Origin of the sequence: Aliirhizobium smilacinae, from assembly GCF_006335145.1 — a bacterium.
Lineage (GTDB): Bacteria > Pseudomonadota > Alphaproteobacteria > Rhizobiales > Rhizobiaceae > Neorhizobium > Neorhizobium smilacinae.
In genome coordinates, this window is the sequence record NZ_VDMN01000006.1 from 285,387 (window position 1) to 333,303 (window position 47,917).

Below are 47,917 nucleotides of genomic sequence, written 5' to 3' on the forward strand. Positions count from 1 at the left end.
AGGATGAGCAGGCGCTGGTTGCCAAGCTTATCGAACGTTACGACGCGGAAAAGCTGGCGACGGCTTTCGTTTCGCTCTATCGCGGCAAGAATTCCGCGCCGGAAGATTTGAGCGTGGTCTCGCTGGAAGCCCGCAAGCCGCGCGATCCGAGCCAGGGCGATCCGGCTTCGCGGCCGCTCACCCCGCGCGGCGATTTCGGTCCGGCCGTGTGGTTTTCGCTGTCGGTCGGCCGCAAGCAGCGCGCCGAGCCCCGCTGGCTGATCCCGACCATCTGCCGCAGCGGTGATCTCACCAAGAACGAGATCGGCGCAATCAAGATGCAGGCCGACGAAACCTTTGTGGAAATTGCTGCCGAACACGCCGAAAAGTTCCTCGCCAAGATCGGCAAGGACCGGATGATGGAGCGCGGCATCCGCGTGACACGTCTCGACGGCGCACCGGACTTCAGCAAGTTCTCCCGCGGCACCGACGACGAAGGTTTTACCAATCGCGAAGGCCCGCGTCTGGACAAGCCTTACAAGGACGGCCCGAAAAAGGAAGGCTTCCGCAAGGACAAGCCGTTCCGTGACGCTCCGCGTGGCGACAAGCCGTTTGGAGACAAGCCTTTCCGCGACGGCCCTGCCAAGGACAAGCCGTACAAGGACGGTCCGAAAAAGGAATGGAAGCCGAAAGCCGCTGCCGGTGGCGAAAAGCTCAGCGACGAACGCCGCATGGACAACGATGTCTGGGGCGAAAAGCCGAAGGCCAGTTTCGACAAGCCCTTCAAGAAGAGCGGCGACAAGCCTTTCAACAAGGCCCCAGGCGACAAGCCCTTCAAGAAAAAGCCCGCTGCCAAGGGCGGGTTTGACAAGAAGAAATAAGATTAGGGTCTTGGCCCTCAGTCATAGAGCCGCTTGCTGTCCCTCTCCCCGTAACTGGGGAAGGGTGCGTAGCGCGCTTTCGTTGCTGGGTGGGCAGAGGTTGATGCGTATGTCCTTCGCCCCGTTTACGGGGAGAAGGTGCCGGCAGGCGGATGAGGGGCGGGAGCGTCGGCGCGATCAGTCGTGACGAGCCGGCGCAAACCTGAAGTCCGATGCTTCGGCCGACTCGGTCAGCCGGCCATCGAGAATTGCAACGATGGTATCCAAAACAGAACTCATTTCCGTGAGCACTCCGGTATTAGCGAAGCGGGCCACGGACCAGCCTTGGCTCGTCATGAAATCGTCTCGGCGGCGATCGTAGTCGCTGTCGGCATGCTGACTGCCGTCCACCTCGACGACAAGAAAGTTTTCGCGGCAGGCGAAATCCGCGTAATATCTGCCGATTGGAAATTGGCGGACAAACTTAAAGCCATTTAGTCGGCGATTGCGAAGTTCGTTCCATAGTTTTGCTTCCGCATCATTGTCTGATTGCCGCAATGAGCGGGCACGGTTGGTTTTGTTATCTTGTGGTCCCCGCATGTCGATCGTTCCACGATGTGTGGCGCCATCATAAAGTGAGAATTTTTCCTCGCGCAATCTTCTGTCTGTTTCGGTGAAGGTTACTTCCGTCTCCGCCCCTCACCCTAACCCTCTCCCCGCGGGCGGGGAGAGGGGACTTGCCTCAAGAGGTGTTTCTTCCAGGAGCTATCGAGTGATATCGAATGCGCCTGTTGCCAACACCTCGCCGTTGACGATCAGTTCGACCAGGTGTTGGCCGGCGTAGTGGGTGCGGGTGGTGAAGTCGCGGATGGCGCGGCTGATGGAGAGTTCCACGTTGCCATCTGGCACGAGCGTCAGTTCCTTCCACTTGAACACTTTTTTCGATGTTCCGCCGGCTTTCTTGACGTAGTGGACGGCGTAATCGATCACCAGCTTCTGGGGTTCGGATCCAGTCGAGGTGAGCTTCGTGCTGATCTTGACCGCACCGCCGAGTTTCAGTGATGACGGCGTGACCGAAAAAATCTCAACCTTCAATTCCGGCTCGTGACCTGCGCCGAAGACATGCAGCGCGCGGGTATCGCCCTTCTTGATCAGGGTGCGCAGGGCCTGTTTCATGATCCAGGCAGTGCGGGCATCCGTCTGGTCCCAGCGCGACAGCTTTTCCAGAACCCAGTCCGGATGGTCCTTGGTGATGTCGTTCAGGTTGTTGGCGACGGATTTCCGCACATAGAGCGAGGGATCGCTTTTCAGGTTGTCGAGGATGGTTGCGACCGGGGAAGGATCGGCGATCAGTTCTTTCAGCTGGAACGACCATGGCAGCCGTGGGCGGCAGCCTTCGCTGCAAAGCCGGCGGACATGTTCGTTGTCATCCATCGACCAGCCCTGCATGACTGCGAGCGTGCGGGGCATATCCTTCAAGAGGAAATGCCGGATGGCGAATTCGGACGAACCGAAGCGGGTGAAATAAGCCAGCGCCTGCATCGAGAGGTCAAAGTGATCGTGGCCATGCAGCGCCACATATTCGGACAGGGTGATGGAGGCGAAGCCGTGGTTGATGCGCGGGGCCAGAGCCCGGAGTATCTCGATGTTTTTCTCGAACGGACCGGGCAGGACCGCGTGGAAGGATAATGCGATCTGCCGCATGCGCTGCATGATGCTGAGTTCGTCCAGCCCGTGCGATGCGAGTGCCAGAAACCGTTCGCCGTCGAAAGACGGATGGATAGCCGCCGTCTCGCGGGCAAAATGGTTCAGCCGCTCGCGGTTGAAAATCTCCTTGAGGAGAGGGGCAGGTTCGGTGGTTGTGTCTGTCATGATGATCCCGCTGGCTGCTGTTGGGGTGGGCGGACCGGCAATCTCCGGCCGTCATCCTAGGGCTTGCCCCTAGGATCTGACCACGCCAAACAATGAGGTTCAGCAGATACTCGGCACAAGGTCGAGGATGAAGTCGAGAGAGAGAGAGTTTGGCCGTCGGTCTTAAGTGTTCTCTCTTTGTTCGTAAGAGACTCTCTCAGCCGACGCAATCCCCAAAACAAAACCGGCCGGAGCTTTGGCTCCGGCCGGTTCTTGAATGCCATCAGAGATGGGTGGTTCAGTTCATCTGGCTGACATATTTGGTTTCGAGATAGGCGGCGACGGCTTCAGAGCCGCCTTCGGTGCCGTAGCCCGAATCCTTGACGCCGCCGAACGGGACTTCCGGCAGGGCCAGACCGTTGTGGTTGATGGTCAGCATGCCGGCTTCGACTTCGCGGCCGAGAGCATGGGCGGTCTTGACCGAGCCGGTGAAGGCGTAGGAGGCGAGGCCGAAGGGCAGGCGGTTCGCTTCGGTGATCGCGTCCTCATAGGTCGAGAAGCGGTTGATGATGGCGACCGGGCCGAAGGGCTCGTCGTTCATGATCTTGGCCGAGGTCGGGACATTGGCGAGAACCGTCGGTTCGAAGAAATTGCCCTTGTTGCCGATGCGCTTGCCGCCGGTCTTCAGTTCAGCACCGGCAGAGACGGCGTCCTGAATGAGAGCTTCCATGGCCGGGATGCGGCGCTCGTTGGCGAGCGGGCCCATGACCGTGTCGGCTTCCAGACCGTTGCCGACCTTGATGGCTTCAGCGGCCTTGACGAAACCTTCGAGGAACTTGTCGGCGATGCCATCCTGAATGAGGAAGCGGGTCGGCGCGACGCAGACCTGGCCGGCATTGCGGAACTTCGACATGGCGGTGACTTCGATCGCCTTGTCGAGATCGGCGTCGTTGAAGATCATCACCGGCGCATGGCCGCCGAGTTCCATCGTGGCGCGCTTCATGTGCTTGCCGGCGAGCGCTGCGAGATGCTTGCCGATCGGGGTGGAGCCGGTGAAGGAAATCTTGCGGATGACCGGATGCGGGATCAGGTATTCCGAGACTTCGGCCGGGATGCCGTAGACGAGACCGATGACGCCCGCCGGAATGCCGGCATCGGCGAAAGCGCGGATCAGTTCGGCAGGCGATGCCGGGGTTTCTTCCGGTGCCTTGACGATGATAGAGCAGCCGGTGGCAACCGCTGCCGACAGTTTTCGCACGATCTGGTTGATCGGGAAGTTCCAGGGCGTAAACGCTGCGACCGGGCCGACCGGCAGCTTGATGGTCATCTGGTTGACGCCGGAGAACCGGGCCGGGATGATCTGGCCATAGGTGCGGCGTGCTTCTTCGGCGAACCAGTCGATCGTGTCGGCGGCGCCCATGATTTCCATCTTGGACTGGGCCAGCGGCTTGCCCTGTTCGCGGGTCATCAGCCAAGCGATCTTGTCGGCGCGTTCACGCAACAGGTCGGCGGCCTTGCGCATCAGCTTCGAGCGGTCGAAGGGGGCCGTGTCGCGCCAGATCTTGAAACCCTTGTCGGCGGCTTCGAGCGCCAGATCGAGGTCGGCCTTGCGGGCATGGGCAATCTTGCCGATCACTTCGTCGGTGGCCGGATCGGTGACTTCGATCGTTTCGCCGGCAAGCGCATCACGCCATTCGCCGTTGATGAAGAGCTTTACGTCGGGATAGGTCTGCATGGGGGTCCACTTTCGTTTCGAAACGTCAGGTCGCGCGGCAGGACGCCGCGGGCAGAAGGGGCGTATGGGTTCCGGTGCTTGAGTTAAGACAAAGACTGCCGACAATCAACGGCGGTGCCGTCAAAAAAAGTCATACTAATCCGATTAAAAATGAAGGGTCGGCCGATCAGAGATAGGGCGGGGTGACGGCGCTGACGACTTCACAGCGTTCGGTGCCGACATTGCGGTAACGATGCGGCAGGCGGCTGTTGAAGAGGTAGGCGTCGCCACGCTTGAGGATGCGCGTCTGGCTGCCGACGGTGACTTCCAGCTCGCCGGCGACGACAACACCGCCTTCTTCCGCCTCATGAGCCAGCATGGTTTCGCCGGTATCGGCACCGGGTTCGTAGAATTCGTGAAAGATCTGGACGCTGTGGGATTTCGCATCGCCGACCTGAAGCAGCGTCAGTGGGCCTTTCGACAGCGGCGTCAGCTCGTCGGCACGGTAGAAGATCTGGTCTACGGGTGGCAGCGTCAGGGCGAAGAAGTCGGTCAGCGGATAGTTGATCGCCTCAAGGATCTTTTTCAGCGATGCGACCGAAGGGCTGACCTTGTTCTTTTCGATGAGGGAGACGAGCGAATGGGTGACGCCAGCCTTCATCGCCAGCGCGCGTTGCGACAGGCCGTGGCTTAGCCGCACGAGGCGCAGCCGGTCGCCGACATCGAACTCGCCTTCGGCATCGTTCTGAATGGCGGTTTCCCCCGCATTATCGGTGGCGTGCATGCTTCCCGAAGACTTTCCTGTGCGTGGCCAATGGCTCGTGCCGAGCTGCACCGCACTGATACACCTGCGACAGGGTTTTGGCCAATGACGAATAGCGGCGCGGGATGTGAGGGATGGGAGGGGCTTTGCGATAACGGATGCCTCCCCTGGTGCGGAGGAGAGGCATCCTTGTTGCCGATCAGAAAAATGCCTGAATGCCTGTCTGCGCCCGGCCGAGGATGAGTGCGTGGACGTCGTGGGTGCCTTCGTAGGTGTTGACCGTTTCGAGATTCTGCGAGTGGCGCATGACGTGGTATTCGACCTGGATGCCGTTGCCGCCGTGCATATCGCGCGCCTGGCGGGCGATATCGAGCGCCTTGCCGCAGTTGTTGCGCTTGACGATGGAGATCATTTCCGGCGCCATACGGTGCTGGTCCATCAACTGGCCGACGCGCAGTGAAGCCTGCAGGCCGAGGGTGATTTCGGTCTGCATGTCGGCAAGCTTCTTCTGGTAGAGCTGCATGCCGGCGAGCGGTTTGCCGAACTGCTTTCTGTCGAGGCCGTATTGGCGGGCGCGGAACCAGCAGTCTTCGGCAGCACCCATGACGCCCCAGGAAATGCCATAGCGGGCGCGGTTGAGGCAACCGAATGGGCCTTTCAGGCCCGATACGTTGGGCAGAAGTGCATCTTCGGTCACTTCGACGCTGTCCATGACGATCTCGCCGGTAATCGAGGCGCGTAGCGAGAGCTTGCCGCCGATCTTTGGTGCCGAGAGACCCTTCATGCCCTTTTCCAGCACGAAACCGCGAATTTCGTTGTTATGGGCTTCGGACTTTGCCCAGACGACGAAAACATCGGCGATCGGTGAGTTGGAGATCCACATTTTCGAGCCGCGCAGGCGATAGCCGCCTTCGATCTTCTCGGCGCGCGTCTTCATGCCGCCGGGATCGGAGCCGGCATCCGGCTCGGTAAGGCCGAAACAGCCGATCAGTTCGCCGGAGACCAAGCCGGGCAGATACTTCTTCTTCTGCTCGTCGGAGCCATAGGCGAAGATCGGGTAGATGACCAGCGAGGACTGGACGCTCATCATCGAGCGATAGCCTGAATCGATCCGTTCGATCTCGCGGGCGACGAGGCCGTAGGCGACGTAGGATGCGTTGGCGGCGCCATATTCTTCGGGCAGCGTCACGCCGAGAAGTCCCGTCTGACCCATCAGCTTGAACAGGCCCACATCGGTCTTTTCGTCGAGATAGGCTTCTTCAACCCGCGGCAGGAGTTCAGCCTTGGCAAAGGCTGCCGCCGCGTCGCGGATCATGCGCTCTTCTTCGGTCAGCTGATCTTCGATGAGGAAGGGATCGTTCCAGATAAAGGCCAAGGGGTTCTCCGGGGTTTTCGGCGGGAGAGATATCTCCGGCTGAGTTCGAGGTTAGCGATATGGTAGCCCGACGCCTTTCATTCCTGTGCTTGTCACAGAAATGAGGGAGAACTTGAGGGCTCCGTCCGCCAATTTCTTGCCGGAGATTATCTCCGTGCGGTCGTTTGTCGCAAGGCCCGTTTACTCAAATGCCCATGACGGTTAGTAATAGGGCATGAGAGAATTGTCGCGAAAACTTCTGCCGTCCACCTCTGCGCTTGCGGCCTTCGATTCCGTTGCGCGGCTTGGCAGTTTTTCGCTGGCTGCGGACGAGCTGTCGCTCACCCAGGGCGCCATAAGCAGGCAGGTTTCAGGGCTGGAAGAGCAGCTTGGAGTGCTGTTGTTCGACCGGACCAGCCGGGGTGTGATGTTGACCCCGGCGGGGGCGGATTTTGCAAAAGCAATCGCCGGGGCACTGTCACAGATCCGGTCCGCATCGCTGCATGCCATGACCAAACGGCATAGCGACCAGCTCAACCTCGCGATCCTGCCGACGTTTGGAACGCGCTGGCTGATGCCGCGCATTCCGGGTTTTGTCGCCCGGCACCCGGAGATCACGTTGAATTTCGCGACGCGCATCGGGGTATTCGATTTCGATCGCGATGGCATCGATATGGCGATCCATGTCGGGCCAAGGGGCGTGAATGGGCCTGAATGGCCGGGCGCGGAATGTACCTTTTTGATGGAGGAGATGGTGGCGCCGGTCTGCTCGCAGGATTTTCTCAGCAACCATCCCGTCGGTCGGGCCGAGGATCTTCTGCGCCTGCCGCTGCTGCATATGGCGTCGCGGCCGGGTGGCTGGAAACACTGGTTCGAAAGTCTGAGGATTGGCGCCAGCGTCAGCGAGGGCATGCGTTTCGAACAGTTCGGCAGCGTGGCGCAGGCCTGCATTGCCGGGCTTGGTGTCGGGTTGATGCCGCTGTTCCTGATCGATACGGAACTGGCAAGCGGGCAACTGGTGGAGGCGTTTCCGCATCAGGTGGTCAGTCCCAGCGCCTATTATGCGGTGGCGCCGCAAGCCAAGAGCGGCTTTCCGCCGGTTGTCGCCTTTCGGGCATGGCTGATGGAGGAAGTTGCACGCTATCGGCAGGAAATCGTGGCATGGTAGCAACGGTCACGCTTTTCTCTATATGAAAGATTGCAGCAGACTCGACACAACGCAACCTTGCAGGTAGGTTTGATTAAACGATTAATCACCTTGGAACGCTGCAAAGACGATGAGTGTCAGCCGGACGCCAGCGACGATGACAGAGATTGCCGCAGCCCTTGGCGTGTCTTCGGCGACCGTGTCCAATGCGCTTTCCGGCAAGGGCAGGGTTTCGGCGGAACTTACCGCGAAAATCCGGCAGGCGACCGTGGATCTCGGTTATGTGCCGAGCCAGGCGGCGCGGACCCTGAGGACGGGACGGACAGGCGTCATCGGCCTGGTGCTGCCCGATATCTCCAATCCCCTGTTCCCGCAGATCGCCCAGGCAATCGAACAGGCTGCTGCTGCTGCCGGTTACGGTGTGCTGATTGCCGACAGCCGTGGAGAGATTGCCCAGCAGACGGCGGCGATCGGGCGTCTGATCGAGCGGGGCGTCGACGGTATCATCATCGTTCCCCGCCGCGGATCGCGGGTCGGCGAGATCGGTACGCCCGTCGCGATCATCGACAGTCCGTCGACGCCCGGCAATACGGTGTCGTCGGATCATTGGGACGGCGGCGTGCAGATGGGGCGCCATCTCGCCGGGCTCGGCCATTGCAAGGTGCTGCTGATCGCCCAGAGCAGCGCATCAAACGTGCAGAACGACAGGATCGGCGGTCTGAAGGCTGGTCTCGGCAAAAATATCTGCCACGAGACGCTGTTGGTGGAAAACCTTGAGGCCATAAAGGGTGCCGGCTGCGCGCTCGGTTTAGCCGCGAAGGTGGCGGACGGGTTCACGGCTTTTGCCGCCGTTTATGATCTGCTGGCGTTGCGTGCGCTGACCGAATTGCAGCGCGACGGCACCGAGGTTCCGCGTCAGGCCAGTGTCAGCGGCTTCGACGATCTCGTCTGGTCGTCAGTCGTCACGCCGCCGATCACCACGTTGCGGCAGGATCTGGCCACTATTGCCGAACGTGCCGTCGAGGCGCTCAGCGATGCGATTACAGACAGCGAGACACCCTTCGGCGGGCCGGCTGTTGCGAAGCAGAGTGTCGAAGGCGTGGCGATGACGCTTGTGGTTCGGCAGTCGACCGGACAGGCGATGGAGCCGGTTGTAGTCCCCGTTGCCGATACTCGGGAGGATAGTAGGTGAAAACCCTTATCTTCCGCCTTCGGCCATTTGTGTGTACGGGGGCACTAACAGACCATCCGGTTGTATTTTTGGAGCGTGCTTGACATGGGTGTATGGATCGATACCGACATGGGGTTCGATGATCTGGCTGCCATCATGGTTGCGGCCCATGGCGGCCTTGCCATCGACGGGATCTCGCTGGTCTTCGGCAATGCGCCGCTCGATCAGGTGCGTCGTAATGCGGCCGGCGCTGCCGCTGCCTTCGTCTGGCCCTTTCCCATTCATGCGGGGCGCACAAGGCCGGTTCTTGGAAAGCTCGAGACCGCGGTTTCCATCCTCAGCGATGCCGGCATGCCGACTGCGGGCCAGTCATTGCCGGCCGGGCCCGATGCGTTTGCCGAGGATGCGTTCGCCGCACTTTGCGCATGGCTTGAACGGAGCGAGGGCGAGCGGCGAATTCTGGCGCTCGGGCCGCTCACCAACATTGCAGCCGTCGCGCTGGCGCGGCCTGATCTGGCGGCAAAAATTACGGATCTCACCTGGATGGGTGGCGGTCTGACGGCCGGCAATCACACGGCATCCGCCGAGTTCAACGCCTTTGCCGATCCGGAGGCGGTGGCGATCGTGCTGGCTCACGCGATCCCGTTGCGCATGGTCGATCTCGATCTTTGCCGCAAGGTGCTGTGCGCGCCACAGGACGTCGATCCCGTACGTGCCGCCGGTGGCCGCAATGCGACGCTTTTGGCGGATCTGCTTGCCGGGTTCGTGGCGATCGCGACCAGCCGCGGGCGCAAGGCGATGTCGCTTTACGACGCCGTTGCGGCTGTCGCCTTCGTTCAACCGGATCTGGTGACCTGGACCCAGGCCCGGATCGATATGGAGCTGGCCGGTACCGTCACCAGGGGGCGGACCGTGGTCGAGACGCGGGCCGGGCGCGGGGAGTTCAATGCCAGCTTTGCCGCCGAGATCGATGCGGAGCGGGCCAAGGATATCATTCTCAGTGCTTTGAAGGCGGAGGCCAGCTGGTGAAGAACATTCTCTCGACCGTTGCCGAGTTTACCGAACCGTCATTTCGCGACCGTGCCGTGATGGTGGCTCGGGGCGATGCGCCCTTCGACATCCTGATTGCCGGCGGCACGCTGGTGGATGTGGTGACAGGCGAATTGAGGCCTGCCGATATCGGCATCGTCGGGCCGATGATCGTCAGCGTTCATGAGCGTGGAGCGCGCGCAGATGCGGCGCAGGTGATCGATGCTACCGGCACGTTCGTTTCGCCGGGCCTGATCGACACGCATATGCATATCGAAAGCTCGATGGTGACGCCGGCGACCTATGCCGAGACCGTGGTGCCGCGCGGGGTGACCACCGTCGTCTGGGATCCGCATGAATTCGGCAATGTCTGCGGCGTCGATGGCGTCGCATGGTCGGTGGAGGCCGTCCGCTCGCTGCCGCTCAGGGCGCTGGTCATGGCGCCGTCCTGCGTGCCATCGGCGCCCGGTTACGAAGCGGCCGGCGCGGATTTCGATGCCGATACGATTGAAGAAATGCTGTTGTGGCCGAAGATCGCCGGCCTTGCGGAAGTGATGAACATGCGCGGCGTGATCGACCGCGAGCCGCGCATGCGTGGCATCGTGCAGGCGGCGCTCGTGTCCGAAAAGCTGGTCAACGGCCATGGCCGCGGACTGGCCGGTGGCGATCTTGCAGCCTTCATGGCGGCGGGCATCACGTCCGACCACGAACTGACTTCTGCCGAGGATCTGATGCAGAAACTGCGCGCCGGTCTGACGATCGAGATGCGCGGCTCGCACGACCACCTTCTGCCGGAATTCGTCGAGGCGCTGAATACGCTCGGGCACCTGCCGCAGACGGTGACGATCTGCACCGATGACGTGTTTCCCGACGATCTCGTCAATGGCGGCGGGCTCGATGACGTGGTGCGGCGGCTGGTGCGCTATGGACTGAAGCCGGAATGGGCGCTGCAGGCGGCGACGCTGAACGGATCAGTCAGGATCGGTCGTGCCGATCTCGGGTTGATCGCGGCCGGCCGGCGTGCGGACATCGTGCTCTTCGAAGACCTTAAGGATTTTCGCACACGCGCGGTCGTCGCCAGCGGGCACATCGTTTCCCGCAAGGGCAAGATGGCGAGCGATGTGTGCCGGATAAATCCCAATCCGCTGCGCCGCTCGGTCAAGCTGCAGGCGTTGCAGGAGGATGATTTCAGACTTCGCTCTCAAGGCACCCAGGTGAGGATCGCGACCATTGACCGGCCGCGATTCACGAGCTGGGGGCAGGCGGATGCGGCTGTCGAAAACGGATTTGTGGTACCCCCGCAGGACACGGTGTTGATCGCCGTGACTCATCGCCACGGACGTGTCGACAGCCGCACCCGCTTGGGTTTCCTCACCGGATGGGGCCAATGGAAGGGCGCCTTCGCCACCACGGTGGCACATGACAGCCACAACCTCACGGTTTTCGGCTCCGATCCGCGCGACATGACAGCGGCCGCCAATGCGGTAATTGCGTCGGGCGGCGGCATGGCCGTGGCGATCGACGGCAAGGTGGTGAGCCTGTTGCCGCTGCCGCTGGCCGGTCTTGTTTCCGAGGAGCCGGTCGAGGTGGTGGCCGAGCAGTTCCGGGCAATCCGGGCAGCGATGGACAAGGTCGTCGATTGGCAACCGCCCTATCTGGTGTTTAAGGCCTGTTTCGGTGCAACGCTTGCCTGCAATGCCGGGCCGCACCAGACCGACCGGGGCATTGCAGATGTGACCACCGGCACGCTATTGGAGACGCCGATCCTCGAAATACTCCAATAGGACAAGCGATAGATGGAAGAAGCGATGCAGCCGCACGAGTTCTGGCAGGCGATCCACGCGCCGGGAAGCTTCGCTGAAGAAGGACCGTTTTCGGGCTTCTTTCCTGCCAGACTGGAGCGTGGCGAGCAGATCAGGCTGCCAATCCGGTCGCTGTCCGACGGCAACCATGCGCTGGCATCGTTGATCATCAACCAGGCGAGTTTCGACGTGCAGGATGCGCTGGCCGCCGATCTGGCGCCGAAGATCGCAGCCTTGCGTCCAGAGGTAATCGTCGGCCTGCCGACACTGGGCTTGACGCTTGCGGCCGCAGTGGCGCGGATGCTGGGCTTTGCCCGTTACGTGCCGCTCGGGACGTCGAAGAAATTCTGGTACGACGAGGAGCTTTCCGTGCCGCTTTCGTCGATCACTACGCCCGAACAGGAGAAGCGGCTTTATGTCGATCCGCGGATGATGCCGCTGATAAAGGGCAAGCGGGTGGCGCTGATTGACGACGTGATCTCGTCCGGCACCTCGATCATTTCCGGCCTGACATTGATGACCTCGCTCGGCATCGAGCCTGTGGTGATTGGTGCGGCGATGCTGCAATCGGATCGCTGGGAGACGAAGCTCGACGATTATGGCTCGCAGTGGCGGGGCCGCGTGGTTTCCTGCTTTCGTACGCCGATATTGAGCAAAGCGGGTGACGCGACGTGGTCGGTATGACGACTATTCGACCGGATCGCTAATGATAAAAGTTCTTTCACGCGAAAGACTTCGCGTGAAAGAACTCTTGTTCGCCCAAGGCGACGCAGCTTCATTTTCGGCTTGCGGACATGGGATTGGTGACTAGGATCGTCGCCACCCACCCCAAGACCCAAGCGGAATTATCAGGAAGAATTTGATGGAACTGGTGTTCGACGGCCATAACGATGTGTTGTTGCGGCTCTGGCGGAACATGAAGGCGGGGGGCGATCCCGTTGCGGAATTCACGAACGGCACGGCGGAAGGCCATATCGATGCGCCAAGGGCGCGGGCCGGCGGACTGGCCGGTGGTCTGTGCGCCATCTACATCCCTTCCGGCGATCTCGTGCTGAAAGATCCCGAGCCGGACGGAAGTTATGTGACGCCGCTCGCAGCCCCGCTCGACTATGCTCCGTCGCTGGATATCGGGCTGGAAAAGGCCGCGATCGCATTGCGGCTCGATCGCGCCGGTGCCTGGAAACTGTGCCGGACGACGGCAGATATTCGCCAGGCGATGAACGATGACGTCTTCGCGGCGGTCCTCCATATGGAAGGCTGCGAGCCGATCGATGGCGATCTCGACAATCTCGACGTGTTTTACGCGGCCGGCCTGCGGTCGCTCGGGCCGGTGTGGAGCCGCCACAACATATTCGGCCATGGTGTGCCATTTGCCTTTCCGATGACGACCGATACCGGGCCGGGGCTGACCGATCTCGGTTTCGAACTGGTCAAGGCCTGCAACAGGCTCGGCATCCTGATCGATCTGTCGCATATTACCGAAAAGGGTTTTTGGGACGTGGCCAAAACCTCCGACCAGCCGCTGATCGCCAGCCACTCCAATGCGCATGCGCTGACGCCGGTGGCGCGTAACCTCACCGACAAACAGATGGATGCGATCAAGGACAGTGGCGGGCTCGTGGGCCTGAACTATGCCGTTACCATGCTGCGCGATGACGGGCTGGATATTGCCGCGACGCCGCTTTCCGACATGGTTCGTCATGTGGACTACATGGTGGAGCGGATGGGGATCGATCACGTGGCGCTCGGATCGGACTTTGACGGCTGCACCGTGCCTGTCGAAATCCGCGATTCAGCGGGTAACCAAAATCTGGTTGCAGCTTTAAAAACAGCGGGATACGCTGGTGAGGATTTGGCCAAGCTGACCCGAGAGAACTGGTTGAGAGTTCTTAAGCAAGCCTGGCACGAATAACGGCTTAAAACCGGCCGAACATGAGCAAATGAAAACAGGGGAACTGATCATGCTCCATTCACTCCGCACTTCCGTCCGAGTGCTCTCGACGAGTGCCGCACTTTCGCTGCTGCTCGCTGCAGCACCGCAGGCTTTCGCGGCAACGCCGGCCGACACGCTGGTCGAAGGTTTTGCGATCGACGACATCATCACCATCGATCCGGGCGAAGCCTTCGAGCTTTCCACCGCCGAAGTGACCGCCAACACCTACAGCAAGCTCGTCATGCTGGATCCGGCCGACACGTCCAAGGTCATCGGCGATCTGGCGGCCAGCTGGACGGTTTCCGACGACGGCATGACCTATACGTTCAAGCTGAAACCGGACCTGAAGTTCGCTTCCGGCAATCCGCTGACCGCCGAGGACGTGGCGTTCTCGTTCGAACGTGCCGTCAAGCTCGACAAGTCGCCAGCCTTCCTGCTCACCCAGTTCGGGCTGACCGGTGACAACGTGGCCGAGAAGGCCAAGGCAACCGCTCCCGACACGTTCACCTTCACCGTCGACAAGGCCTATGCGCCGAGCTTCGTGCTGAACGTGCTGACCGCGACCGTCGCTTCCGTCGTCGACAAGAAAGTGGCGACCGAACATGCCAAGGCCATGACGCCTTCGGCGGACTACAAATACGACAGCGATTTCGGTAACGAGTGGATGAAGACCGGTTTTGCCGGTTCCGGCCCCTACAAGGTTCTCGCATGGCGCGCCAACGAAGCCGTCATCATGGAAGCCAATCCGAATTATTACGGTGAAAAGCCGAAGCTGAAGCGCGTCATCTACCGTCATATGAAGGAAAGCTCCGGCCAGCGTCTGGCACTGGAAAACGGCGATATCGACGTTGCCCGTAACCTCGAGCCGAACGACGTGGATGCCGTTTCCAAGAAGGAAGGCATTTCGCTGACTTCCGCACCGAAGGGCACGATCTACTATTTCAGCCTCAACCAGAAAAACGCCAACCTGGCCAAGCCGGAAGTAGCGGAAGCGTTCAAGTATCTCGTCGACTATGATGCGATCGGCGCGACCCTGATCAAGGGTATCGGCGAGATCCACCAGACGTTTCTGCCGAAAGGCCAGCTCGGCGCTCTGAACGACAACCCTTACAAGCTCGACGTGGCCAAGGCCAAGGAACTGCTTGCCAAGGCAGGCCTCAAGGACGGCTTCACCGTGACCATGGATGTGCGCAACACGCAGCCGGTGACCGGTATTGCCGAAAGCGTGCAGCAGACGCTGGCGCAGGCAGGGATCAAGCTGGAAATCATTCCGGGCGACGGCAAGCAGACGCTGACCAAATACCGCGCCCGCACGCATGACATCTATATCGGCCAGTGGGGTTCGGACTATTTCGACCCGAACTCAAATGCCGAAACCTTCACCGTCAACGCGGACAATTCCGACGAAGGCAAGAACAAGACGCTCGCCTGGCGCAATGCCTGGGACGTGCCGAAGGACCTTTCCGACGCCGGCAAGGGCGCGCTTCTCGAAAAGGATGCCGCAAAGCGCGCGGCCACCTATGAAGACCTGCAGAAGAAGGTTCTGGCGCAGAGCCCGTTCGTGATCGTCTTCCAGCAGACGGAAGTGGCCGGTTATTCTTCGAAGCTGAAGGATTTCAAGCTCGGCCCGAGCTTCGATACCAACTTCGTCTATCCGGTCTCGAAGTAATAGACGGGAGGCTGTTGGCTGAACCGTTGCGCCTTGCGCGGCGTCATCCTCGGGCCTGTCCCGAGGATCTATTGACGGTTCCAGATTGTGATCCGTTGTAGATGCCCGGGACAGGCCCGAGCATGACGTCGAGTGGGTGGCGATTTTTGTCAATCCTCTCAAGGAGAACTCCTTGACGCTTACCGATACGACGGCAGTGACGCGGCGCAACCGGCGCCGTGCTTCCTCCTTTGGTATGGCCGTGGCCCGTTTCGTGGTCACGGTCGTCACCACTTTTCTCGGCCTTCTGGCCGTCACGTTTTTCATTGGCCGCGTGGTGCCGATCGATCCGGCGCTGGCCATCGTCGGCGACCGGGCGCCGGCGCATGTGGTGGAGCGCGTGCGCGAACAGCTCGGGCTCAACCTGCCGCTTTACCAGCAGTTCTGGATCTATATCAAACAGGCGCTGACGGGTGATTTCGGCATTTCGGTGCTGACTACCAACCCGGTCATGACCGACATCGCGCGGGTCTTTCCCGCGACGATCGAGCTTGCCACGATCGGCACGATCATCGGGGCGCTGATCGGGATTCCGCTCGGGGTTCTGGCCGCGGTCAAGCGTGGTTCGATCGCCGACCAGATCGTGCGCGTGATCGGGCTGATCGGTTATTCGGTGCCGATCTTCTGGCTCGGCCTGCTGGCGCTGGTTCTGTTTTATGCCAAGCTCGGCTGGGTCGCCTATCCGGGCCGCATGGACATCGTCTACGAATACACGTTCACCCCGATGACGGGTTTCTTCCTGTTCGATGCCATGTGGCAGGGGCAATGGGACGTGGCATGGGATCTGTTCCGCCACATCATACTGCCCGGCGGCTTGCTCGGTTATTTCTCGCTCGCCTATATCAGCCGCATGACGCGCTCGTTCATGCTCAACGAGCTGCAACAGGAATATGTCGTCGCGGCACGGGCCAAGGGACTTTCGGAAACGCGGATCATCTGGTTCCACGCGCTGCGCAATGCCGCCGTGCCGCTGGTGACCGTGATCGCGCTCTCCTATGCCGGCCTGCTTGAGGGCTCGGTGCTGACCGAGACGATCTTTTCGTGGCCGGGGCTCGGGCTCTACATCACCAATTCGCTGCAGAATGCCGACATGAATGCGGTGCTCGGCGGCACGATCGTCATTGGCGCGGTGTTCATTGCCATCAATATATTGTCCGATCTTCTCTACCGGACGCTCGACCCGAGGACGAGAAGCCGATGAGCGTGATCGAAGCGACACTGAAACCCTACAGCCGGGAATGGCTGCTTTCCGAACAGCCGACCTCACGGCATCAGGCCCGGCTCGGCCGCGCCTATGTGATCTGGCGACGGTTTTCCGCCAACCGGCTGGCGCTTGCAGGCCTCGGCATCATCATCCTTCTGATCCTTGTTGCGATCTTTGCAGATGTGCTGGCGCCGCATAATCCAGTGCAGGGCGACCTGCGCAATTCGCGACTTCTGCCGCCGGGTTCGGCGGGTTACCTGCTCGGCACCGATGATCAGGGACGTGATATTCTTTCCCGTTTGATCCACGGTTCGCGGCTGACGTTGTTCGTCGTGGTGCTGGTGGCGATCATCGCGGCGCCCGTGGGCCTGATCATCGGCACGGTTTCCGGTTATGCCGGCGGCTGGGTGGATGCGATCCTGATGCGGATCACCGACATCTTTCTCGCCTTCCCGAAGCTGGTTCTGGCGCTGGCGCTGGTGGCGGCTCTTGGACCCGGCATCGAGAATGCGGTGCTGGCGATCGCCGTCACCTCTTGGCCGCCTTATGCGCGTATTGCCCGCGCCGAGACGATGACGTTTCGAAATTCGGAATTCATTTCGGCGGTGAAGCTGATGGGCGCGTCGCCGTTCCGCATCGTGCTGCGGCATGTGATGCCGCTTTGCCTTTCGTCGCTGATCGTGCGTGTGACGCTCGACATGGCGGGCATCATCCTGACTGCGGCCGGCCTCGGCTTTCTCGGTCTCGGCGCGCAGCCTCCGCTTCCCGAATGGGGTGCGATGATCGCGTCGGGCCGTCGTTTCATTCTCGACCAGTGGTGGGTGGCCGCCATGCCCGGTGCGGCGATCCTGATCGTCAGCCTCGGCTTCAACCTGCTCGGCGACGGGTTGCGCGATGCGCTCGATCCGAAGGAGGCGGGGCAATGAGCACTGTTTCCAAAGAAGCGCCATTGCTGACGGTCGATGACCTGCGCGTCAGTTTTCCGACACGCACCGGCGTGATCGAGGCCGTGCGCGGCGTATCCTTCACGCTCGGGCGCGAGCGGCTCGGTATTGTCGGCGAGAGCGGCTCGGGCAAGTCGCAGACGGGCAGGGCGATCATGGGCCTGACGCCGCAGCATGCGCAGATCACCGCCAAGACGCTGAATTTTGCCGGGCGCGACCTGCTGAAAATCTCCAACAAGGAGCGCCGGGATATCCGTGGCAAGCGGATCGGCATGGTTCTGCAGGATCCGAAATATTCGCTGAACCCGGTGATGACGATCGGCCGGCAGATCATCGAGACGCTGAAGACGCACGAGAAGGTCTCGGCTGCCGAGGCCCGGGCACGGACGATCGCGATGCTGGAGGCGGTACAGATCCGCGATCCGGAACGGGTGTTTGCGCTTTATCCGCATGAAGTTTCCGGCGGCATGGGCCAGCGGGTGATGATCGCGATGATGCTGATCTGCGGCCCGGAACTGCTGATTGCCGACGAACCGACATCGGCGCTCGACGTGACGGTGCAGCTGGAAGTGCTGGGCATTCTCGACAAGCTGGTGGCCGAGCGTGGCATGGGGCTGATCTTCGTGTCGCATGACCTGCGGCTCGTCTCGTCCTTCTGCGACCGGGTACTGGTCATGTATGCGGGTCGCGTGGTGGAGGAACTACCGTCGGCCGACCTTTCCAAGGCGCAGCATCCCTATACGCAAGGCCTGCTCAACTGCCTGCCGACGATTGGCACCGATCGGCATCCGCTGCCGGTGCTCGACCGCAAGAAGGAGTGGGCGCTATGACGGCAAACGTTCTTTCCGTCAGGGATATGGTGGTCAGTTTCGACGAGTTCCTGGCGCTCGACCATGTGTCGATCGATGTGGCGGCCGGCGAGAGTTTCGGCATCGTCGGTGAAAGCGGGTCGGGAAAATCGACGCTGCTGCGTGCGGTGGCGGGGCTGAATGCGTTCAGCGCCGGGACGCTGACGATCAATGGACAATCCTATTCCGGCCGGAACCGGTCGAAGGATTTTTACCGCACCGTGCAGATGGTGTTTCAGGACCCCTACGGCTCGCTTCATCCGCGCCAGACTGTCGACCGGCTGCTTCTGGAGCCTTTGGCGATCCACGGGTTCGACAATGTCGATGCCCGCATCATGCGGGCGCTGGACGAAGTGGGTTTGGGGTCCGGTTTCCGGTTTCGCTATTCGCACCAGCTTTCCGGTGGGCAGCGCCAGCGTGTGGCGATCGCCCGTGCACTGATCCTTGAGCCGAAGGTTCTGCTGCTCGACGAGCCGACCTCGGCGCTCGATGCCTCGATCCAGGCGGAAATCCTCAACCTGCTCGAACAGGCGAGGCGCGACCGCAATCTGACCTTCGTGATGGTCAGCCACGATCTCGGCGTCATCAGCCATATGTGCGAGCGGCTGGCGGTGATGAAATCCGGCAAGGTGGTGGAGACCGTGACGGCCGATGCGCTGGAAAGCCATGATTTCGCAGCCGACTATACGCGGCAGCTGCTGATCGCCAGCGAGGGATTTCGCCGCGCGTAAGCGCGTGTTTCAGCAAGATCGGAAGTGTTCGACAGGTGGCGAATGGGCATTGTGTGCAGTTGCGAAATGCCCTTAGACTGCACTCAACAAAGCTGAATGGCGAATAACGGGGAACGTATAGGATGCAGACGATTTTTTCCTGGTCTCAGGTCTCTCGGCGTGGCGTGATGGCGCTTGCGCTCGGCGCGGGCGTTGCCTTCGCGGCCCCATATGCGCAGGCTGCGCCAAAAACCGCAGCGACGATCGGCATGACGGTGGAGCCGGGCGGTCTCGATCCGACGATCGGTGCACAGGTCATGATCGGGCAGGTCACCTGGCAGAATATTTTCGAAGGGCTGACGACGATCGACAAGGCGGGCAAGGTGCAGCCGCAGCTTGCAGAGAGCTGGGACGTGTCGCCGGACGGCAAGACCTACACGTTCAAACTGCGTCAGGGTGTGAAATTCCACAATGGCGTCGCTTTCGATAGCTCGGTCGCCAAGTTCACCCTCGACCGCGCGCGCGGCGCGGACAGCGTCAATCCGCAGAAGCGGTATTTCACTTCGATCGATACGATCGAGACGCCGGATGCCTCGACGCTGGTATTGAAGCTCAAGCAGCCGACCGGCAGCCTGCTTTACTGGTTCGGATGGCCTGCAGCCGTAATGGTGGAGCCATCGACGGCAGCGGACAACAAGACCAATCCTGTTGGCACCGGGCCTTTCGTCTTCGGCAGCTGGGCCAAGGGCACCAAGGTCGATCTAAAGAAGAATGCCGATTACTGGAACAAGCAAGTCTCGGTGAAGCTGGAGACGGCTTCCTTCCGTTTCATCAATGATCCGCAGGCGCAGTCCGCAGCATTGACGGCGGGCGATGTCGATGCGTTTCCGGAATTCGGCGCGCCGGAACTGGTTTCGTCCTTCGAAGGGAACGCCAAGCTGGCGACCGTGATCGGCAATACCGAGCTTAAGGTCGTCGCGGGCATGAACAACAGCCGCAAGCCGTTTTCCGACAAGAAGGTTCGTCAGGCGCTGATGATGGCGGTCGACCGGGCGATGGTCGTCGAAGGCGCGTGGTCGGGCCTCGGCACGCCGATCGGCAGCCACTACACGCCGAATGACCGCGGTTACAAGGATCTGACCGGCGTCTATCCCTACGACACCGAAAAGGCCAAGGCGCTGCTGGCGGAAGCCGGATATCCGAACGGTTTCACCTTTACCATCAAGGCGCCGCAAATGGCCTATGCGCAGCGGACCTCGCAGATATTGCAGGCGCTGTTTGCCGAAATCGGCGTGACGATGAATATCGAAACCACCGAGTTTCCGGCGAAATGGGTAGCGGATGTGCTGAAAGCCGCCGATTACGATATGACTATCGTCGCTCATGCGGAGCCGATGGATATCGATATCTATGCCCGCGACCCGTATTACTTCAACTACAAGAACCCGGAGTTCAATTCGGTTCTGGCCAAGGTGGAGGCCAGCACAGATGCCACTGAACAAGACAAGCTTTATGGCGAGGCGCAGACCATTCTCGCCAATGACGTGCCGGCACTGTTTCTTTTTGTGATGCCGAAGCTCGGGATCTGGGACAAGAAGCTTAAGGGACTTTGGGAAAACGAACCAATCCCGTCGAATGTGCTGACCGAGGTGTTTTGGGAAGAGTGAGGGGCGTTGCGTTGGCATTCGGGGCTTGCCCCTCATCCGCCTGCCGGCACCTTCTCCCCGCATGCGGGGAGAAGGACACTTGCCGCAACCTCTACGTCCCTGACAACGTCGCGCGAGGCACGTTCCCTCGCCCCGTTTACGGGGAGAGGGTTAGGGTGAGGGGCTTGCGCAGAGTTCCCGATGGCAAGTGGAGGCGTGCCAAACCATGATCTCCATCTTCATCCGCCGCATCGTCAGTCTCTTCGTCACGCTGCTCGTTGTATCACTACTCATTTTCACCGTGATGAACCTTCTGCCCGGCGATCCGGCGGCGATCATGCTTGGGACGTCGGCGACACCGGAGACGTTGGCGGCGCTGAGGGCGCAGCTTGGTCTCGATGAACCGCTGGCCGTTCGATATCTGGCTTGGCTTGCTGGCCTCGTTCAAGGCGATCTTGGGCAATCCTATACCTATGGTGTTCCGGTCGCGGGGCTGATTGCCGAGCGTCTTGTCGTGACGCTGCCGCTGGCGCTGATGGCGGTGGTGATGTCGGTTGCGATCGCGGTGCCGCTCGGGGTTGCTGCGGCGCGTCGGCAAAACAGTCTGTTCGACCATGTTGCCGGTGCTTTCTCCTATGTCTCGATCGCGGTGCCGGCCTTCTGGGTTGGGCTGCTTCTGGTGATCGCCTTTTCGACCAAGCTCGGCTGGATGCCGGCAGGGGGCTTTCCCGGCTGGGATGCCGGTTTGTGGGCCGGCCTGACGGCTCTGCTGATGCCGGCCATCGCGCTGGCTCTGCCTCAGGCGGGCGTGCTGACGCGGGTGGCACGCACCTCCGTGCTGGAGGTGATGAACGAGGATTTCGTGCGAACTGCGCGCGCCAAGGGCTTGAGTGACAGCGCGGCGGTCTGGCGACATGCACTGCCGAATGCGCTCATTCCCGTTGTCACCATGCTTGGCATGCAGTTCACCTTCCTGATCGCCGGCGCGGTGCTGGTCGAAAACGTCTTCAACCTTCCGGGGCTCGGGCGGCTTGCCTATCAGGCGCTGGCGCAACGCGACATCATCGTCATGCAGGATGTGGTGCTGTTCTTCTCGGCACTGGTGATCGTGATGAATTTTCTGGTCGATCTCGCCTATGTGTTCATCGATCCGAGATTGAGGGTGACGGCGTGATGGCAGGTGTATTTCGCCGACCGGTGCTGCTGATCGGGCTCGTCGTTTCGCTGACGCTGATTGCCGTGGCGCTCCTTTCGCTTGTCTGGACGCCGTCGCTGCCGTCGAAGATGAACATCGTGCAGAGATTGAAGCCGCCGCTCGGGCCAGGAGGGCTGTTCGGCACGGATCAGTTCGGGCGTGACGTGGCTTCCATGCTGATGGTCGGGGCGTGGAATTCGCTCTCGACCTCGTTTCTGGCGGTGGCGATCGGAGCGAGCTTGGGCTCTGCAGTCGGGGTGATCGTCGCGATGCGGCGAGGATGGCTGGAACTGATCGTGATGCGCGGCTGCGACATCATTTTTGCCGTCCCACCGATCCTGTCCGCGATGATGCTCGGAGCCTTTATCGGCTCGGGTCGTTTTACCGCAATCATTGCCATTGCGGTGTTCATGGTACCGGTCTTTGCGCGGCTGACGCTTGCTGCCGCGCGGCAGATCTGGGCGCGGGACTATGTGACGGCGGCTATCGGCATCGGTCGGTCGAAGACGACGATCACGCTTGTCCATATCCTGCCCAACATTTCCAACCAGATCATCGTGCAGGTGACGATCCAGCTCGGTCTGGCGATCCTGACGGAAGCAGGGCTCTCCTTTCTCGGGCTCGGCATGCCGCCGCCCAATCCCACATGGGGGCGGATGCTGGCCGACAGCCAGACCTTCTTTGCCCAAGCGCCGTGGCTTGCAATCATGCCGGGACTGGCGATCGCGCTTGCGGTGCTGGGCTTGAACATGCTCGGCGATGGCCTGCGTGATCTGCTCGATCCTAAAATGAAATCCGGCTGAGACATTCTCGGTTTTTGTCGTTCAGGATTGGAACAAATTCCTCACACTCACGTTGATCGCGTGCAGCCATTGGCATGCAGGTTTTGTGTTGCCGTGACCGACGGGTAGGGGAGTTATCGCTTGAACGACATTGCCACTAAATCCAGGACAGTTCGCTCCCGGAAAAAGCCGGTCGTGCCGGCCGAGGCGTCAGCGCCGACAAAGCGATCCGCTGTTGCCCCGCGCAAAACCAAGGCATCGCCCGCAGCCAAAACGAACATGATCAAACAGGAGACCGTCATGCCCGCATCGACCTCGACGACGACCGAATTCCCGCGCACCGGTTCTGCCGCTTCGACCAAGGATATCGAAGTCCAGCTGCAGCAGCTACGTGAAGACATTGCCTCGCTTGCCAAGACTGTTGCTGCCGTCGGCAACGAGAAGGCTTACGAGGTGAAAGGCAAGGCCAAGCGTGCTGCAGCCGATGCCACCGATGCGTCCTATCAGATCGCGGAAGCCGCCAAGAACCAGGCTCTGACCTGGGAGCGTGACCTCGAGAACCAGATCCGCGCCAAGCCGATCCAGTCGGTTGCCATCGCCGCCGGCGTCGGCTTCGTGTTCGCACTCCTGTCGCGCCGCTGATGTTTACCGCATTGGGTCCGCTGATCGCATCCTTCGTTGCGATGGATGTGGCGGCGCTGAAACGGAAGATCAGGCGCAACGCGATCCTTTACGGGATCGCGGCTGCGTTTTTATGGACAGCCTACGGGTTGCTGGTGGCGGCGCTCGCCGTTCATCTGGGAGAGCGCTGGGGCCTGCCGATCGCGATGCTGGTCATCGCCGGCGGCATGATCGTCATGGCGTTGTTCATCATCGCCTGTGTGATGATCCTCAATGCCGCCGAGGAACGTCGCAAAAAGCGGGTGGCCGTAGCGAACAGCCAGAGAGCACTGGCCATGACGGCTGCCGTCTCCGCCCTGCCATTGCTGATGAAGTCCAAACCGCTTCTGCTTCTGGCAGCCGTCGGAGGGCTGGGGTTTCTTGTCACCAAGGGTGGCAGCGGGCTTGGCCCGCGACAGGGGCCGCCACCGGCTGAATAGGTTCTTTCAGCTCGATAAAAACAATAAGCCGCTCGGGTTCGGGCGGCTTTTTTGTTGCTCGCGATGGGTCCGTGAGATGTGAGTTGCGGCCCGGCCTGGGTATCTGGTTGGGAATATCGCAAGCTCCTGATCTCCAAAATAAAAGACCGCCGGAGGCGGTCTTTCTGATGATGGTTGGCTGATGAAAATCAGCTACCAAAGGCTCTTGCGGTGATTGCGGCATCGCCGGCATCCGGGCCGTAGTCGCTTTCGCCGGATACGCCAAGCAGTTCCTGAAGTCGGGTACGGGCGCGGGAGACGCGGCTCTTGATCGTGCCGACGGCGCAACCGCAGATTTCCGCGGCTTCCTCGTAGGCAAAGCCGGCGGCGCCGACCAAGACGATCGCTTCGCGCTGGTCTTCCGGCAGCTTGTCGAGAGCCTGACGGAAATCCTGCAGATCGAGACGGCCATATTGTTCCGGGTGAACGGAGAAGCGTTCGGAGAACAGGCCATCACTATCCTGAACTTCGCGGCCACGCTTTCGCATCTGGCTGTAGAATTCGTTGCGGAGGATGGTGAACAGCCAAGCGCGCATATTGGTGCCCGCCGTGAAGCTTTTCTGGTTGGCCCAGGCTTTCATGATCGTATCCTGAACCAGATCGTCCGCCTTGTCGTGGCGGCCGGTCAGGGATACGGCAAAAGCGCGCAGGTTGGGGAGCGACGCAAGCAGGTCTCGCTTGAAGACGCGATCATCGGACTCGCTCTGGGTACTCATTTTGCATCCACCGCCTTGGCGTTTGCCTTTTGAGCATTCTCGGCCGCTTCCAATCGTTCCAGGAGATCGAGGAAACGATCCGGAATGCCTTCTTCCTGCACGGCATCGTAAAACTCCTTCAGCTTCCGGGAAATGGAAGCATTGGGAGCTATGGTACCTGGCTTAATCTGTGAGGGCTGGGCTGTGGTCATATCCTGCTTTTTCGTCTCGTCACTCATAACGCGGGCGCCTGCTTGCAAATTGTCGGGAGTAGAATGCCCGAGATTAAAAAAAGTTCCGTCTTGCGGAACTTATTTTACATTGCCACGTTAATCCCACGTCAATTGCCCAATCGGGCCCAGGGGAGAATTTGTATGTCACTCACCACGCGCGTTGCGTCGCACCTTCCGTATCTCCGTCGGTATGCCCGTGCGGTAACCGGATCGCAGACGTCAGGAGACGCTTATGTGGCGGCCGTTCTGGAAGCGCTGATTGCCGATGTTTCCATTTTTCCGGAAAGCTCGAAGGATCGCGTTTCGCTTTATAAACTCTTCGTCGCAATTTTTGGTTCCACATCCATCGAGATCCGACCGATCGAATCCCCGTTCGCGTGGGAACAGCGGGCGGCGATCAATCTTTCGAACATTCCTTCGCAGGCAAGACACGCATTTCTGCTGATTTCCGTGGAAGGCTTCACGCCTGAGGAATCTGCCGAAGTGCTCGATGTCAGCGTAGCGGAAGTCAACAAGCTACTTGACGAAGCTTCTCGCGAAATCTCGCGTCAGGTCGCGACCGACATCATGATCATCGAAGACGAGCCGCTGATCGCGCTCGATATCGAGCAGATGGTGCAGGATCTCGGCCACCGTGTAACGGGCATCGCCCGCACGCACAAGGAAGCCGTGTCGCTGTTCCAGTCGTCGCAGCCGAAGATGGTGCTTGCCGATATCCAGCTGGCCGACGGCAGCTCCGGTATCGATGCGGTCAACGAGATCCTCAAGACTTCCAACGTGCCGGTGATCTTCATCACTGCGTTCCCGGAACGGCTTCTGACCGGCGAGCGCCCGGAGCCTGCCTTCCTCGTGACCAAGCCGTTCAACCCGGACATGGTCAAGGCACTAATCAGTCAGGCGCTGTTCTTCAACGAGGCGGTCAAGGCGGCCGCGTGAGCGGTTTGATCATCGCTTCGATGCGACAGGAACAAAATTCCACAAACAAGGTTGTGGCACGTCCGCTCAGCCGGCTTGCCACCCCTTGTTTTAATTGTCTTGTGCCTATTCTTAATGATGGTCTGACATTGCAGGTGCGGGGGCAAAGCCTCCGGACCGGCGCGTACGAAGCAGGGGCACCCGGCCGTCTTCATCACGCCGCGCATTTTGGACTCGCTCGCTCAGACGGGCGGTCCTAAGAGAGAAACACGAAAATCCGGTCCCGCCATTGGCGCGGCACGGGATGAAGCGGTAGATGGAGTGGCAAGATTGGCGCATCCGCTGACATGGCAGCACGCTGGTCAGAGTGATGACAAGCTGCGGGAGTTTTTTATGCCCGCGCTCATCGACCTTGGCGCGAGTATCATCATTCAGAACAAGGGGCTGGACTACCTCTACTTCGCCAATCTGCCTGAGGTGTGGTCGCCGGAAGATATTCTGAGCCCAAGCGATGCCGCTCTGTTTGGCGATGAGGTTGCCGATAAGCTGCTTACCCTCAAGCAAGGCATGACGGAAAGCGGCCGGAAGGGTCATATCGAGGTGACCGTCGGCTCAGACCAGATATTCGAATTCCGGGTGCAGGCGGTGGAATTCCAGTCCGGCGGGCTGCACCTCGTGACGACGATCATCGACCGTTCCGAGGAACGGCACCGCGAGCGCCTGTTGCGGGCATTGCTGCGCGAAGTGAGCCACCGTTCCAAGAACCTGCTGGCCATCATTCAGAGCATTGCGATGCAGACGGCGCGTTATTCCGGCTCGCTCGACCTATTCCTGCACAAATTCAGGGGGCGGCTCTATTCGCTGTCGCAAAGCCAGGACCTGATCACCGACTCCAGCTGGCGCGGCGCCTATCTTTTCGATCTCGTGCGGCAGCAGACGGAGAAGTATATGCCGGACAACCGGCATATGGTGAAAATCTCCGGAGACAATGTGTTGCTTTCACCGAATGCCTCATTGCATCTGGGCCTGGCGCTGCACGAACTGGTGGTCAATGCCGTCAGCCATGGCTCGCTGCTGCGTAACGGTCGGCCGATCGAGATAAGCTCGACGCGGGTGAATGCTGATGGGCACGATTACCTCGATATAAGCTGGGACGAGAGATTGAACGGCTCCAACGATGGCGATGCGACGGAGGAGGGATTGAAAGCCCATTTCGGCAGCACCGTGCTCGAAAGGGTCGTGCCGGCTTCCGTCAATGGCAAAGCCGAGTATGTGATCTCCGGTCAGGTCATCAGTTACAAGCTGCGCTTTCCGCTCGATCACGGCGCAGAGTGACACCGCGTCCCGCTACGCCATAAATCATCATATAAAAGTCTTGAGCAGTTTTCGGCGAGTTCCGGACGCCTCGGCGCCGAACCAAAACAGATCCGGCTCGGTTTCCTTGGGAAACCGAGCCGGCTCGTCTCTTCGAGGGGGATTGAAGAGTATGTCCGAAAGCTTTGTAGGGCGGGGGACGGGGGGTCGCCTTCGGACACTCATATAACGAGCGGCAATAAAGAAGGTTCCGGTTTATTTGATAAAAAGATTCAAGCCCTGTCTGGCGGTCTTTGAAAATGAAAACGGCGGCTTTCGCCGCCGTCCATGAATTGCCGGTTGGCCTGCTCTCAGCGCTTCACCGCGCGTGGATCGAGTGCGTCGCGGATAGCATCGCCCATGTAGTTGACGCTGAGCACGGTCATCGAGATGGCGAGCCCCGGCCAAAGCACACGGGACGGCGTGAGCTGCAGGAAGTTGGCGCCATCGAACAGCAGCCGACCCCAGGTGGGGAAGTCCGAAGGAAAGCCGAGGCCGAGGAAGCTCAGCGACGATTCCGTGATGATCGCCGAGGCGATGCCCAATGTTGCCGAGACCATGATCGAGGAGAGCACGTTGGGGAGAATGTGCTTGAGAACGATGCGGTATTCACGCATGCCGCTCGATTTTGCTGCCAGCACGAATTCCTGGCTTTTTATCGCCAGAACGTCGCCACGCACGATGCGGGCGGTGTGCATCCAGCTGGTCACGCCGATGACGACCACGATCAGGATGAAGATGCCGGTTTCAGGGCCGAAAGCGGCACGCAGCGTATCGCGAAAGAGAAGCAGGATGACGAGCAGCAGCGGCAGCAGCGGCAATGCGAGGAACAGATCGGTTATCCGCATCAGCGGGCCATCGAGCCTGCGGAAATAACCGGACAGGACGCCGACCAGCGTGCCGAGAAAAAGTGCCAGCAACATCGCGGTGATGCCGACGGCAAGCGAGATGCGGCCACCGGCCAGGACCTGCGCCAGCATGTCCTTGCCGAGATTGTCGGTGCCGAAAGGATGGGCGAGCGACGGCCACTGGTTCTTGTCGCGGATGTTGATCTGGTTCGGTGCGACCCTGTGGATGTAAGGCCCGACATAGACCGCCAGAAGAATGAAAACGAAGACGATCAGGCCGGCGACACCACCCTTGTGGGCGCTGAACTGGCGCCACATATCGGCCATAGCCGAGCGGGTCGGGGTGGAGGCGATGGCGGGAGCGGGGGAGGCGATGGTCGCGTCAGTCATAACGGATCCTCGGGTCAAGAATGCCGTAAAGTACGTCGGCGATCAGGTTGAAGAGGACGATCAGCACCGCGAAGATGAAGGTCAGCGTCTGGACGAGCGGAATATCCGCACCTTGGACGGCGGTGATGAGAAGCTGGCCAAGGCCATTCACGCGAAAGATCTGCTCGGTAATGATGGCGCCGGAAAAGATCGTCGGCACGCCGAGGGCGATTACGGTGACGACCGGGATCAGGCTGTTGCGCAGGACGTGTACGAGCAGGACGGTCTTTTCCTTTACGCCTTTGGCGCGGGCGGTGCGGACGTAATCCTGGTGCAGGTTGTCGAGCATCGAGGCGCGGACGAAACGGGCGATCTGTGAGGCGTTGTAGAGCGCCAGAACCGCGACCGGCAGCGCCATCTGCCGCATCTGCGCAACGAAGCTCGAAAAGTCCGTAACCTGGAGGTTGGTGTCGTAGACCGACGGGAACCACTGGAGATAGGAGGAGAAAATGACGATCAGCAGCACGCCAGTGAAGAAAGTCGGAACCGAATAACCGACCATCGAGATGAAGGTGCCGATCTGGTCGAAGATGGAATACTGCCTGTAGGCAGAGATGACGCCGATCGGGATGGCGATCAAGATGCCGAAGAGATAGGCGAGGCCGACGACCCAGAGCGTCTGCGGCAGGCGCTGGACGATCAGGTCGACCACGGGGCTGCGGGTTGCCCAGGAGAGCACGCGAAGGCGCTGGCCGTCGCCGAACTGCCAGCCGGTCAATCTTTCCAGAATGTTCAGCGGTTCATTGATGAAAAATTGCTGCAGCCAGGCGAGATAGCGGAAGAAGAAAGGCTGGTCCATGCCGAGCGAGGCACGGATCTGTTCGCGGACTTCGGGCGGAATGGTCAGCGGCAGGTCGCCGGTCGGGTCATTCGGCGCCAGATCGAGCAGCGCGAAGATGACGAAGCTGATGATCAGCAGGGTCGGTATTGCGAAGAACAATCGTCGCAACGTGTATGTGAACATATGAAACTTTCTCCGGGCTGCGCCTCTGCGTCGCCTCGACAGGGCAGTTGCGGGTGGCCGGCGCCGTAGGATTCCGAATTCCTTGTGATCCGGCCCCGCCTTTTGCGGTGGGGCCGGTCATAGTCAGGTCGAAAGCGCATGCCGGGTGGAGACGAACTCCGCCCGGCAACCCGCATTACTTCTTGCGATACCAGTCGGCGAGGTTCCAGAGTTGGCTGTCCCAGGAGTTCATCTTGACGCCTTCGAGCGTCACGGCAAAGGCCGAGAGATCGCCGCGGTGGACGAGCGCGATATGGGCGCCTTCTTCCGTCAGCATGTCGTTGAGCTGCTTGGAAAGCGCATTACGCTTTTCGACATCGGCGGTCTTGGAGAGTTCACCGACCAGCTTGTCGTATGCCGGGTTGCAATAACGCGGGATGTTCTGACCCTGCCAGCCGTTTGCCGGGCCGGGAACCTTGTCACACAGCCATTCCGCCAGGTATTTTTCCGGGTCGGTGCCGTCGAAGTTGTTGGTGTACATCTCGACGTCTGCATAGAACTTCTGGAACGTGTCCGGGCTTGCCGGGTCGCCGCCGAAGAAGACGGCAGCCGATGCGTTGCGCAATTCCGCTCCGACGCCGATTTCCGCCCACATGGCCTTGACCAGTTCCTGTGTCGCCTGACGGACGGAGTTGGTCGAGGTGGAGTAGAGGTAGGAGAGCTTGACGCCATCCTTGGCGCGGATGCCGTCAGCACCCTTTACCCAGCCTGCGTCGTCGAGCAGCTTGTTGGCGCCGGCGATGTCCTGCTTCAGGCACCATTCGTCGTTCTTCGTGGAGGCGACGGCTGCCGGTGCAGGGACGATGTTGCAGGTGGCCTTGCCGGCTGCGCCGTAACCGGCCTCAACGATGATGTCGCGGTCGATAGCAAGCGAGAGGGCGCGGCGCACGGCCGGGTCCTTCAACGACGGATGCGGGCCTGCATCGGCCGTTGAACGCTTGTCGCCGAGGGAAGGATCGGCATTGAAGTGGTTGAGGTTGATACGTTCGACATTGGTGCCGAAGGCGGATTCAAGCCTGCCCTTGCCGGCAGCCAGCATAGTCTGCAGCACTTCCGGCTCGACCATGGTGTTCCAGGCGTAATCGTATTCGCCGGTTTCGAGCACGGCGCGGGCAGCCGATGCCGCATCACCGCCGCCCTTGAGCGTGATCGAGGCGAAGGCCGGCTTGGCCGGATCGCGGTAGTTCGCGTTTGCCGCGAAGGTGATGACGTCATTCGGCTTGAAGTCCTTGACGACGAACGGACCGGTGCCGATCGGACCGAAGTTGGCGGAGGTGCAGCCCGGAGCCTTGGCGCCGACGCAATCCTTGAACTGGGCCGCCTGGATGATCGGCGACTGGCCGCCTACAAAGGCCGAATAGGGATAGGGTTTTGGCTCGGTGAAGGTGATCTTCACCGTATGCGGATCGACGGCCTCGACATTCTTGACGCCTTCATACTGGGCGGCCTGAGCGCAGCCGCCATCGGGCGCGGTGCAATATTTCCAGGTGAAGATCACATCTTCTGCGGTGAAGGGTGTGCCGTCGGACCACTTGACATCCGGCTTCAGCTTCCAGGTCAGGCTGAGCAGGTCTTTCGCCAGGCCGCCATTGTCGATGGTCGGGATTTCTGCTGCCAGAAAGGGCACGAGTTCGCCCTTTTCATCGGTGCGCGCCAGGGGCTCGATGACGATCGAGGACGCAAAAACTTCCTTCGTTCCGCCCGAAAGATAGGGGTTCATGGTGGAGACGGCCTGCCAGAACAGGATCTTGAGATCTCCGTCCGTCCCGCGTGCCGCATGTGCGGCGGCGCCGGAAAGCGCCAGCGCAGCAACGGTGCCGGCCAACAGAAGTTTCAGTTTATGCATGCGTCTATTCCCCTTTGTGGTTCTCTTGACGAGTTGTTGTGATTGGTTTCGGGCCGGTACCGGGCGGATTTCCCAAAGCTGCGACTTTTCGTCTGTCAGCCCCTCCGCCGGGCAGTGTTTCGCGGCCCGCATTGTCTTGTTCAGTCGATTTTAAGAGACGTCCATCCCTTCACGTCATACGTGTTTGACCAAATTTTGAGCTATCTAAGCATAGGCCTATTTTTCGTTCAAGAGCGAAAATTGAAGCTTGCAAAAGGTCGCATAAGCGTCGCAATATCCGCTCCAACCAGAGTGGGAACTTGAGAAAAATCAACGAGGTGCCGGAATGCCAGTGATCAATCGCGTAGCCGAGATGCAGGAACAGGTGACTGAATGGCGGCGTCACCTGCATCAAAATCCGGAGCTACTTTACGATGTTCACGAGACATCGCGCTTTGTTGCGGAGAAGCTTACATCCTTTGGCTGTGACGTGGTCGAGACGGGTATCGGCAAGACCGGTGTCGTCGCAATCATCAAGGGCAATCACGGCGACGGGCCGGTCATCGGGTTCCGCGCCGACATGGACGCCTTGCCCATCTTCGAGACGAGCGGCAAGGAATGGGCCTCCAAGACACCGGGCAAGGCGCATTCCTGCGGTCACGACGGACATACGGCCATGCTTCTGGGGGCTGCGCAGTATCTTGCCGAAACCCGCAACTTCAAGGGCTCCGTTGCGGTGATTTTCCAGCCGGCCGAAGAAGGCGGCGCCGGCGCGCTTGCGATGATCAACGACGGCTTCATCGACAAGTTCGGCATCAATGAAGTCTACGGCATGCATAACGAGCCGCGGCTTCCCGTCGGCAATTTCGCCATCCGCAAGGGTGGTATCATGGCCGCTGCCGACGTGTTCGAGATCACGGTCAACGGCCGTGGCAGCCACGCCGCACAGCCGCATAACTCGATCGACCCGGTGCTTGCCGCATCGCATATCGTGATTGCGCTGCAGTCGATCGTGTCGCGTGAAACCGATCCGTTGAAGTCGCTGGTAGTCACGGTCGCGGCAATCCATGGCGGTGATGCGAACAATGTCATTCCCGATACGGTGAAGCTTGTCGGAACCGTGCGCACGCTACTGCCGGAAACGCGTGATTTCGCCCAGAAACGTCTGACGGCCGTGGCCGAAATGACTGCGACCGTACATGGCGCGACGGCTGAAGTCGTCTATCGGCGCGGCTATCCGGTGACGCTCAACCACGATGCGGAAACCGATTTTGCGATCGGTGTCGCCAGCAAGGTGGCCGGGCCGAAGGCGGTCAATGGCGAGGTCAATCCGCATATGGGTGCGGAAGATTTTTCCTACATGCTGGAGCAGCGTCCCGGCGCCTTCATCTTCATCGGCAACGGCGATACGGCGAGCCTGCACAACGCAGCTTATGACTTCAACGACGAGGCTATCCCCTATGGCGTCAGCTACTGGGTGACGCTTGCCGAAACCGCGCTCGCGGCCTGATCCGGAAAATATCATCGAGATAAAAGGGGAAAACCGATGCTGCTTTCCGGAAATGATAGCGAACAGGGAGGCGGCTCGGTCGCTCCGGTTCTCTCGGTAAAAAATCTCTCCACCTCGTTTCGCGTGGGTGACGAGTGGAAGACCGTGGTACGCGACATCTCATTCGATGTCGCGCCGCGCGAGACGGTTGCTATCGTCGGCGAATCCGGGTCGGGCAAGTCGGTTACGTCGCTGTCGATCATGCGGCTTCTGCCGAAAAAGACGAGCCGTATCGAGGGGCAGGTGTTTCTGCAGGGCAGGGAACTGGTGTCGCTGCCCGAGGAAGAGATGCGCCGGGTGCGTGGTAACGACATCTCGATGATCTTTCAGGAGCCGATGACCTCGCTCAACCCGATCTTCCCGATCGGAAAGCAGATTGCCGAGGCGCTGACCGTTCACACGGATATTTCCAGGGCCGAAGCGAAGGCGGAAGTGCTTCGACTGCTGGAAAAGGTACGTATCCCCAACGCAAAGGGGCGGTTCGACGAATATCCGCACCAGTTTTCCGGCGGCATGCGTCAGCGTGTGATGATCGCCATGGCGCTGGCCTCACGGCCAAAGCTTTTGATCGCAGACGAGCCGACCACCGCGCTCGACGTGACGATTCAGGGCCAGATCCTCGACCTGATCAAGCAGTTGCAGGAAGAAGAAGGGATGTCGGTCCTGTTCATCACGCACGACATGGGTGTCGTGGCCGAGGTGGCCGACCGGACGATCGTGATGTTCCGTGGCGATGCCGTGGAGACAGGCGCGACCGACGACATTTTCCATCGCGGCAAGCACCCCTATACGCGGGCGCTGCTTTCCGCCGTGCCGCGGCTCGGCTCGATGGGTGAGCGCAAGCTGCCGCTGCGGTTTCCGATCATCGATATCAAGACCGGGGAGCAGCAGCAGCTTGCCGAAGTGACCGACACGGTCGCCAAGGGCAAAACGCCGATCCTCGACGTCAAAAATCTGACGACGCGCTTCGATATTCATTCCGGGCTTCTGGGGCGCAAGAGCGGTGCCGTACACGCGGTCGAGAAAGTTTCCTTCGATCTTTTCGAGGGAGAAACCCTGTCGCTCGTGGGCGAGAGCGGCTGCGGCAAGTCGACGACGGGCCGCTCGATCACCCGCCTGATCAATCCGACCAGCGGTGATGTCGTGCTCGACGGTTATGAGGTGATGAAGCTCGACCAATACACGCTGAGAAAGATGCGGCGCTCGGTACAGATGATCTTCCAGGATCCTTTCGCTTCGCTCAATCCGCGCATGAGCATCGGTTCGGCGGTGATGGAGCCGTTTATCGAGCACAATCTCGGCACCAAAAAACAGTCGCGCGACAAGGCTGCAGGCCTGCTCGAAAAAGTCGGACTGTCGCCGGATATGATGAAGCGGTTTCCGCATGAATTTTCCGGCGGACAACGCCAGCGTATCGCGATCGCACGGGCGCTGATGCTCGATCCGAAGGTTATCGTGGCGGACGAGGCGGTCTCGGCGCTCGACGTTTCGATCAAGGCGCAGGTCTGCAACCTTCTGCTCGACCTACAGCAGAGCCTGAAACTCGCCTTCCTGTTCATCTCCCATGACATGGCGGTGGTGGAACGCGTCAGCCACCGGGTGGCGGTGATGTATCTGGGCGAGATCGTCGAAATCGGGCCGCGTGCGGCCGTATTTGAAAACCCGCAGCATCCCTACACGAAGAAACTGATGGCGGCGGTGCCGGTGCCGGATCCTTCACGCCGTTCCATCAAGCGCAACATGTCGACCGACGAGATCAAGAGCCCTGTGCGATCGGTGGATTACGTGCCGCCTGTTCGTCAGTATCGTGAAGTTTCGGTCGGACATCTCGTGCAGGTTGCCTGAGAGTGATACCGGTCAGATCGGGGTCGTGAGCCGATCCTGAGACAGGCCGTAATGGCGCTCCAGCATCTCCCAGGTCTGGTCCATGGCATAGGCTCTCGAGACGAGCGGCAGTCCGACATGGCCGAAATAAAGCGATAGTTGCTGTTCGGCCTTGTCGGTCGGTACCCCGGCTATCCGCTGGCTGTAGATCACGGAAGCAAGGCCGGTCCTGTCCGCGCCTGCCTGGCAGTGGATCAGGATAGGTTTCGGGGCATCCTTCAGCAGGGCGACGAGCTGGTCGGCCTGTTCTGCCGTCAGCCCTTTGGACGAGACCATGCGGAAGTCGATGTGCTTTATTCCAAGCTTCTGGGCTGTCGCTATCTCATCGGTGTACCAGCTGGCGTTTTTAGAGGCACCGCGCAGATTGACGATTGTGCGGATACCGTAATTTTGCGCGTAGTTCTCGATCTGCCCTGCCGTCGGTTGTGCCGAACGGTAGAGTTCTCCGGCGATGACGGTGTGAAAATTACCGGAGAGCTGGAGAAAGCCGAGATAGGCACCAAGGCCGAGCGCGACGAGGCCGATGGCTGCTGCTCCGTTGCGAAGCCACTTGCGCTTGAATGTAACTGCCATGTCACCGATCCACCTTGCTGAACAGGGCAGGTCATACCTGCCGTTGTTCCATGGCATCGGCTTTCAAGCTGACATTCACCTGAAGGTTGGATTTTGGCGTCAGTCTGTGCGGAACTCGACGCCGATGGCATTGATACGGCGCCAGCGGATTTCGCATTCGAACTGGCGGCCGTCGGAAAGCTGCAGGGTGAAGTTTTGGGGAACGGACATGGCGCTTTCGGTCCTGATCATCGCGCCGCCTTCCGACATTTCCTTGACTATGCCGTCGAAAGCCGATCGGTGATCATTGAACAGGATCTTGGCGCCAAGGAATGCCCTTGCCCGCGGAAACTTACGCTCATGCACCCGGTTGGCTCTCCACTTTTCAACTGGATATCCTGTAGCGTTTGGAGCCAATGCCGGAAAACCCCGCAAACAAGCTCCCAACTTTTTCGGGTAGATTTGCGGGGCAATATTCTGATAGCGACTCGGAATCGCTTTCTCACACTCCGCCGGTCTCCCAGCCGAGCATGGCCCGTTTGCGGGTAAGGCCCCAGTGATAACCGGTGAGCGCGCCATTCTTTGCGACTGCACGATGGCAGGGCACGACGAAGGAAATCGGGTTGGCACCGACCGCTGCACCGACCGCGCGGCTCGCCGTCGGCTGGCCGATATCGTTGGCGACGTCGGAATAGGTGACGGCCTTGCCGTAGGGGATCTTCAGCAGGCTCTGCCAGACGCGCATCTGGAAGTCGGTGCCGATCAGCACGACGTTGAGCGGCCTGTCGCATTGCCATTGGGCGCGGTCGAAGACGCGGCTGACATAGGGAAGGGTCGCGGTACGATCCTCGACATAATTTGCGTTTGGCCAGCGGCGGGTCATGTCGTCCAGCGCTTCCGTTTCGGCGCCTTCATCGGCGAAGGCGAGGCCGGCCAGACCGCGGTCGGTGGCCATGACCAGAGCGATGCCGAATGGGGAGGAGTGAAAACCGTAACGGATCGTCAGGCCGCCGCCCTTTGCCTTCCATTCGCCGGGTGACATCGCCTCATGGGTGACGAACAGGTCGTGGAGACGGCTCGGCCCTGACAGTCCGACCTCATAGGATGTTTCCAGCAGCGGCAGGCCTTCCGTGCCGAGCAGCCGCTTAGCGTGGTCGATCGTCACCGCCTGCAGAAAGGCTTTTGGCGATAGCCCCGCCCAGCGGGTGAAAAGCTTCTGTAGCTGCGTTGGCGACTGGCCGATCTCGGAGGCGATGGTGTCCAGCGAGGGCTGGTCACGGTAATCGAGCGTGATCATCTCGATCACCCGGCGCACCGTCTCGTAATCCGAGCCTTCCGGCGTCACATCGACCGCGGGCGTTGAAAACTGAGCGAGAGCATTCATGGTCTGTCTCCTTTCACTCATATGTGCCTTTTCGCCTCCGCCGATGCCACCCGTTTCTTGCACGCGTTGATGATGGTCACAATCGGTGGGTCACGGTTGCCAGGGCATTGCGGAAGGCGTTGGCAAAACTTTCGCGATCGTCTGGATTGAGGAAGGAGCCGACATCGGTCTGTCGTCCTTCGCCCGTCACATGCATGGAGGTGATGCCGAATTCCTCGTGTCGGTCGATGCGAAAGCGTGCCCAGAACGGATTGAACCGGTGTTCGATCATCCTGCCGGTTGGGGAGAATTTGCGGATCAGCACATTGCTGGGCGAGACGCTGACTTCCTCACGCTGGCGGCCGGAGCGATAGCTCATTTTCAGTGCAGCATAGAGAAGCAGAAAATCCGCCCCGAGAAACAGGCCTATCGGCCATGCGCCCGTCACGGCAAAGAAGATGCCGTAGAACAGGCAGACGGTTCCCGACAGCAAAAGCACGAGCTTGAAGCCTGTCCGCCCGAGGGAGCGGTAAGGTGTCAGTTCCGCGGCGAAGACCGGGCGGTCCTCGATTATCTGCGCGTTGATTTCCGTCATGGGGCGTGACTATACAGGCTGATGGCCATTTCCAAACCCAGATCCAGCACCAATGCTTTGCAAAAGTCAAATCGCACGCCTGCCAAGGCGGCTGCGAAAACGGGTGCTGCCAAGACGAAGCGCTTCAAATCCGCCTATTCCAGGGACGAGATGGTGGAGATTTTCAGGCGTTTCTCGATCCAGCGGCCGGAGCCGAAGGGCGAGCTCGAACATGTCAATCCGTTCACGCTCGTGGTTGCCGTGGCGCTCTCGGCGCAGGCGACCGATGTCGGCGTCAACAAGGCGACCCGCGCGCTTTTCAAAATTGCAGATACGCCGGAAAAGATGCTGGCGCTCGGCGAAGATGGCGTCATCCAGCATATCAAGACGATCGGGCTTTATCGCAACAAGGCGAAAAATGTCATCGCGCTCTGTCGCATGCTGATCGACGAATTCGGCTCCGAAGTGCCGAAGACGCGCGAGGAGCTGGTGCGGCTGCCGGGCGTCGGGCGCAAGACCGCCAATGTCGTGATGTCGATGGCTTTCGGTGTTCCGACGCTTGCCGTCGATACGCATGTGTTTCGGATCGGCAATCGCTGTCTGATGGCGCCTGGAAAGACGCCGGACGAGGTGGAAGAGCAATTCCTCAAGGTCATTCCGGACGAGTATCTCTTCCATGCGCATCACTGGCTGATCCTGCATGGGCGGTATACCTGCAAGGCACGCAAGCCGGAATGCGAACATTGCGTCATTGCCGATCTCTGTCGCTCGCCGGAAAAGACATTCGACATACCGGCGCCGCTGGTTGAATTGCCGGCTCAGTTCATCGGCGGGGCTGCGTCGTAAGTCCGTCGATGAGGGCTGCAATGGCAGCCTCGTAGTCGGCCCGCTTTCCGCCGCAATCGATGGCGATGGCCGCCTTTTCGAACAGTGACGAGATCAGCACCGTCAACGGGTCGAGAAGGTTCAGATGCTCGGAACCGGCGAGCAGGTGCGAGAGCCCGATCTTCAGGCCTTGTTCGGCCAGATCTTCTCCTTCGCCGCTGTCGATCGCGTGCTGCGCGGGTGCTTCACTCAACAGAAGACGGGTGCGGCCGGGTACGGCCATCGCATCGAAATAGGCGGACGCTCCCTGCAGAAGGGCCTCGCGCGCTGACGAGGCTTCCGCGGAGCGGGCATCGATGTCGGCGGCGACCTCGTTCGCCTCGCGCTCGATGACCGCCCAGAACAGCGCCTTCTTGTCCGGAAAATGATGGTAGAGCGCTCCCCGCGTGACATCTGCCGAGGCTACGATCTCCGGTGTTGCCGTATCCGCATAACCCTTTTCTACAAAGAGTGTGCGGGCTGCATCCAGTAGTGCGGTGCGGGTGGCATCGGTGCGTTCGCGATTGCTGCGGGGCAAGACCGCCTCCTCTATTTACATACAGGCAGAATGTATTTATAAAAACATACAGTCTGAATGTATCTTGAATTTCGATGGAGGAAAAGAGATGAAAGCAGTCAGCTACTATCCGGTCATCATGACTGACGACGTTGCCGGCACGGTGCGCTTCTATATCGAGAATTTCGGTTTCGAGGCGCTGTTTTCCGCCGACTGGTATGCGCATCTGCAATCGAAGGAAAGCGAACACGTGACGCTTGCCATTCTCGATGGCAGCCACGAGACCATCCCGGAAACCGGACGCGGCAAGGTCTCGGGCCTGCTGCTGAATTTCGAGGTGGATGATGTCGATGTGGTCTATGAGCGGCTGAAAGCGGCCGGTCTGCCGATCCGGCTGGATATCCGCGACGAGGATTTCGGCCAGCGGCATTTCATTACAGCCGATCCCAATGGCGTGCTGATCGATATTATCAAGCCCATTCCACCCAGCGCCGAATATGCCGCGATGTACGAGGCGTCGGCGCTTCCGGATTAGATCCGAAAGCCCGGATCGCGCTTCGAGACCGCCTTATGCAGATGCACCATCAGTCCGGCGGCAAAGAGCGGGGTCAGCAGGTTGACGAACGGGATTGCCAGGAAGCCGGCGATCAGCATGCCGGCAAGCAGCACTGTCGAGGCGTGTTTCGCGCGGAAGGCGCGGGCCTCTGCCGGCGGGCGGAAACGCATTGCCGCAAACTCGAAGAATTCCCGGCCAAGCAGATAACCGTTGACCATGAAGAAGGCGATGAGGTTGACGCCCGGAATGAACAGCAGGAGAAGCGCGCCGAAATTGCAGACGATAACGACGCCGAGGAACTTGATCGAGCCGGCGATCGCCTGGCCGAACGGCAGTTCCTTGCCTGGTGCATCATTCGGATAGTCGCGTTTCTCGACGACCTCGGCGACATCGTCGAGAAACATGCCGGCAATCAGTGCCGTGATCGGTGCGATCAAGAGCGCCAGTCCGAGTGCCAGTCCTATGCTGGCGGCGATTGCACCGATCAGCGTCAGCCAGCCGGTCCATTCCGGCATCGTCGGAAGAAACGCCGCGAACCATGGCCAGATGTAATAGGCGAAGGTCTCCCGCAGGGCAAACCATAGGCCGACCAGAATAAGCAGGGTGAGCCCCAGCATTTTCCAGAACGCGGAGCGCGTTTCGGATGCGAAAAGGTTGACGAGCGCAAGGCGGGCGGCGTCGAGGATCATGAAAGGTCTCCGGCGAATGGCTGCAGACATGTAGGTGATGCGTGGCGCGGGAACAAGCGCCTCGACAAGGGCGGGCACCAGCGACTAGATTCTGCGCGGTGTAAATAATGGGGAGCAGGCCATGTCACGCTTACTGGTTCTTGGGGCGACAGGGCTCGTCGGTAGCCACGTGATGGCGCTTGCTCTCAAGGATGAGCGTGTCACCCAGATAGTTGCGCCGACAAGACGGCCGCTCGATGCCCATCCGAAACTCGTGAACCCGGTCGTCGATCTGGGCCGCGGCCTGCCCGAAGCTGAATGGTGGGCTGTCGATGCGGTGATCTGCACCATCGGCACAACCCGCAGGATTGCCGGTTCCGACGAAGCATTCAGGCGTGTGGATTTCGACATTCCGCTTTCCGTCGCAGGGAAAACGCGAGAGGCGGGCGCAAGCTGCTTTGCGCTGACGTCGTCAATCGGAGCCAATGTGAGGTCACGACTTCTTTATCCCCGCACTAAGGGAGAGCTGGAAGAGGCACTTCGCGGGCTCGGCTTTCCATCCCTGACGATCCTGCGGCCGAATGTGCTTGGCGGGAGGCGGGAGGGATTCCGCCTGGGCGAGCGCGCAGCGCTGGCCGTGCTGGGCGCAGCAGCTTTCCTGTTGCCGCGCCGCTATCGCGTCAGCCCCGCAGAGGTCGTTGCGAGTGTTCTTCTGGAGGCTGCGATTGCTGCGCCATCGGGCACACATGTGATCGAGGCCGACAGGCTCTGCGGGTAAAGACCCGATCGGTGCGTATTTCTTCCACTTTTCCGTGACGTCCCGGCAGGCTGGTCTTCGAGACTTTGCGCGCCATATATCGCCGATCTGGCGGGTGTTCGGCCTTAGCCGATAGACGCGATATCCGGGATGGAGGCAGGTTTCGGTGGATGTAAGTGAACGGGCTTGGGGCAACAGCCGGATGGGGCGTGCCGTTATCGAATTCGACTGGTCTCAGACGCCGCTGGGTCCGATCGAGCGCTGGCCGATTTCACTTAAGACAATCGTCGAGGTGACGCTCAATTCGAAATTTCCGCAGGTTGTGATCTGGGGGCCGGAGTTCACCACCATCCATAACGACGCCTTCCTTCCGATTCTCGGAGGAAAGCCTTTCGCGCTTGGCCGTTCCTTTGCGGATATATGGGCCGAAGCCTGGAGCGAAATTCAGCCGATCGTAGACAAGGCCCATGCCGGGGAATCGACCTATATCGAAAACTACCCGTTGCAGATCAATCGCAACAGCTACGACGAGCTCGCCTATTTCACCTTCTCCTACACGCCGCTGCGTGACGACGACGGCAACATCGCCGGCATGGTGGACACGGTCGTCGAGACGACGGAAACTGTGCGGGCCAGGGAGACGCATGAGGTTCTGCGCCGCGAACTGGTGCATCGGGTGAAGAACACGATGGCGGTGACCAGTGCCGTCGTTAGCGCCTCAATGCGGCATGCGACGAGCCTTGCCGAAGCGAAAGAGACGATCAGCCGTCGCATCGAAGCTCTGGGCAATGCCCAGAGCCTGATCTCGAGCTCCGACGACGGGGTCGAGTTGCACGAGATTATTGAGAATGCGCTGACCCCGCATCTTGACCGGCGGGACCGGGTCGCGATTTCGGGTCCGGAAGCGCTACTTACATCCGAGCAGGCGATCGGTATGTCGCTCGCTATCTACGAACTGGCCACCAATGCGCTGAAATACGGTGCCCTGTCGGTGGCGAACGGTACGGTTTCGATCGACTGGAGTATCCATGGGGATAACGGTTTCGGCTTCGTCTGGCGCGAATATGGCGGTCCACCGGTTGAAAAACCGGCGCGAACGGGTTTCGGTTCGCGGCTCAACAACCAGATCGTCGCGGGGTATTTCTACGGAAGGGCCGAAACGATATACGATCCGGACGGTCTGCAATTTCATCTGAAGGGTTCGCTGAAGCCGAAGGCGGACTGAGCTACTTCAGTCCGTGGCTTGTGAATTTCTCGTTATCCAGCGCATCCTTCGGAAAATTCGCCGCCAGATGGTCGATGAATTTGCGCACTGCCGGCGGCAGGCCGCGGCGGGTGGTGAAGACCAGATGGACGATGCCGGTGATGCCGCGCCATGAGGGCAGCACCCGCACCAGCGTTCCGTCTTCCAGCGCCTGCCGGCAGGTGTGATCGGGCAGGATGGCGATGCCAAGCCCCGCGATCGCCGCAGCCCGGACGGCGGAAAAATCGGCGCAACCCATGCGCGGCGTGTGGCGCAGCAGATGTTTGCGGCCATCACCGGCCTCCAGATGCCATTCCACTTCGCTTACGTCGTCGCTGGTCGCCAGTGTCGGCAGCGATGAGAGCTGTTCGACATCGGCGATGCGGCTTGCCAGCTGCGGGCTGGCGACGAGGATGCGGACCGACTGGCCGAGCGTGCGCATGGTGAGCGAGGCGTCGCTGTCGATCGTGGTGCGGACACGCAGCGCGATGTCGATCCGTTCCTCGATCAGATCCACCGGCCGGTCGACCGCCACGAGCTGCAGCTGCACCTTCGGATAACGGTCGAGGAAGCTGTTGACGAGGCCGGAGATCGGTTCGACCAAACCCGTCGGGCAGCTGAAGCGCACCAGTCCGTCCGGTTCCGATTTCGCCTCGGCCACCAGCGCCTGCGCCAGTTCCGCCTCGGCCAATATCGCCTTGCAGCGCTGGTAGAAGACCTGACCGACATCGGTGACCCGGAAACGACGGCTTGAACGTTCGATCAGCCGCACGCCGAGCCTTGCTTCCAGACCGGCAATGCGACGGCTGAGCTTGGACTTCGGTTCGCGCAGCGCGCGGCCGGCCGGCGCGAAACCGCCATGCGCAACCACTTCGGCAAAATAGACCAGATCATTCAAATCCAGACGCATCATCGTTCCTCAGATGGAACGCTGAGTGCCGATATTGGCGACTTTCGATCTCATCGTTCCGGATGTATCTTTTATCCAGCGGACAACGAACCGCAAGATCAAAGGGGAAAGACAATGGCTCAGAAATTCGAAAACAAGGTCGTCATCGTAACCGGCGGCACAAGCGGCATCGGTCTGGCCACGGCAAAGGCCTTTGCCGACGAGGGCGCATCGGTTTTCGTCACCGGCCGTCGTCAGGCAGCGCTCGATGCAGCGGTGAAGACGATTGGTGGACGAGTAACCGGCGTTCAGGGCGACATGGGCAAGCTTGCCGATATCGACCGCCTGTATGACGCCGTACAGCAGAAACACGGGCATATCGACGTGGTCTTCGCCAATGCCGGCGGCGGTGAATTTGCGGCGCTCGGCTCGATCACCGAGGAACATTACCAGTCGACCTTCGACAGCAATGTGAAGGGCGTGCTGTTCACCGTGCAGAAGGCACTGCCGCTGATGCGCGATGGCGGCTCGATCGTGCTGACATCGTCGACCACCAGCATTTCCGGCACACCGGCCTTCAGCGTCTATTCGGCCACCAAGGCTGCGATCCGCAGCTTTGCCCGTAACTGGATCCTCGACCTGAAGGATCGGCATATCCGCGTCAACGCCATCAGCCCCGGCGTGACGGACACGGCCGGCCTCAACGAGCTTTTCGGCGGTGGCGATCAGGCACAGGGCACGAAGGATTATCTTGCCGGCCTCATCCCTGCCGGCCGCGTCGGCCAGCCGGAAGAGATTGCCAAGGCGGTCTTGTTCCTCGCCTCCGACGATGCCAGCTTCGTCAACGGCGTCGAGCTGTTCGTCGATGGCGGCCAGGTGCAGATCTGATCCACTGGCGATTTGAAAGTCGAAGCTCATCCGCGCGTCCAATCCTCCCAGGCGGACGCGTGGCTTTCAAGGAGACTTAAGATGACCAACGATATTGCGACATTGCTGAAACGAAACCTGCAGGACGTATTCGGTGAAGCTGACGATGCGCGCCGGCAGGTGGTTGCCGCGGAAATCTTTACGCCGGATGCCGAATTTCATGAGCCGCATGGCATCTATCGCGGGCCGGAAGAGATCGCGCGGATCGCCGGCGTGATCCGCGCCTCGCATCCGGATTTCCGTTATAGCGAACTCGGCCCCGCCGAAGTGCTGCAGGAGACTGCGGGGCGGGTGCGGTGGGTTTCCGGTGCGCCCGGAAAGCCGCCGGCCTATGCCGGGACGGACTTCATCATCGCCCGCGACGGACGGATCAGCGCGATCTACCTGTTCTTCGATCCGCTGCCGGGCGAGGGCGAGGTATCGCAGGACAAGTCGAACACGTAAGGCCAAAAAAGGCGGCCGTCCGGTTCGCCTCAGGCGATTGCTCTCAATTCCTCGCGATGGCGCACCATGGTGAGGAAACGGCGGTAGTCCCGGTCGTAGATGGCCTTGCGGGCGGGATCGGGCAGATATTCGCGGCCGCCGGCCTGCATCGCCTTGCCGGCGGCAAACAGCGACGCATGCAGCCCGCCGGCGACGGAAGCGGTCATGGCTGTGCCGAGCAGAACCGCATCGCTCGTCTGCGGCACCACGACCCGGCAGCCGGTCACGTCGGCGTATAATTCGACCAGAAGCGGGTTGTTCACATGGCCGCCGGTGACATGCAGGGTCTCGAAACGATACCCGAAACCGGACATGGCATCGAGAATGTGGCGGATGCCGAGCGCGATCGCCACGCAGCCGCGCCAATAGCGCCGGCAGAGACCATCGAAGGATGTGTCGAGCGTCAGGCCGGTAATGACACCACGGACATGCGGATCGGCGAGTGGCGAGCGATTGCCATGGAAATCCGGCAGGATGTGGAGGTTTGGAGCGATGTCGCCATCCGCCTCGGCCCGCATTTCCGCGATGCGGGCGATGATGCGGCCATGCAGGTCGCTGGTCGGTTCGCCGCCGGCTGCATGCATCTCGACGATATGATCGAGCAGCGCGCCTGCCGCCGACTGACCGCCTTCGACCAGCCAGTGTTGCGGCAGCACCGCCTCGTAATAGGGGCCCCAGAGGCTGCGGCCGGGTTTGGGCTCGCGCGAAAAGGCGACGATGCAGCTCGAGGTTCCACCGATCAGCGCGACGCTGGTTTCGAGTTTTTCGCCGCTTGCAGCGCCCGCCAGCGCACCGAAGGCGCCGGCATAGGCGTCGATCAGGCCGGGCGAGACCTCGACATCCGTATCGAGGCCAAGCTCGGCAGCGGCCTCATTCGACAGTTTTCCGAGGCTTGTGCCGACTTCGGCGGTGCCTTCCGGCAGCCCGGCTTTTTCTTTCAGGTCGGAAAGGCCGGCGAGTTTCAGATAGTCGCTTTTCCAGCCGGGTGTTTCATGGGCCAGATAATTCCATTTGGCGGTGATGGTGCAGCGGGAACGGGCGGCCGAACCGGTTGCCTTCCAGGTGAGGAAATCGGCGAGATCGAAGATGAAACCGGATCTTGCCCAGCTTTCCGAGCGGTTTTCCTTCAGCCATTTTAGCTTCGGCATTTCCATTTCCGGCGACAGCGAGCCGCCGGAAAAATTGAGCACATGATGGCCGGATGCGGAGAGTTTTTCGGCCTCGCGGATCGCACGGTGGTCATGCCAGACGATCGTGTCCTGATCTGCCGCGCCGGTGGTGGAGACGGAGAGCGGCGCACCTTTGCCATCGCGCATGACGAGCGAACAGGTGGCGTCGAAGCCGATCGCGGCGATCGACGATGACTGGATGCCGGCCTCCGCCATTGCGGTTTTCACGGCGTGGCAGGTGGCAGCCCAGATATCCTCGGAGGAATGTTCGGCGTGGCTTTCCTTGGGGCGGAACATCCGGATCTGATGTTTCGCCTTGGCGAGCATTTTGCCCTTGCTGTCGAAAACGCCGGCACGCGCGCTGGTCGTGCCGATATCGACCGCAACGAGATGGTCACGCATCCAGATCTGTTTCCTGTCCCTGTACCGCCCGCGGCGAATGCTTCCTTGAAGGCGATCAGACCGCCCGCTGGGAAGACGCTCCTCCGCGACCCTCCATATGGTTTTCGACAAGGTGGAGCAAATCCGGCATGGCGTCAAATATGAGATCGGGCGAAAGTGCGTCGATCCGTTCACGATATCCGGGGACTGCGGCATGTGATCCGCCGGTAAAGGCGAAAACGGTCATACCGGCGCGCTGGGCGGCCTCGATGCCGGCCGGGCTATCCTCGATGACGATGCAGTTTGAAGGCGCGATGCCCATCTGGTCTGCGGCGTAGAGGAATAGGTCGGGAGCCGGTTTGCCGTTTTTCACCATCGAGGCGCTGAAAATATGCGGTTCGAGTTTGTCGATAAGTCCGGCAATCGACAACGACAGCCGGATGCGTTCCGGCTGGCTGGAGGAGGCGACGCAGCGCGGCAGGTTCAAGGCATCAAGCGTTTCGGCTATCCCCGGAATTGGCTTGAGGTCAGTCTTGAAGAGATCGTAGAGATCGATACGCAGCGTTTCGAGGAATTCGGGTCCGGTGTGGAAACCGTATTCCTCGTCCATCACCTGCCGCATGGTGGCAAGGCTGCGGCCGAGGAAACGCTGATAGGCTTCCTCCTCGGCCATGTCGATGCCGTGGCGGTTGAGCGCTTCGACCAAAACTCGGACCGAAAGCGGTTCGCTGTCGACGAGCACGCCGTCGCAGTCGAAGATCACCAATGGGCCGCTGTTGAAGCTTGCCTTATCCGCCACGTTTCACCTCAATCCTGAACCAGCTTGTCGTCGAGATAGAGCTGCAGGGTTTTTGCTGTTCCTTCGCTCCATAGCGTCTTCAGGGCATGGGCGAAACGCTTGCGGAACAGTTCGTTGTTGGAAACCTCACCGAATATTTCGTCGAAGACGAGGAAGGCATCCGGATCGTCCTTGGCCTTGATCGCCGCAGCCTGCAGCTTTTCGGCGCTGGCGTCGTTGAAGACGATTTTGCGGCCCGAGTCAGACGTGCCCGCGAAGTAGCGGCACCACAGCGCCGAGACCAGCGACAGGCCGACGATATCTTTGCCCTGTGCGAGGCGATCGCGAGTCGAGGGCAGGATGAATTTCGGCTGGCGGTTGGAGCCGTCCTGCGCCAGGCGCGGAATGGTGTCGCCGATCTTCGGGTTCAGGAAGCGGCGCTCGATCAGGTCGAAATAGTCGTCGAGGCTGGTATTGGGTACCGGCGGCACGATCGGGATGATTTCTTCCTTTTCGAGCTTGGCGAGAAACGCACGGATGAGCGGGTGTTCCATCGACTCATGGACGAAATGGATGTCGAGCAGCTCGCCCGGATAGGCGATTGTCGCATGGCCACCGTTGAGGATGCGCAGCTTCATCAGCTCATAAGGCGCAACGTCGGGGACGAACTGGACGCCGACTTCTTCCAGCGCCGGGCGGCCGGCCGGGAAATTGTCTTCCATGACCCACTGCTTGAATTCTTCGCAGAAGACCGGCCAGTTGTCGTCGATGTTGAAGTCGTTCTTCAGGATGTCGACTTCGCGCTGGCCGGTTGCCGGCGTGATGCGGTCGACCATCGAGTTCGGGAAGGCGACATTGCCATGGATCCAGTCGGCGAAAGCTGGGTCGGACATTTTGGCAAGGCCGATCACGGTGTTCTCGGTGACGTGGCCGTTACCCGGAATGTTGTCGCAGGACATGATGGTGAAGGGCTGCACGCCGCGCTCACGGCGAAGCTTGAGACCGGCCAAAATAAGGCCGAACACGGTCTTAGGTGCTGCCGGGTTCTGGCCATCCTCGACCATCGCCGGATGGGCCGGATTGAAGTGGCCGGCGGCGTCGATGAAATAGCCGCCTTCGGTGATCGTCATCGAAACGATGCGGATCGTCGGGTCGGCAAGCTTCTCGATCAGCGCGTCCTTCTGGTCGGGCGCGATGATGTCGATCATCGGCGCGGTGACGCGGGCGCCGGTCTTGTTGTTGTCCTGCTCGACGACGGTGGTCAGATAATCCTGGCTTTTAAGCTTTTCGCGCATGGCGGCGTCGGAGGGCAGAACGCCGGCGCCGATCAGCGCCCAGTCATGGCCCTTGCCGGTGTTGAATAGGTCGTCGAGATAGACGGCCTGATGGGCGCGGTGGAAATTGCCGACGCCGAAATGGATGATGCCGGGCGTCAGCGTCTTCGGGTCATAGTTGGGCACACCAGCGGTCGCAGCGGCATCCTTAAGGCTTGCCAACGAAAGCTTCACAGTCATTTTCTCATACTCCGGTTGGCCTGTCCGTCAGGCCGGTAGGATCAATCAGGCCTTGATAGCGAGGCCCTTGTCGTCGAAACGGTGCAGTCTGGTTTCATCCGGCGTCAGGTAGACGGTGTCGCCGTGGCGCGCGCCGAACTCGCCGCTGGCGCGTGCGGTCATCTGGCCG

Annotated in this window: 47 protein-coding genes and 1 pseudogene (1 of these 48 running past the window's edge); 27 read left to right on the top strand and 21 right to left on the bottom strand. The window is 60.5% G+C overall.

All coding sequences use genetic code 11. The features are described 5' to 3' along the window. Positions 1 to 860 carry the 3' end of a DEAD/DEAH box helicase gene (locus tag FHP24_RS23060; RefSeq protein WP_139678569.1) on the top strand. Its footprint begins 1,195 nt before the window's first position, so 860 of the gene's 2,055 nt are visible here — the last part of the coding sequence; the start codon falls outside the window, past its left edge; the stop codon is at positions 858 to 860. A 177-nt stretch (positions 861 to 1,037) separates the two neighbouring features. Here the strand turns inward: FHP24_RS23060 and FHP24_RS23065 are convergent, their stop codons facing one another. The 5 genes from FHP24_RS23065 to FHP24_RS23085 all read right to left on the bottom strand — a co-directional run bounded on the left by FHP24_RS23065 (position 1,038) and on the right by FHP24_RS23085 (position 6,542). Beyond that, positions 1,038 to 1,439, bottom strand: a complete 402-nt coding sequence (locus FHP24_RS23065; RefSeq protein WP_139678639.1) for an endonuclease domain-containing protein — start codon at positions 1,437 to 1,439, stop codon at positions 1,038 to 1,040. A 165-nt stretch (positions 1,440 to 1,604) separates the two neighbouring features. Continuing rightward, complete coding sequence (locus tag FHP24_RS23070) at positions 1,605 to 2,711, bottom strand: DNA alkylation repair protein (protein WP_139678570.1); 1,107 nt, start codon at positions 2,709 to 2,711, stop codon at positions 1,605 to 1,607. Between the two features lie 277 nt (positions 2,712 to 2,988). Then, positions 2,989 to 4,425: an NAD-dependent succinate-semialdehyde dehydrogenase gene (locus tag FHP24_RS23075; RefSeq protein ID WP_139678571.1), complete on the bottom strand. Its 1,437-nt coding sequence runs from the start codon at positions 4,423 to 4,425 to the stop codon at positions 2,989 to 2,991. 166 nt (positions 4,426 to 4,591) lie between these two features. Then, positions 4,592 to 5,188 carry a cupin domain-containing protein gene (locus tag FHP24_RS23080; protein WP_139678572.1) on the bottom strand — a complete coding sequence of 199 codons (597 nt, stop codon included), beginning with the start codon at positions 5,186 to 5,188 and terminating at the stop codon, positions 4,592 to 4,594. Between the two features lie 178 nt (positions 5,189 to 5,366). Then, the gene (locus FHP24_RS23085; RefSeq protein WP_139678573.1) at positions 5,367 to 6,542 is read right to left on the bottom strand and encodes an acyl-CoA dehydrogenase; all 1,176 of its coding nucleotides are present in this window, start codon (positions 6,540 to 6,542) and stop codon (positions 5,367 to 5,369) included. A 214-nt stretch (positions 6,543 to 6,756) separates the two neighbouring features. Here FHP24_RS23085 and FHP24_RS23090 point away from each other — a divergent pair, with 214 nt between their 5' ends. The 16 genes from FHP24_RS23090 to FHP24_RS23165 all read left to right on the top strand — a co-directional run bounded on the left by FHP24_RS23090 (position 6,757) and on the right by FHP24_RS23165 (position 23,740). Continuing rightward, the gene (locus FHP24_RS23090; protein ID WP_139678574.1) at positions 6,757 to 7,689 is read left to right on the top strand and encodes a LysR family transcriptional regulator; all 933 of its coding nucleotides are present in this window, start codon (positions 6,757 to 6,759) and stop codon (positions 7,687 to 7,689) included. A 109-nt stretch (positions 7,690 to 7,798) separates the two neighbouring features. Beyond that, positions 7,799 to 8,860, top strand: coding sequence for a LacI family DNA-binding transcriptional regulator (locus FHP24_RS23095; RefSeq protein ID WP_139678575.1), 1,062 nt, complete (start codon positions 7,799 to 7,801; stop codon positions 8,858 to 8,860). 84 nt (positions 8,861 to 8,944) lie between these two features. Further along, entirely contained in the window at positions 8,945 to 9,868 is a 924-nt protein-coding gene (locus tag FHP24_RS23100) for a nucleoside hydrolase (RefSeq protein WP_139678576.1), read from the top strand. A 59-nt stretch (positions 9,869 to 9,927) separates the two neighbouring features. Further along, on the top strand, positions 9,928 to 11,652 hold the full coding sequence (locus tag FHP24_RS23105) for an adenine deaminase (RefSeq protein WP_139678640.1): 1,725 nt from the start codon (positions 9,928 to 9,930) through the stop codon (positions 11,650 to 11,652). A gap of 12 nt (positions 11,653 to 11,664) precedes the next feature. Continuing rightward, entirely contained in the window at positions 11,665 to 12,354 is a 690-nt protein-coding gene (locus FHP24_RS23110; RefSeq protein ID WP_139678577.1) for a phosphoribosyltransferase, read from the top strand. 178 nt (positions 12,355 to 12,532) lie between these two features. Continuing rightward, on the top strand, positions 12,533 to 13,582 hold the full coding sequence (locus FHP24_RS23115; RefSeq protein ID WP_139678578.1) for a dipeptidase: 1,050 nt from the start codon (positions 12,533 to 12,535) through the stop codon (positions 13,580 to 13,582). Positions 13,583 to 13,631: 49 nt separating this feature from the next. After that, entirely contained in the window at positions 13,632 to 15,272 is a 1,641-nt protein-coding gene (locus tag FHP24_RS23120; RefSeq protein WP_139678579.1) for an ABC transporter substrate-binding protein, read from the top strand. Positions 15,273 to 15,507: 235 nt separating this feature from the next. Further along, positions 15,508 to 16,512 (top strand): ABC transporter permease, encoded by a 1,005-nt coding sequence (locus tag FHP24_RS23125; RefSeq protein WP_394344664.1) that lies wholly within the window; start codon positions 15,508 to 15,510, stop codon positions 16,510 to 16,512. Continuing rightward, positions 16,509 to 17,441 carry an ABC transporter permease gene (locus FHP24_RS23130; RefSeq protein ID WP_139678581.1) on the top strand — a complete coding sequence of 311 codons (933 nt, stop codon included), beginning with the start codon at positions 16,509 to 16,511 and terminating at the stop codon, positions 17,439 to 17,441. Before FHP24_RS23125 ends, FHP24_RS23130 begins: the two co-directional genes overlap by 4 nt. Beyond that, positions 17,438 to 18,289, top strand: coding sequence for an ABC transporter ATP-binding protein (locus FHP24_RS23135; RefSeq protein ID WP_139678582.1), 852 nt, complete (start codon positions 17,438 to 17,440; stop codon positions 18,287 to 18,289). Before FHP24_RS23130 ends, FHP24_RS23135 begins: the two co-directional genes overlap by 4 nt. After that, positions 18,286 to 19,038: an ABC transporter ATP-binding protein gene (locus tag FHP24_RS23140; RefSeq protein WP_139678583.1), complete on the top strand. Its 753-nt coding sequence runs from the start codon at positions 18,286 to 18,288 to the stop codon at positions 19,036 to 19,038. The genes FHP24_RS23135 and FHP24_RS23140 overlap by 4 nt, the downstream gene beginning before the upstream one ends. Positions 19,039 to 19,160: 122 nt before the next feature. Further along, positions 19,161 to 20,684, top strand: coding sequence for an ABC transporter substrate-binding protein (locus FHP24_RS23145; RefSeq protein WP_139678584.1), 1,524 nt, complete (start codon positions 19,161 to 19,163; stop codon positions 20,682 to 20,684). 205 nt (positions 20,685 to 20,889) lie between these two features. Continuing rightward, positions 20,890 to 21,837, top strand: coding sequence for an ABC transporter permease (locus FHP24_RS23150; protein WP_139678585.1), 948 nt, complete (start codon positions 20,890 to 20,892; stop codon positions 21,835 to 21,837). Continuing rightward, positions 21,837 to 22,661 (top strand): ABC transporter permease, encoded by an 825-nt coding sequence (locus FHP24_RS23155; protein ID WP_139678586.1) that lies wholly within the window; start codon positions 21,837 to 21,839, stop codon positions 22,659 to 22,661. Before FHP24_RS23150 ends, FHP24_RS23155 begins: the two co-directional genes overlap by 1 nt. A gap of 279 nt (positions 22,662 to 22,940) precedes the next feature. Next, positions 22,941 to 23,282, top strand: coding sequence for a DUF883 family protein (locus FHP24_RS23160; RefSeq protein WP_139678587.1), 342 nt, complete (start codon positions 22,941 to 22,943; stop codon positions 23,280 to 23,282). After that, positions 23,282 to 23,740 (top strand): hypothetical protein, encoded by a 459-nt coding sequence (locus FHP24_RS23165; RefSeq protein ID WP_139678588.1) that lies wholly within the window; start codon positions 23,282 to 23,284, stop codon positions 23,738 to 23,740. The genes FHP24_RS23160 and FHP24_RS23165 overlap by 1 nt, the downstream gene beginning before the upstream one ends. 188 nt (positions 23,741 to 23,928) lie before the next feature. On the opposite strand, the gene FHP24_RS23170 is transcribed toward FHP24_RS23165, so the two are convergent. Next, on the bottom strand, positions 23,929 to 24,495 hold the full coding sequence (locus FHP24_RS23170; RefSeq protein ID WP_139678589.1) for an RNA polymerase sigma factor: 567 nt from the start codon (positions 24,493 to 24,495) through the stop codon (positions 23,929 to 23,931). Beyond that, positions 24,492 to 24,686, bottom strand: a complete 195-nt coding sequence (locus FHP24_RS23175) for a NepR family anti-sigma factor (protein WP_139678641.1) — start codon at positions 24,684 to 24,686, stop codon at positions 24,492 to 24,494. Before FHP24_RS23175 ends, FHP24_RS23170 begins: the two co-directional genes overlap by 4 nt. Before the next feature lie 162 nt (positions 24,687 to 24,848). Here FHP24_RS23175 and FHP24_RS23180 point away from each other — a divergent pair, with 162 nt between their 5' ends. Next, positions 24,849 to 25,643: a response regulator gene (locus tag FHP24_RS23180; RefSeq protein ID WP_139678590.1), complete on the top strand. Its 795-nt coding sequence runs from the start codon at positions 24,849 to 24,851 to the stop codon at positions 25,641 to 25,643. Positions 25,644 to 26,015: 372 nt separating this feature from the next. After that, positions 26,016 to 26,957, top strand: a complete 942-nt coding sequence (locus tag FHP24_RS23185; protein ID WP_139678591.1) for a sensor histidine kinase — start codon at positions 26,016 to 26,018, stop codon at positions 26,955 to 26,957. A 329-nt stretch (positions 26,958 to 27,286) separates the two neighbouring features. On the opposite strand, the gene FHP24_RS23190 is transcribed toward FHP24_RS23185, so the two are convergent. The 3 genes from FHP24_RS23190 to FHP24_RS23200 all read right to left on the bottom strand — a co-directional run bounded on the left by FHP24_RS23190 (position 27,287) and on the right by FHP24_RS23200 (position 31,101). Next, the gene (locus tag FHP24_RS23190; protein ID WP_139678592.1) at positions 27,287 to 28,213 is read right to left on the bottom strand and encodes an ABC transporter permease; all 927 of its coding nucleotides are present in this window, start codon (positions 28,211 to 28,213) and stop codon (positions 27,287 to 27,289) included. Beyond that, positions 28,206 to 29,216, bottom strand: a complete 1,011-nt coding sequence (locus FHP24_RS23195; protein ID WP_139678593.1) for an ABC transporter permease — start codon at positions 29,214 to 29,216, stop codon at positions 28,206 to 28,208. The genes FHP24_RS23190 and FHP24_RS23195 overlap by 8 nt, the downstream gene beginning before the upstream one ends. Before the next feature lie 175 nt (positions 29,217 to 29,391). Next, complete coding sequence (locus FHP24_RS23200; RefSeq protein ID WP_139678594.1) at positions 29,392 to 31,101, bottom strand: peptide ABC transporter substrate-binding protein; 1,710 nt, start codon at positions 31,099 to 31,101, stop codon at positions 29,392 to 29,394. Positions 31,102 to 31,426: 325 nt separating this feature from the next. On the opposite strand from FHP24_RS23200, the gene FHP24_RS23205 reads away from it, so the two are divergent. Continuing rightward, positions 31,427 to 32,590 (top strand): M20 aminoacylase family protein, encoded by a 1,164-nt coding sequence (locus FHP24_RS23205; RefSeq protein WP_180356098.1) that lies wholly within the window; start codon positions 31,427 to 31,429, stop codon positions 32,588 to 32,590. Positions 32,591 to 32,626: 36 nt separating this feature from the next. Beyond that, a complete protein-coding gene (locus FHP24_RS23210; RefSeq protein WP_139678595.1) occupies positions 32,627 to 34,474 on the top strand; it encodes an ABC transporter ATP-binding protein in 1,848 nt (615 codons plus the stop codon). A 12-nt stretch (positions 34,475 to 34,486) separates the two neighbouring features. Here FHP24_RS23210 and FHP24_RS23215 read toward each other — a convergent pair whose 3' ends face one another. The 4 genes from FHP24_RS23215 to FHP24_RS23230 all read right to left on the bottom strand — a co-directional run bounded on the left by FHP24_RS23215 (position 34,487) and on the right by FHP24_RS23230 (position 37,023). Continuing rightward, entirely contained in the window at positions 34,487 to 35,086 is a 600-nt protein-coding gene (locus tag FHP24_RS23215) for a dual specificity protein phosphatase family protein (protein ID WP_139678596.1), read from the bottom strand. Positions 35,087 to 35,185: 99 nt separating this feature from the next. Beyond that, on the bottom strand, positions 35,186 to 35,431 hold the full coding sequence (locus FHP24_RS29105; RefSeq protein WP_246091907.1) for a PilZ domain-containing protein: 246 nt from the start codon (positions 35,429 to 35,431) through the stop codon (positions 35,186 to 35,188). A gap of 136 nt (positions 35,432 to 35,567) precedes the next feature. Then, positions 35,568 to 36,449: a methylated-DNA--[protein]-cysteine S-methyltransferase gene (locus tag FHP24_RS23225; RefSeq protein ID WP_139678598.1), complete on the bottom strand. Its 882-nt coding sequence runs from the start codon at positions 36,447 to 36,449 to the stop codon at positions 35,568 to 35,570. Positions 36,450 to 36,525: 76 nt separating this feature from the next. After that, positions 36,526 to 37,023 carry a DUF2244 domain-containing protein gene (locus tag FHP24_RS23230; RefSeq protein WP_139678599.1) on the bottom strand — a complete coding sequence of 166 codons (498 nt, stop codon included), beginning with the start codon at positions 37,021 to 37,023 and terminating at the stop codon, positions 36,526 to 36,528. 21 nt (positions 37,024 to 37,044) lie between these two features. Between FHP24_RS23230 and nth the strand changes: the two genes are divergently transcribed. Continuing rightward, positions 37,045 to 37,848 (top strand): endonuclease III, encoded by an 804-nt coding sequence (gene nth / locus FHP24_RS23235; RefSeq protein ID WP_139678600.1) that lies wholly within the window; start codon positions 37,045 to 37,047, stop codon positions 37,846 to 37,848. Here nth and FHP24_RS23240 read toward each other — a convergent pair. Continuing rightward, positions 37,826 to 38,404: a TetR/AcrR family transcriptional regulator gene (locus tag FHP24_RS23240; RefSeq protein ID WP_139678601.1), complete on the bottom strand. Its 579-nt coding sequence runs from the start codon at positions 38,402 to 38,404 to the stop codon at positions 37,826 to 37,828. The two genes, nth and FHP24_RS23240, sit on opposite strands and share 23 nt — an antisense overlap. 88 nt (positions 38,405 to 38,492) lie before the next feature. On the opposite strand from FHP24_RS23240, the gene FHP24_RS23245 reads away from it, so the two are divergent. Further along, positions 38,493 to 38,918, top strand: coding sequence for a VOC family protein (locus FHP24_RS23245; protein WP_139678602.1), 426 nt, complete (start codon positions 38,493 to 38,495; stop codon positions 38,916 to 38,918). Here FHP24_RS23245 and FHP24_RS23250 read toward each other — a convergent pair. Then, complete coding sequence (locus FHP24_RS23250) at positions 38,915 to 39,628, bottom strand: sulfate transporter family protein (protein ID WP_139678603.1); 714 nt, start codon at positions 39,626 to 39,628, stop codon at positions 38,915 to 38,917. The genes FHP24_RS23245 and FHP24_RS23250 overlap by 4 nt on opposite strands. A 121-nt stretch (positions 39,629 to 39,749) precedes the next feature. Here FHP24_RS23250 and FHP24_RS23255 point away from each other — a divergent pair, with 121 nt between their 5' ends. Together FHP24_RS23255 and FHP24_RS23260 are read left to right on the top strand one after the other, a co-directional pair. Next, on the top strand, positions 39,750 to 40,385 hold the full coding sequence (locus FHP24_RS23255; protein ID WP_139678604.1) for an NAD-dependent dehydratase: 636 nt from the start codon (positions 39,750 to 39,752) through the stop codon (positions 40,383 to 40,385). Between the two features lie 145 nt (positions 40,386 to 40,530). After that, the gene (locus FHP24_RS23260) at positions 40,531 to 41,589 is read left to right on the top strand and encodes a sensor histidine kinase (RefSeq protein ID WP_246091908.1); all 1,059 of its coding nucleotides are present in this window, start codon (positions 40,531 to 40,533) and stop codon (positions 41,587 to 41,589) included. A gap of 1 nt (position 41,590) precedes the next feature. On the opposite strand, the gene FHP24_RS23265 is transcribed toward FHP24_RS23260, so the two are convergent. Further along, on the bottom strand, positions 41,591 to 42,520 hold the full coding sequence (locus tag FHP24_RS23265; protein WP_246091909.1) for a LysR substrate-binding domain-containing protein: 930 nt from the start codon (positions 42,518 to 42,520) through the stop codon (positions 41,591 to 41,593). A gap of 111 nt (positions 42,521 to 42,631) precedes the next feature. Between FHP24_RS23265 and FHP24_RS23270 the strand changes: the two genes are divergently transcribed. Together FHP24_RS23270 and FHP24_RS23275 are read left to right on the top strand one after the other, a co-directional pair. After that, positions 42,632 to 43,384, top strand: a complete 753-nt coding sequence (locus tag FHP24_RS23270) for an SDR family NAD(P)-dependent oxidoreductase (protein ID WP_139678605.1) — start codon at positions 42,632 to 42,634, stop codon at positions 43,382 to 43,384. Positions 43,385 to 43,465: 81 nt separating this feature from the next. Further along, on the top strand, positions 43,466 to 43,867 hold the full coding sequence (locus tag FHP24_RS23275; protein ID WP_139678606.1) for a nuclear transport factor 2 family protein: 402 nt from the start codon (positions 43,466 to 43,468) through the stop codon (positions 43,865 to 43,867). A 29-nt stretch (positions 43,868 to 43,896) separates the two neighbouring features. Here the strand turns inward: FHP24_RS23275 and FHP24_RS23280 are convergent, their stop codons facing one another. The 4 genes and pseudogenes from FHP24_RS23280 to FHP24_RS29110 all read right to left on the bottom strand — a co-directional run. Next, entirely contained in the window at positions 43,897 to 45,477 is a 1,581-nt protein-coding gene (locus FHP24_RS23280; protein ID WP_139678607.1) for an FGGY-family carbohydrate kinase, read from the bottom strand. Between the two features lie 55 nt (positions 45,478 to 45,532). Beyond that, entirely contained in the window at positions 45,533 to 46,255 is a 723-nt protein-coding gene (locus tag FHP24_RS23285) for an HAD family hydrolase (RefSeq protein ID WP_246091910.1), read from the bottom strand. Between the two features lie 8 nt (positions 46,256 to 46,263). Continuing rightward, positions 46,264 to 47,748, bottom strand: coding sequence for a mannitol dehydrogenase family protein (locus tag FHP24_RS23290; protein WP_139678608.1), 1,485 nt, complete (start codon positions 47,746 to 47,748; stop codon positions 46,264 to 46,266). A 45-nt stretch (positions 47,749 to 47,793) separates the two neighbouring features. Beyond that, positions 47,794 to 47,917 (bottom strand): annotated as a pseudogene (locus FHP24_RS29110) (sugar ABC transporter ATP-binding protein); the annotation flags it as partial.

Coding starts and splice junctions, on each gene's coding strand:
- FHP24_RS23065 (WP_139678639.1), bottom strand. CDS start 1,439: ATGCGGGGACCACAAGATAACAAAACCAACCGTGCCCGCTCATTGCGG.
- FHP24_RS23070 (WP_139678570.1), bottom strand. CDS start 2,711: ATGACAGACACAACCACCGAACCTGCCCCTCTCCTCAAGGAGATTTTC.
- FHP24_RS23075 (WP_139678571.1), bottom strand. CDS start 4,425: ATGCAGACCTATCCCGACGTAAAGCTCTTCATCAACGGCGAATGGCGT.
- FHP24_RS23080 (WP_139678572.1), bottom strand. CDS start 5,188: ATGCACGCCACCGATAATGCGGGGGAAACCGCCATTCAGAACGATGCC.
- FHP24_RS23090 (WP_139678574.1), top strand. CDS start 6,757: ATGAGAGAATTGTCGCGAAAACTTCTGCCGTCCACCTCTGCGCTTGCG.
- FHP24_RS23095 (WP_139678575.1), top strand. CDS start 7,799: ATGAGTGTCAGCCGGACGCCAGCGACGATGACAGAGATTGCCGCAGCC.
- FHP24_RS23100 (WP_139678576.1), top strand. CDS start 8,945: ATGGGTGTATGGATCGATACCGACATGGGGTTCGATGATCTGGCTGCC.
- FHP24_RS23105 (WP_139678640.1), top strand. CDS start 9,928: ATGGTGGCTCGGGGCGATGCGCCCTTCGACATCCTGATTGCCGGCGGC.
- FHP24_RS23110 (WP_139678577.1), top strand. CDS start 11,665: ATGGAAGAAGCGATGCAGCCGCACGAGTTCTGGCAGGCGATCCACGCG.
- FHP24_RS23115 (WP_139678578.1), top strand. CDS start 12,533: ATGGAACTGGTGTTCGACGGCCATAACGATGTGTTGTTGCGGCTCTGG.
- FHP24_RS23120 (WP_139678579.1), top strand. CDS start 13,632: ATGCTCCATTCACTCCGCACTTCCGTCCGAGTGCTCTCGACGAGTGCC.
- FHP24_RS23125 (WP_394344664.1), top strand. CDS start 15,508: ATGGCCGTGGCCCGTTTCGTGGTCACGGTCGTCACCACTTTTCTCGGC.
- FHP24_RS23130 (WP_139678581.1), top strand. CDS start 16,509: ATGAGCGTGATCGAAGCGACACTGAAACCCTACAGCCGGGAATGGCTG.
- FHP24_RS23135 (WP_139678582.1), top strand. CDS start 17,438: ATGAGCACTGTTTCCAAAGAAGCGCCATTGCTGACGGTCGATGACCTG.
- FHP24_RS23140 (WP_139678583.1), top strand. CDS start 18,286: ATGACGGCAAACGTTCTTTCCGTCAGGGATATGGTGGTCAGTTTCGAC.
- FHP24_RS23145 (WP_139678584.1), top strand. CDS start 19,161: ATGCAGACGATTTTTTCCTGGTCTCAGGTCTCTCGGCGTGGCGTGATG.
- FHP24_RS23150 (WP_139678585.1), top strand. CDS start 20,890: ATGATCTCCATCTTCATCCGCCGCATCGTCAGTCTCTTCGTCACGCTG.
- FHP24_RS23155 (WP_139678586.1), top strand. CDS start 21,837: ATGGCAGGTGTATTTCGCCGACCGGTGCTGCTGATCGGGCTCGTCGTT.
- FHP24_RS23160 (WP_139678587.1), top strand. CDS start 22,941: ATGCCCGCATCGACCTCGACGACGACCGAATTCCCGCGCACCGGTTCT.
- FHP24_RS23165 (WP_139678588.1), top strand. CDS start 23,282: ATGTTTACCGCATTGGGTCCGCTGATCGCATCCTTCGTTGCGATGGAT.
- FHP24_RS23170 (WP_139678589.1), bottom strand. CDS start 24,495: ATGAGTACCCAGAGCGAGTCCGATGATCGCGTCTTCAAGCGAGACCTG.
- FHP24_RS23175 (WP_139678641.1), bottom strand. CDS start 24,686: ATGACCACAGCCCAGCCCTCACAGATTAAGCCAGGTACCATAGCTCCC.
- FHP24_RS23180 (WP_139678590.1), top strand. CDS start 24,849: ATGTCACTCACCACGCGCGTTGCGTCGCACCTTCCGTATCTCCGTCGG.
- FHP24_RS23185 (WP_139678591.1), top strand. CDS start 26,016: ATGCCCGCGCTCATCGACCTTGGCGCGAGTATCATCATTCAGAACAAG.
- FHP24_RS23190 (WP_139678592.1), bottom strand. CDS start 28,213: ATGACTGACGCGACCATCGCCTCCCCCGCTCCCGCCATCGCCTCCACC.
- FHP24_RS23195 (WP_139678593.1), bottom strand. CDS start 29,216: ATGTTCACATACACGTTGCGACGATTGTTCTTCGCAATACCGACCCTG.
- FHP24_RS23200 (WP_139678594.1), bottom strand. CDS start 31,101: ATGCATAAACTGAAACTTCTGTTGGCCGGCACCGTTGCTGCGCTGGCG.
- FHP24_RS23205 (WP_180356098.1), top strand. CDS start 31,427: ATGCCAGTGATCAATCGCGTAGCCGAGATGCAGGAACAGGTGACTGAA.
- FHP24_RS23210 (WP_139678595.1), top strand. CDS start 32,627: ATGCTGCTTTCCGGAAATGATAGCGAACAGGGAGGCGGCTCGGTCGCT.
- FHP24_RS23215 (WP_139678596.1), bottom strand. CDS start 35,086: ATGGCAGTTACATTCAAGCGCAAGTGGCTTCGCAACGGAGCAGCAGCC.
- FHP24_RS23225 (WP_139678598.1), bottom strand. CDS start 36,449: ATGAATGCTCTCGCTCAGTTTTCAACGCCCGCGGTCGATGTGACGCCG.
- FHP24_RS23230 (WP_139678599.1), bottom strand. CDS start 37,023: ATGACGGAAATCAACGCGCAGATAATCGAGGACCGCCCGGTCTTCGCC.
- nth (WP_139678600.1), top strand. CDS start 37,045: ATGGCCATTTCCAAACCCAGATCCAGCACCAATGCTTTGCAAAAGTCA.
- FHP24_RS23245 (WP_139678602.1), top strand. CDS start 38,493: ATGAAAGCAGTCAGCTACTATCCGGTCATCATGACTGACGACGTTGCC.
- FHP24_RS23250 (WP_139678603.1), bottom strand. CDS start 39,628: ATGATCCTCGACGCCGCCCGCCTTGCGCTCGTCAACCTTTTCGCATCC.
- FHP24_RS23255 (WP_139678604.1), top strand. CDS start 39,750: ATGTCACGCTTACTGGTTCTTGGGGCGACAGGGCTCGTCGGTAGCCAC.
- FHP24_RS23265 (WP_246091909.1), bottom strand. CDS start 42,520: ATGATGCGTCTGGATTTGAATGATCTGGTCTATTTTGCCGAAGTGGTT.
- FHP24_RS23270 (WP_139678605.1), top strand. CDS start 42,632: ATGGCTCAGAAATTCGAAAACAAGGTCGTCATCGTAACCGGCGGCACA.
- FHP24_RS23275 (WP_139678606.1), top strand. CDS start 43,466: ATGACCAACGATATTGCGACATTGCTGAAACGAAACCTGCAGGACGTA.
- FHP24_RS23280 (WP_139678607.1), bottom strand. CDS start 45,477: ATGCGTGACCATCTCGTTGCGGTCGATATCGGCACGACCAGCGCGCGT.
- FHP24_RS23290 (WP_139678608.1), bottom strand. CDS start 47,748: ATGACTGTGAAGCTTTCGTTGGCAAGCCTTAAGGATGCCGCTGCGACC.